This is a genomic window from Mesonia maritima (assembly GCF_042433895.1).
Lineage (GTDB): Bacteria > Bacteroidota > Bacteroidia > Flavobacteriales > Flavobacteriaceae > Mesonia > Mesonia maritima.
On sequence record NZ_JBHLUA010000008.1, the window covers coordinates 1 to 57671 of the forward strand.

The 57671-nt window shown below is 32.9% G+C and carries 49 protein-coding genes (1 of these 49 running past the window's edge); 26 read left to right on the forward strand and 23 right to left on the reverse strand.

The window, feature by feature from the left end; translation table 11 throughout:
- Positions 1-128: 128 nt before the first annotated feature.
- Positions 129-443 carry a YbaB/EbfC family nucleoid-associated protein gene (locus ACFFGL_RS06120; protein ID WP_309730548.1) on the reverse strand — a complete coding sequence of 105 codons (315 nt, stop codon included), beginning with the start codon at positions 441-443 and terminating at the stop codon, positions 129-131.
- 204 nt (positions 444-647) lie between these two features.
- Here ACFFGL_RS06120 and ACFFGL_RS06125 point away from each other — a divergent pair, with 204 nt between their 5' ends.
- The 3 genes from ACFFGL_RS06125 to ACFFGL_RS06135 all read left to right on the forward strand — a co-directional run bounded on the left by ACFFGL_RS06125 (position 648) and on the right by ACFFGL_RS06135 (position 5255).
- Positions 648-2717, forward strand: a complete 2070-nt coding sequence (locus ACFFGL_RS06125; RefSeq protein WP_309730544.1) for a S9 family peptidase — start codon at positions 648-650, stop codon at positions 2715-2717.
- A gap of 93 nt (positions 2718-2810) precedes the next feature.
- A complete protein-coding gene (locus ACFFGL_RS06130) occupies positions 2811-3851 on the forward strand; it encodes a PLP-dependent cysteine synthase family protein (RefSeq protein WP_309730542.1) in 1041 nt (346 codons plus the stop codon).
- Between the two features lie 144 nt (positions 3852-3995).
- The gene (locus ACFFGL_RS06135) at positions 3996-5255 is read left to right on the forward strand and encodes an aminotransferase class I/II-fold pyridoxal phosphate-dependent enzyme (RefSeq protein WP_309730539.1); all 1260 of its coding nucleotides are present in this window, start codon (positions 3996-3998) and stop codon (positions 5253-5255) included.
- A 113-nt stretch (positions 5256-5368) separates the two neighbouring features.
- On the opposite strand, the gene ACFFGL_RS06140 is transcribed toward ACFFGL_RS06135, so the two are convergent.
- Positions 5369-6331, reverse strand: coding sequence for a transporter (locus tag ACFFGL_RS06140; protein ID WP_309730536.1), 963 nt, complete (start codon positions 6329-6331; stop codon positions 5369-5371).
- A gap of 100 nt (positions 6332-6431) precedes the next feature.
- Between ACFFGL_RS06140 and ACFFGL_RS06145 the strand changes: the two genes are divergently transcribed.
- Genes ACFFGL_RS06145 through ACFFGL_RS06160 form a run of 4 tightly spaced genes read left to right on the forward strand, consistent with a single transcriptional unit; the run spans position 6432 to position 11926 of the window.
- Positions 6432-6713 carry a DUF4834 family protein gene (locus tag ACFFGL_RS06145; protein WP_309730533.1) on the forward strand — a complete coding sequence of 94 codons (282 nt, stop codon included), beginning with the start codon at positions 6432-6434 and terminating at the stop codon, positions 6711-6713.
- A 29-nt stretch (positions 6714-6742) separates the two neighbouring features.
- A complete protein-coding gene (locus ACFFGL_RS06150; protein WP_309730530.1) occupies positions 6743-9172 on the forward strand; it encodes a YfhO family protein in 2430 nt (809 codons plus the stop codon).
- A 1-nt stretch (position 9173) separates the two neighbouring features.
- Positions 9174-10463: a glycosyltransferase family protein gene (locus tag ACFFGL_RS06155; protein ID WP_309730527.1), complete on the forward strand. Its 1290-nt coding sequence runs from the start codon at positions 9174-9176 to the stop codon at positions 10461-10463.
- A 2-nt stretch (positions 10464-10465) separates the two neighbouring features.
- A complete protein-coding gene (locus ACFFGL_RS06160; RefSeq protein WP_309730524.1) occupies positions 10466-11926 on the forward strand; it encodes an oligosaccharide flippase family protein in 1461 nt (486 codons plus the stop codon).
- A 44-nt stretch (positions 11927-11970) separates the two neighbouring features.
- On the opposite strand, the gene ACFFGL_RS06165 is transcribed toward ACFFGL_RS06160, so the two are convergent.
- The gene (locus ACFFGL_RS06165; RefSeq protein WP_309730521.1) at positions 11971-12942 is read right to left on the reverse strand and encodes a hypothetical protein; all 972 of its coding nucleotides are present in this window, start codon (positions 12940-12942) and stop codon (positions 11971-11973) included.
- A gap of 321 nt (positions 12943-13263) precedes the next feature.
- Entirely contained in the window at positions 13264-16053 is a 2790-nt protein-coding gene (gene uvrA / locus ACFFGL_RS06170; protein ID WP_309730518.1) for an excinuclease ABC subunit UvrA, read from the reverse strand.
- A 249-nt stretch (positions 16054-16302) separates the two neighbouring features.
- On the opposite strand from uvrA, the gene ACFFGL_RS06175 reads away from it, so the two are divergent.
- Positions 16303-16890 carry an RNA polymerase sigma factor gene (locus ACFFGL_RS06175; RefSeq protein ID WP_309730515.1) on the forward strand — a complete coding sequence of 196 codons (588 nt, stop codon included), beginning with the start codon at positions 16303-16305 and terminating at the stop codon, positions 16888-16890.
- 307 nt (positions 16891-17197) lie between these two features.
- Here ACFFGL_RS06175 and ACFFGL_RS06180 read toward each other — a convergent pair whose 3' ends face one another.
- Positions 17198-17848 carry an endonuclease III domain-containing protein gene (locus tag ACFFGL_RS06180; protein WP_309730512.1) on the reverse strand — a complete coding sequence of 217 codons (651 nt, stop codon included), beginning with the start codon at positions 17846-17848 and terminating at the stop codon, positions 17198-17200.
- Between the two features lie 30 nt (positions 17849-17878).
- Between ACFFGL_RS06180 and bcp the strand changes: the two genes are divergently transcribed.
- A complete protein-coding gene (gene bcp / locus ACFFGL_RS06185) occupies positions 17879-18328 on the forward strand; it encodes a thioredoxin-dependent thiol peroxidase (RefSeq protein WP_309730509.1) in 450 nt (149 codons plus the stop codon).
- Here the strand turns inward: bcp and aroB are convergent, their stop codons facing one another.
- Positions 18329-19396: a 3-dehydroquinate synthase gene (gene aroB / locus ACFFGL_RS06190; RefSeq protein ID WP_309730506.1), complete on the reverse strand. Its 1068-nt coding sequence runs from the start codon at positions 19394-19396 to the stop codon at positions 18329-18331. It lies immediately after the preceding gene.
- 94 nt (positions 19397-19490) lie between these two features.
- Here aroB and ACFFGL_RS06195 point away from each other — a divergent pair, with 94 nt between their 5' ends.
- The 3 genes from ACFFGL_RS06195 (at position 19491) to ACFFGL_RS06205 (ending at position 22388) form a co-directional block, all read left to right on the forward strand.
- Entirely contained in the window at positions 19491-20681 is a 1191-nt protein-coding gene (locus ACFFGL_RS06195) for a proline dehydrogenase family protein (RefSeq protein WP_309730504.1), read from the forward strand.
- Positions 20682-20770: 89 nt separating this feature from the next.
- Positions 20771-21736 (forward strand): YihY/virulence factor BrkB family protein, encoded by a 966-nt coding sequence (locus ACFFGL_RS06200; protein ID WP_309730502.1) that lies wholly within the window; start codon positions 20771-20773, stop codon positions 21734-21736.
- 103 nt (positions 21737-21839) lie between these two features.
- A complete protein-coding gene (locus ACFFGL_RS06205; RefSeq protein WP_309730499.1) occupies positions 21840-22388 on the forward strand; it encodes a type 1 glutamine amidotransferase domain-containing protein in 549 nt (182 codons plus the stop codon).
- A gap of 55 nt (positions 22389-22443) precedes the next feature.
- Here ACFFGL_RS06205 and ACFFGL_RS06210 read toward each other — a convergent pair whose 3' ends face one another.
- From ACFFGL_RS06210 to ACFFGL_RS06235, 6 genes are read right to left on the reverse strand one after another with little or no spacing between them, the layout of a single operon-like run.
- Positions 22444-22767 (reverse strand): DUF6787 family protein, encoded by a 324-nt coding sequence (locus ACFFGL_RS06210; RefSeq protein WP_309730496.1) that lies wholly within the window; start codon positions 22765-22767, stop codon positions 22444-22446.
- The gene (locus tag ACFFGL_RS06215) at positions 22767-23177 is read right to left on the reverse strand and encodes a DUF6146 family protein (protein WP_309730494.1); all 411 of its coding nucleotides are present in this window, start codon (positions 23175-23177) and stop codon (positions 22767-22769) included. Before ACFFGL_RS06215 ends, ACFFGL_RS06210 begins: the two co-directional genes overlap by 1 nt.
- Before the next feature lie 10 nt (positions 23178-23187).
- Positions 23188-23937, reverse strand: a complete 750-nt coding sequence (locus ACFFGL_RS06220) for a septal ring lytic transglycosylase RlpA family protein (RefSeq protein WP_309730491.1) — start codon at positions 23935-23937, stop codon at positions 23188-23190.
- A 2-nt stretch (positions 23938-23939) separates the two neighbouring features.
- Positions 23940-24902, reverse strand: coding sequence for a D-2-hydroxyacid dehydrogenase (locus ACFFGL_RS06225; RefSeq protein ID WP_309730488.1), 963 nt, complete (start codon positions 24900-24902; stop codon positions 23940-23942).
- A 12-nt stretch (positions 24903-24914) separates the two neighbouring features.
- Positions 24915-25979 (reverse strand): 3-phosphoserine/phosphohydroxythreonine transaminase, encoded by a 1065-nt coding sequence (gene serC, locus ACFFGL_RS06230; RefSeq protein WP_309730484.1) that lies wholly within the window; start codon positions 25977-25979, stop codon positions 24915-24917.
- Positions 25980-26038: 59 nt separating this feature from the next.
- A complete protein-coding gene (locus ACFFGL_RS06235; RefSeq protein WP_309730481.1) occupies positions 26039-27094 on the reverse strand; it encodes an acyl-CoA reductase in 1056 nt (351 codons plus the stop codon).
- Positions 27095-27160: 66 nt separating this feature from the next.
- On the opposite strand from ACFFGL_RS06235, the gene ACFFGL_RS06240 reads away from it, so the two are divergent.
- Positions 27161-27514, forward strand: coding sequence for a 4Fe-4S dicluster domain-containing protein (locus ACFFGL_RS06240; RefSeq protein WP_309730478.1), 354 nt, complete (start codon positions 27161-27163; stop codon positions 27512-27514).
- A 70-nt stretch (positions 27515-27584) separates the two neighbouring features.
- Here ACFFGL_RS06240 and ACFFGL_RS06245 read toward each other — a convergent pair whose 3' ends face one another.
- Complete coding sequence (locus ACFFGL_RS06245) at positions 27585-28073, reverse strand: hypothetical protein (RefSeq protein ID WP_309730476.1); 489 nt, start codon at positions 28071-28073, stop codon at positions 27585-27587.
- A gap of 164 nt (positions 28074-28237) precedes the next feature.
- Between ACFFGL_RS06245 and ychF the strand changes: the two genes are divergently transcribed.
- The 5 genes from ychF (at position 28238) to mscL (ending at position 36745) form a co-directional block, all read left to right on the forward strand.
- Complete coding sequence (ychF, locus tag ACFFGL_RS06250) at positions 28238-29332, forward strand: redox-regulated ATPase YchF (RefSeq protein WP_309730473.1); 1095 nt, start codon at positions 28238-28240, stop codon at positions 29330-29332.
- Between the two features lie 164 nt (positions 29333-29496).
- Positions 29497-31680 carry a tetratricopeptide repeat-containing hybrid sensor histidine kinase/response regulator gene (locus tag ACFFGL_RS06255; RefSeq protein ID WP_309730471.1) on the forward strand — a complete coding sequence of 728 codons (2184 nt, stop codon included), beginning with the start codon at positions 29497-29499 and terminating at the stop codon, positions 31678-31680.
- A gap of 92 nt (positions 31681-31772) precedes the next feature.
- On the forward strand, positions 31773-33635 hold the full coding sequence (locus ACFFGL_RS06260; RefSeq protein ID WP_309730468.1) for a DNA topoisomerase IV subunit B: 1863 nt from the start codon (positions 31773-31775) through the stop codon (positions 33633-33635).
- A 38-nt stretch (positions 33636-33673) separates the two neighbouring features.
- Positions 33674-36292, forward strand: coding sequence for a DNA gyrase/topoisomerase IV subunit A (locus ACFFGL_RS06265; RefSeq protein WP_309730466.1), 2619 nt, complete (start codon positions 33674-33676; stop codon positions 36290-36292).
- A gap of 6 nt (positions 36293-36298) precedes the next feature.
- Complete coding sequence (gene mscL / locus ACFFGL_RS06270; protein ID WP_309730463.1) at positions 36299-36745, forward strand: large conductance mechanosensitive channel protein MscL; 447 nt, start codon at positions 36299-36301, stop codon at positions 36743-36745.
- Here the strand turns inward: mscL and ACFFGL_RS06275 are convergent.
- From ACFFGL_RS06275 to ACFFGL_RS06285, 3 genes are read right to left on the reverse strand one after another with little or no spacing between them, the layout of a single operon-like run.
- A complete protein-coding gene (locus ACFFGL_RS06275) occupies positions 36742-37575 on the reverse strand; it encodes a TerC family protein (protein ID WP_309730461.1) in 834 nt (277 codons plus the stop codon). The genes mscL and ACFFGL_RS06275 overlap by 4 nt on opposite strands.
- The gene (locus tag ACFFGL_RS06280; RefSeq protein ID WP_309730460.1) at positions 37575-37946 is read right to left on the reverse strand and encodes a DNA topoisomerase IV; all 372 of its coding nucleotides are present in this window, start codon (positions 37944-37946) and stop codon (positions 37575-37577) included. The genes ACFFGL_RS06275 and ACFFGL_RS06280 overlap by 1 nt, the downstream gene beginning before the upstream one ends.
- A gap of 21 nt (positions 37947-37967) precedes the next feature.
- Entirely contained in the window at positions 37968-38372 is a 405-nt protein-coding gene (locus tag ACFFGL_RS06285; RefSeq protein ID WP_309730458.1) for a helix-turn-helix domain-containing protein, read from the reverse strand.
- A gap of 278 nt (positions 38373-38650) precedes the next feature.
- On the opposite strand from ACFFGL_RS06285, the gene ACFFGL_RS06290 reads away from it, so the two are divergent.
- Both ACFFGL_RS06290 and ACFFGL_RS06295 read left to right on the forward strand, forming a co-directional pair.
- Entirely contained in the window at positions 38651-39814 is a 1164-nt protein-coding gene (locus ACFFGL_RS06290; protein ID WP_309730457.1) for a M14 family zinc carboxypeptidase, read from the forward strand.
- Between the two features lie 83 nt (positions 39815-39897).
- Positions 39898-40377, forward strand: a complete 480-nt coding sequence (locus ACFFGL_RS06295; protein WP_309730455.1) for an Lrp/AsnC family transcriptional regulator — start codon at positions 39898-39900, stop codon at positions 40375-40377.
- An 80-nt stretch (positions 40378-40457) separates the two neighbouring features.
- Here the strand turns inward: ACFFGL_RS06295 and ACFFGL_RS06300 are convergent, their stop codons facing one another.
- The 4 genes from ACFFGL_RS06300 to ACFFGL_RS06315 form a co-directional block, all read right to left on the reverse strand.
- Positions 40458-41168 (reverse strand): YebC/PmpR family DNA-binding transcriptional regulator, encoded by a 711-nt coding sequence (locus ACFFGL_RS06300; protein ID WP_309730453.1) that lies wholly within the window; start codon positions 41166-41168, stop codon positions 40458-40460.
- 43 nt (positions 41169-41211) lie between these two features.
- Complete coding sequence (locus ACFFGL_RS06305; protein ID WP_309730450.1) at positions 41212-42246, reverse strand: LIC11966 family surface protein; 1035 nt, start codon at positions 42244-42246, stop codon at positions 41212-41214.
- 2 nt (positions 42247-42248) lie between these two features.
- Complete coding sequence (locus tag ACFFGL_RS06310; protein WP_378928135.1) at positions 42249-44198, reverse strand: carboxy terminal-processing peptidase; 1950 nt, start codon at positions 44196-44198, stop codon at positions 42249-42251.
- Positions 44199-44446: 248 nt separating this feature from the next.
- Positions 44447-44734 carry a 4a-hydroxytetrahydrobiopterin dehydratase gene (locus tag ACFFGL_RS06315; RefSeq protein WP_309730445.1) on the reverse strand — a complete coding sequence of 96 codons (288 nt, stop codon included), beginning with the start codon at positions 44732-44734 and terminating at the stop codon, positions 44447-44449.
- Positions 44735-44843: 109 nt separating this feature from the next.
- Between ACFFGL_RS06315 and ACFFGL_RS06320 the strand changes: the two genes are divergently transcribed.
- Positions 44844-45719: an alpha/beta hydrolase gene (locus ACFFGL_RS06320; protein WP_309730444.1), complete on the forward strand. Its 876-nt coding sequence runs from the start codon at positions 44844-44846 to the stop codon at positions 45717-45719.
- A gap of 8 nt (positions 45720-45727) precedes the next feature.
- Here the strand turns inward: ACFFGL_RS06320 and ACFFGL_RS06325 are convergent, their stop codons facing one another.
- Together ACFFGL_RS06325 and gcvT are read right to left on the reverse strand one after the other, a co-directional pair.
- Positions 45728-46552: a sugar nucleotide-binding protein gene (locus tag ACFFGL_RS06325; RefSeq protein WP_378928152.1), complete on the reverse strand. Its 825-nt coding sequence runs from the start codon at positions 46550-46552 to the stop codon at positions 45728-45730.
- A 201-nt stretch (positions 46553-46753) separates the two neighbouring features.
- Complete coding sequence (gene gcvT / locus ACFFGL_RS06330) at positions 46754-47836, reverse strand: glycine cleavage system aminomethyltransferase GcvT (protein WP_309730441.1); 1083 nt, start codon at positions 47834-47836, stop codon at positions 46754-46756.
- A 135-nt stretch (positions 47837-47971) separates the two neighbouring features.
- Between gcvT and ACFFGL_RS06335 the strand changes: the two genes are divergently transcribed.
- The 3 genes from ACFFGL_RS06335 to ACFFGL_RS06345 all read left to right on the forward strand — a co-directional run bounded on the left by ACFFGL_RS06335 (position 47972) and on the right by ACFFGL_RS06345 (position 51592).
- Positions 47972-49489 (forward strand): NAD(P)H-hydrate dehydratase, encoded by a 1518-nt coding sequence (locus ACFFGL_RS06335; RefSeq protein ID WP_309730437.1) that lies wholly within the window; start codon positions 47972-47974, stop codon positions 49487-49489.
- 68 nt (positions 49490-49557) lie between these two features.
- Positions 49558-51072 (forward strand): histidine ammonia-lyase, encoded by a 1515-nt coding sequence (gene hutH, locus ACFFGL_RS06340; protein ID WP_309730434.1) that lies wholly within the window; start codon positions 49558-49560, stop codon positions 51070-51072.
- Positions 51073-51163: 91 nt separating this feature from the next.
- The gene (locus ACFFGL_RS06345) at positions 51164-51592 is read left to right on the forward strand and encodes a hypothetical protein (protein WP_309730431.1); all 429 of its coding nucleotides are present in this window, start codon (positions 51164-51166) and stop codon (positions 51590-51592) included.
- Positions 51593-51641: 49 nt separating this feature from the next.
- Here ACFFGL_RS06345 and ACFFGL_RS06350 read toward each other — a convergent pair whose 3' ends face one another.
- The gene (locus ACFFGL_RS06350) at positions 51642-54206 is read right to left on the reverse strand and encodes an ATP-dependent Clp protease ATP-binding subunit (RefSeq protein ID WP_309730428.1); all 2565 of its coding nucleotides are present in this window, start codon (positions 54204-54206) and stop codon (positions 51642-51644) included.
- 244 nt (positions 54207-54450) lie between these two features.
- On the opposite strand from ACFFGL_RS06350, the gene gyrA reads away from it, so the two are divergent.
- Positions 54451-56997 (forward strand): DNA gyrase subunit A, encoded by a 2547-nt coding sequence (gyrA, locus tag ACFFGL_RS06355; RefSeq protein ID WP_309730426.1) that lies wholly within the window; start codon positions 54451-54453, stop codon positions 56995-56997.
- Between the two features lie 19 nt (positions 56998-57016).
- On the forward strand, positions 57017-57671 hold the 5' portion of the coding sequence (locus ACFFGL_RS06360; RefSeq protein ID WP_309730423.1) for a tetratricopeptide repeat protein. It continues 593 nt past the right edge of the window; only the first 655 of its 1248 coding nucleotides appear in the window; it begins with the start codon at positions 57017-57019; the stop codon falls past the right edge of the window.

A 57671-nucleotide genomic window follows, 5' to 3' on the forward strand; every position in this document is an offset into this window, starting at 1 on the left:
GCAGCCGAGAGAGTTCAAAGCCAACTTTACCTTGAAAAGGTAACCGATAAATTAAATAGAAACTAAAAGAGAAAACCCCTTGCTAAAAAAAGCAAGGGGTTTTTAATGAATGATGATAAATAAAATAATTATTTAAACATATCCATTCCAGGGATATTTGGCATTCCTTTTTTTGCTGCTGCGCCAAGTTCAGCTTCATTCATATCAGAAGCTTTTTTAATTGCTTTATTTAATGTTAACACTAAATAATCTTCTAATTGTTCTTTATCTTCAAGCAATTCTTCAGCAACTTCAATATTTTTTATTTCACGATTTCCGGTAATGGTTACTTTTAGCAATCCGTCGTTAGATTGTTCTTGCATTGTAACGGTATCGAGGCGTTTTTTGGTTTCTTCAACTTTTTCTTGTGCCTCTTTTAATTTGTTCATCATATCTCCAAACATAGCTTTTTGATTTTAAGTTCGTCGCAAAGTTAATACTTAAAATTAAAAGGAAAGTTTACGCGATAATCCAGATTTAAAAACTTCACTTTGTCTTCAAATTTAATCTTTTACCTGTTCTAAAAATTAGTAAGTTTTTTTTGAAGATAGTTTACTTCTTCTTTCCTAATGAAACTTTACCTTTGCAGCGTTTCAAATAAATATAGTATGCAAGTTATCAAGCAAGAAATACTTCCGCCGAAGGCAGAAAAAATAGCAAAAGAATTAACGATTCACGGTGATACGAGAATTGATAATTATTTTTGGTTGAATGATCGTGAAAATCCTAAAGTAATTGAATATTTAAAGGAGGAAAACGATTATAATGAAAAAATGACCGCGCATACCAAGCAATTTCAGCATAAATTGTTTGAAGAAATGAAAGCGAGAATAAAAGAAGACGATACTTCGGTTCCTTATAAATTGAATGGTTACTGGTATTATGTACGTTTTGAAACCGGTAAAAATTATCCTATTTACGCTCGAAAAAAAGAAAGCCTTGAAGCGGAAGAGCAAATTTTATTTGACTGCAATAAAATGGCAGAAGGACATTCTTATTTTAAATTAACAGGAATAAGCATTAGTCCCAATAATAAATTAGCTTCCTTTGGAATTGACACTGTAAGTAGAAGAAAATATACTATTCAGGTAAAAAATTTAGAAACCGGTGAAATTCTTCCTACAAAAATTGAAACGACCACCGGAAGTTCTACCTGGGCAAACGATAATAAAACACTTTTCTACACCCGAAAAGACGAAAAAACGTTACGTTCAGATAAAATTTATCAGCATATTTTAGGTGAAGATCCCTCAAAAGATATGTTGGTTTATCACGAAAAAGATGAAACTTTTAATGCGTACGTTTATAAATCTAAATCTCGAAAATATATAATTATCGGCTCGAGCAGTACGATGAGCGATGAATATAGAATTTTAGACGCCGATCATCCTCGAGAAGAATTTAAACTTTTTCAAAAACGCGAACGGGGTGTGGAATATGGAATTGCACATTACAAACATCACTTTTACGTACTTACCAATAAAGATGGCGCGACGAATTTTAAATTGATGAAAACGCCGGTTGAAAATACTACATCTAATAATTGGGAAGAAGTTATTCCGCATCAAAAAGATGTACTCATTGAAGATGTCGATATTTTTGAACATTATTTAGTACTTACTGAACGTTTTCAAGGGTTAAACCGAATTAGAATTATGCGTTGGGATGAGCAAGAAGATTATTATTTGCCTTTCGATAATGAAACCTATACCGCTTATACCGGAAACAATCCTGATTTTGAGACTGATATTTTACGCTACGGCTACAATTCGTTAACTACGCCGGCTTCGGTTATCGATTTTAATATGAAAACCAAAGAGAGTGAGGTTAGAAAAGAACAAACCGTAGAAGATCCAACATTTCAAAAAGAAAATTACATATCAGAACGTATTTGGGCAACTGCCGAAGATGGTACAAAAATTCCAATATCGTTAGTTTATAAAAAAGGATTAGAAAAAAGTGGAAATAATCCAGTATTACAATACGCTTACGGAAGTTATGGTCATACAACAGATCCATCGTTTTCAACTTCTCGACTTAGTTTATTAAACCGCGGATTCATTTTTGCAATTTCTCATGTTCGTGGTGGAGAATATTTAGGAAGAAATTGGTATGAAGATGGAAAATTGCTTCAGAAAAAAAATACGTTTACCGATTTTATAGATTGCAGTAAATTTTTAATTCAAGAAAAATATACTTCTGCAAAACATTTATACGCTTTTGGTGGTTCTGCCGGTGGAATGCTTATGGGGGGAATTTTAAATATGGCGCCACAACTTTATAATGGGGTGATTGCCGCAGTCCCTTTTGTGGATGTGGTTACAACAATGTTAGACGATAGCATTCCCTTAACTACCGGAGAATATGATGAATGGGGAAATCCGAATAATAGAGAATATTATGAGTATATGAAGTCATATTCACCGTATGATAATGTAATTGCCCAAGATTACCCAAATATTTTGGTAACTACCGGTTTTCATGATTCTCAAGTGCAATATTGGGAACCGGCAAAATGGGTTGCAAAATTAAGAGAATTAAAAACCGATAAAAATATTTTACTTTTTCATACGAATATGGAAGCAGGGCACGGCGGCGCTTCAGGAAGATTTGAAGCTTTAAAAGAAGTAGCCGAAGATTATGCATTTTTCTTAGACTTAGAAGGAATAAGTGAATAATTAAAAAAAATAATGTAAATTTGCCTTGTTTGTACAAATGTTTAGTAGAAACTTTTTCGCCAAACATTTATAGGTTAACATGAACATCAATTTATGAGAGAAGACTTACAGGTTTACAACAATGTATTACAACTCATAGGGGATACGCCATTAATCAAGTTGAACCATATAACTGAGAACTTCAAAGGTGATTATTATGCGAAAGTAGAAGCATTTAATCCCGGACATTCAACTAAAGATCGAATCGCTTTATATATTATTGAAGAAGCTGAACGGAAAGGGATTTTAAAACCCGGCGATACTATTATTGAAACTACTTCTGGGAATACCGGTTTTAGTATAGCAATGGTAAGTGTAATTAAAGGTTACGATTGCATTTTAGCGGTAAGTTCTAAATCTTCCGGTGATAAAATCGATATGTTACGTACAATGGGCGCAAAAGTTTATGTTTGCCCTGCGCACGTTTCGGCAGACGATCCACGTTCGTATTATCAAGTTGCTAAACGTTTACATCAAGAAATTAAAGGCTCTGTATATATAAATCAGTATTTTAATGAATTAAATATTGATGCGCATTACAAAACTACAGGACCAGAAATTTGGAAACAAACCGAAGGAAAAATCACCCATTTAATTGCTTGTAGTGGTACCGGCGGAACAATTTCAGGAACAGCAAGATTTTTAAAAGAACAAAATCCTGATGTAAAAGTAATTGGAATTGATGCGTATGGTTCAGTTTTAAAAAAATACCACGAAACAAAAGAATTAGATCCTGATGAAATTTATCCTTATCGAATTGAAGGACTCGGGAAAAATTTAATTCCTACAGCCACAGATTTTGATATCATCGATAAATTTGTAAAAGTTTCAGATGAAGCTAGCGCGCATACAGCACGAAATATAGCTAGAACCGAAGGACTTTTTGTAGGTTATACCAGCGGAGCCGCTTTTCAAGGTGTAAAACAACTTGTAGAAGAAGGTGAGTTTGATGAAGATAGCAAAGTTGTAATCATATTTCCAGATCACGGGTCGCGTTATATGAGTAAAATTTACAGTGACGATTGGATGCACGAACAAGGTTTTTCAGACAGTGAAAATAATGTTGGTGCAGAAAAAATTGAATATATAAAATAGCTTTCGAGCTATTCGTTTTAAAAGCATCCTAAACTTAGGATGCTTTTTGCTGTTTTATAGCGAAAAAAAAGTTAATAAATAACCAATCACAGAGAGTTTGCAGAAATTTCATACTTTTGCCACTTGGTTATAAAACATAATCTTATGAGAGATCTATTTGAAAAAATATACAAAGACAAAGGACCATTAGGAAAGTGGGCAGCTCAAGCAGAAGGCTATTTTGTATTTCCTAAACTGGAAGGTGAAATTAGTAACCGAATGAAATTCCGTGGAAAAGAAGTAATTACTTGGAGTGTAAACGATTATTTAGGTTTAGCCAATCACCCGGAAGTAAGAAAAGTTGATGCAGAAGCAGGTGCAAAATACGGTTCGGCTTATCCGATGGGAGCTCGAATGATGAGTGGTCACACAGATTTACACGAAAAGCTTCAAGATGAATTAGCAGAATTTGTAAACAAAGACGCAGCTTATTTATTAAATTTCGGTTATCAAGGAATGGTTTCTACAATCGATGCCTTAGTTGGTAAAGATGATGTTATTGTATATGATGTAGATGCTCACGCGTGTATTATTGATGGAGTACGTTTACATTTAGGAAAACGTTTCACCTATAAACACAACGATGTAAAAAGTATTGAAAAAAATCTTGATCGCGCAACTAAAATTGCCGAACAAACCGGCGGCGGAATTCTTTTAATTTCTGAAGGAGTTTTCGGAATGCGCGGAGAACAAGGAAAACTTAAAGAAATCGTTGCATTAAAAGAAAAATATAATTTCCGTTTATTTGTAGATGATGCACACGGTTTTGGAACATTAGGAAAAACAGGAGCAGGAGCAGGAGAGGAGCAAGGCGTTCAAGATGATATCGATGTTTATTTTGCAACTTTTGCTAAATCTATGGCAAGTACCGGAGCTTTTATAGCGGGAGATCAAGAAGTCATTGATTATTTAAAATATAATTTGCGCTCACAAATGTTTGCAAAATCATTGCAAATGCAATTAGTAGAAGGCGCATTAAAACGTTTAGATATGTTGCGCACTATGCCAGAGTTAAAAGAAAAACTTTGGGAAAATGTAAACGCATTGCAAAACGGATTAAAAAGTCGTGGGTTCGATATTGGAACAACCCAAAGTTGTGTAACACCAGTTTATTTAAAAGGTAGTATTCCTGAAGCGATGGCACTGGTAAAAGATTTAAGAGAAAATCACGGGGTTTTCTGTTCTATTGTGGTTTATCCTGTAATTCCTAAAGGATTAATTTTACTAAGAATGATACCTACAGCTTCGCATACTTTAGAAGATGTTGAACAAACACTTGAAGCATTTTCGGCTATTAGAGAGCGTCTTGAAAGTGGTGTTTATAAAAGAATGTCCGCTGGAGTTTCAGCAGCAGTAAAAGAATAAACTAATTTTCAGATTAAAACAAGAAAATTTAAAATAATAAAAAACCGATAGAAAAATCTATCGGTTTTTTATTAAGCAAAGAATTATTTCCAATTAAGTAAACGAGAAAAATTTTAATCCTCATTCATTGTTCCATCTGGATTTACAAGTTCGCTATTTCGCTTTTCTTTCTTCTCTTTTTTATCCTTTTTATTATCTTCCATAATTATTTCATCTTCGGTATGCATATCTAAACGATATGAAATTCCGAGCGTAACTTCCCAACGTGAAGGCGTATCTTTAAAATTCATCATCGCGGAAGCATCTAACTGTAAATCTTTGGTAAATAAATAAGCACCACCAATTCTAGCAAAATCATCACTATAAATATCACTTTTTATTATTTGAACTTCCCCAAAAACAGAAACTTGGTTGTTAATTCCGTGAGTCATTGTAAAAATACCCATATAGGTAGGAAAATCTGAAGTGAATTTATCGCCTATAAAATTCATTACAAAAACCCATTTTCCCCAATTATTTTGCGTGTAAACGCCAAGTTGTGGACTAATACTTGATTCATTTGGAACCATATATGGATTGTCTCCAAATAGCAAATTCGCTCCTGCATAAACTGAAACTGCCGGGATTAAATCTCCCCAATTAAAACTATTGTTGGCTTTCCAACTATATAAATTTGGCTTTTCTAAATAATCTTTTTTATACGGATCGTACACTAAGTATTTTACGCCTAAAGTGTTGCTTTCGAAATTACTGAATTTGTATTCTCTTTCGGCTCCGCCAATAATTTGCTTTTCAGTTGAACTTAAATAGGTTCCTTTTAAACTTACTTCTAACTGTTCCATAAAAATACCATAACGTACTTCATAATCAATCCCGAATCGGTTAGTGTCAGTTTCAAGTAAAGAATGATCGTCGTTTCCAAGTTTTGCGCCGGTTTCAAATTGTAATACTTGATTTCCTACCGCGAATGCTCCAGTAGAATTTCCAGGTCGGTTAGAATTAATCGTTTCTGTGTATTGTGCTGAAGCTAGAAAGCTTGAAAGAAATAGAATAACAGGTAAGATTTGTTTTCGCATAGAAAGATTTTTACTCAAATATAGCTGAATTTTTATATTTTTTGAACTTAACTATCTTTTAAAGCGTAGTATTTAATAATTTTGCACAAAAAGAAGAATCATGCAAGAGGCATCTTTTATTGGTTTTGTGAAAACCATTTTAATAATATTACTAATTTATTTTGCTGTAAAAATTATTTTTAAATGGTTTGGGCCACAGATTATGCGATATATTTTTAAAAAAGTGGGTCAACGTGTTTCTAGAAATTTTCAGCAACAACAGCAAGATTTTAGAAAGCAACATCAGCAAAAAGAAGAGTTTACCATAGATCGCGATCCTAAAAAAAATAAGAAATCAAATAAAAATGTAGGTGAGTATATCGATTACGAAGAAATTGATTAATTTTCATCACTATTCAAACGTTAGGCTGCATGACTTATAATTTTAAAAGGTTAATTCCTCATTTTTTAGTTCTTCTTGGTTTTATCATAATTGCGTTATTTTATTTTCATCCGGTGCTTCAGGGAAAAGTAATTTATCAAAGCGATATTGTGCAATATACCGGAATGGCGAAACAGCAAAATGATTTTAGAGCTGAAAATGATGCAGAACCTTATTGGACAGATGCTGCGTTTGGCGGAATGCCAACCTATCAATTAGGAGCAAATTATCCACATAATTACATAAAACAATTAGATAGAACGCTACGTTTTTTACCTCGTCCGGCAGATTATTTATTTCTCTATTTCATTGGACTTTATATTTTACTGTTGTGTCTAAAAGTAGATTATAAACTCGCTTTTTTAGGAGCCTTAGCTTTCGGTTTTTCAACTTATTTAATAATTTTATTAGGAGTTGGGCATAATTCAAAAGCACATGCCATTGCCTATATGCCGGTAGTTTTAGCCGGAATAATTTTATGCTTCCGTAAAAAATATATTGGCGGCGGTTTATTGTTAGCGTTAGGAATGGCTTTAGAAATTAGCGCAAATCACTTCCAGATGACGTATTATCTTTTATTATTAGTAATCGTTTTAGGATTTGTTTATTTCATCGATTTTTTCAAGAAAAAGAAACTTCCACAGTTTTTTTCAGCCTTAGGAGTTATGGCAGTTGCTGTAATTTTGGCAATTGGCGCAAACGCCACAAATTTACTAGCTACACAAGAATACACGCAATTTAGTACCCGCGGGAAAAGCGAAATTAGCATAAATCCGGATGGAACACCGGATGCATCTCAAAAAGCTGGTTTAGATTACGATTATATAACCGAATACAGTTATGGCGGCTGGGAAACATTTAATCTTTTTATCCCACGTTTTATGGGTGGTTCAAGTTCAGAAGAACTCTCAACAGAATCAGCATCCTATAATTATTTACTTAATTTAGGCGCCACACCGCAACAAGCAAAAAGTTTTACTGAAGGAGCGCCAACCTATTGGGGAGAGCAAACCTATATTGGTGCACCGGCTTATATTGGTGCGAGTGTAATTTTCCTTTTTGTATTCGCTTTATTTCTTGTTCGCGGAAAATTAAAATGGTGGGTTGTCGGCGGTTCAATTTTAGCATTATTCCTTTCGTTGGGTGATAACTTCTCAGGACTAACCAAATTTTTTATTGAAAATGTTCCTCTTTATAACAAATTTAGAGCAGTTTCTTCTATTCAGGTAATTATAGAATTATGTGTTCCTATATTAGCGGTTGTTGGTTTAGCAAAATTATTTCAATCCAGGATTGAAAATGATGCGAAAAAAAATGCGTTAAAATGGGCGACAATAATTGCCGGCGGTTTAAGCGTATTTTTCCTTTTAATGAAATCTGTACTGTTCGACTTTTCTACCGATAGCGATCGGATGTTTATCGAGCAACTTGGTCCGGATTTTATTAACGCGCTTATTGAAGATCGTAAAGCCATGTTTACCACAGATGCTATTAGAAGTTTAGTATTTGTTTTACTTATTGCAAGCTTAATTTGGTTTTATCTGAAAAATAAATTATCCCATAATCTAGTAATTGCCGGTGTCGCTCTTTTAATTTTAGTTGATTTAATTGCGGTTGATAAGCGTTATGTAAATGAAGAAGATTTTGTGAGTAAACGTCAAATGGAAGAACCATTCCAAATGACAGCTACAGATCAAGAAATTTTACAAGACGAGGGTCATTATCGTGTGTTAGATCTTTCGGGAAGTCCGTTAAATTCGGCGAGAGCATCTTATTTTCATAATTCTTTGGGCGGTTATCACGCGGCAAAACCTAAGCGAATTCAGCAGTTATTCGATTTTCATATTTATAAAGGAAATAAAGAAGTGCTGAATATGCTGAATACAAAATATTCCATTCATTCCAACCAAGGAAAAGTGATGATGCAAGAAAATTTTGAAGCGAATGGAAATGCGTGGTTTGTAGAAAATATTAAAATTGTAGAAAATGCAAATGATGAAATTCTAGCGCTCGATAGTTTAAATACCAAGAAAACTGCAATTGTTCAGCAAGAATTTGAAGAATTTATTGTGAAGAAAAAATTTGCAGCAGATTCTTCAGCAACTATTCAATTAGAATCTTATCAACCTAATAAACTTACTTATTCTTACAAAACTGAAAATGATCGGGTAGCGGTATTTTCTGAAATTTATTATCCTGGAGGTTGGGTAGCGCGTGTAGACGGAAAAGAAATTCCGCATTTTAGAGCCGATTTTGTTTTACGCGCAGCACTTTTACCGGCAGGAAATCATGAGTTAACATTCTCTTTTGAACCTGCGGTAATCCAAACCGGAAGTATGCTAAGTTTAATTAGCTGTATAATTTTGCTAATTTTATTAATCTTAGGAATTTTATACAAGCTAAAGCAGCGAAAAGCTTAATATGCAAAAGGTTCTTATTATAACATATTATTGGCCTCCTGCTGGAGGACCGGGCGTTCAGCGTTGGTTGAAATTTGCGACGCATTTAAAGAATTTCAATATTGAACCTATTTTATATGTTCCCGAAAATCCGCATTATCCTATTCAAGATAAATCGTTGCTCGATGAAATTCCGAAGGATATAAAAATTTTAAAAAAGCCGATTGCCGAACCTTATCGATTTGCGAAAATTTTTTCAAAGAAAAAAACCGAACGTATCAGCAGCGGAATTATCGATAAGAAAAAATCGAATAGTTTACTGCAAAACGCGTTGTTATTTGTTAGAGGAAATTTTTTTATTCCCGATGCCAGAAAATATTGGGTAAAACCTTCGGTAGAATTTTTGAAAAATTATCTTGAAGAAAATAATGTTTCTACAGTAATTACTACCGGTCCACCACATAGTTTACATTTAATCGGTTTAAAATTAAAAGAAAATTCATCTTTAAAATGGATTGCAGATTTTCGCGATCCGTGGACGAGTATTGGTTATCATAAAGAATTAAAACTGACAAAATTTGCTGAAAAAAAACACGTGCAATTAGAAAAAGAAGTACTCACAAAAGCGTCGCATATTCTTACCACGAGTTTTAAAACAAAGCAAGAATTTGCTACAATAACGCAAAAACCAATTACGGTTATTACAAACGGATTTGAGCAAAAAAAGCATGAAAAAATTCCCTTAGATGAAAAATTTACGGTTTCCCATATCGGTTCGCTTTTAGCGGAAAGAAATCCTATAAATTTATGGAAAGCTTTAGCAGAATTGGTTCAGGAAAATAGAGATTTTAAGGAACATTTTCAATTACAACTTATCGGAAAGGTGAGTGGAGAAGTAGTGCAAAGCATTAAAAATGAAGGTTTACAAGATTTTTTATTGAATAGAGGTTATGTTTCGCATAGAAAAGCAATTGAATACCAACGAAAATCACAAGTACTTTTATTAATTGAAATCGATAAAAAAGAAACCGAAGCGATTATTCCTGGAAAATTATTTGAATATTTAGCGACAAATCGACCAATAATCGCAATTGGTCCAAAAAATTGGGATGTCAAAAAAATTCTTGCAGATGTTCGTGTTTCCATACCATTTTTATATCTAGAAAAAGAGAAAATAAAATCACAAATTCTCAAATATTTTAAAGCTTTTCAAGAAAATTCATTAAAAGAAAATCCTGTGGGACTTGAAAAATATACCCGAAAAGCCTTAACCGAAAAACTTTCAGAAGTTATTAAAAAAACAGCAAAATAATTATGGGCGTTGTTTTAAACCAATCGTTTAAAAATATGATGACAACCTATTTTGGGTTTGTGATTGGTGCTATAAATGTTTTGTTTCTTTATCCACATTTCTTATCGCCAGAATATTACGGTTTGGTCACATTTTTACTTTCTGCCAGCACATTAATTTGGCCAATAATGGGTTTAGGCGTTCACAATACGATTGTGAAATTTTACAGTTCATATAAAACGGAATCAGATCAGCATAAATTATTGACTTTCGCTTTAATTTTTCCTTTATTTATAGGAATTGTTTTAGGGATTTTTGGCTTCGTTTTTTATGAAGCAATTTTGGCTTATTTCAATAAAAATGAATTGGTTCAACCGTATGTTTGGTTAATTTTTGTAGTCGCTATTACCATTGCTTATTTTGAAGTATTTTTCGCTTGGGGAAAATTAAAATTTAAAAGTGTGTTCGGTAATTTTATGCGAGAAGTTTTTCATCGCGTTTGCATTACTATTTTATTAGCGCTAGTATATTTTGATTATTTAAGTGTTGAAGAATTTATTTATTCTTTAGTATTTGTCTATTTAGCTCGAACGCTTGTAATTATGGTTTACGCGTTTAAATTGCTTCCGCCAACGTTGGATTTTCGACTTCCGCATAATAAAAGTTCAATTTTTAAATATTCCTTTTTAATCTTTATAGCTGGAACGGTTGCTACAGCCTTGCTGGATTTAGATAAAGTAATGATTGAACATTATTTGCCGATTGAAAATGTTTCGGTTTACGGAATCGCGGTTTATGTAGCTTCTGTTATTGCGGTGCCTTCTCGAGCGATGCAACAAATTTTACATCCGATTACAGCTTCTTTATTGAATAATAAACAACGCGTTGAACTGGATAAAATGTATAAAAAAAGTTCTGTTACGTTGTTGGTTGTAAGTGGATTAATTTTTACTTTAATTATTACCAACATTAATAGTTTATATTATTTAATGCCCGATGAATATGAGATTGAAGTCAGTATTTTATTATTACTCTGCGGAATTAAATTGTTCGATAACCTATTGGGAAACAGCAATAGCATTTTATTAAATTCAGATTACTATCGCTTAATTTTAGTACTGGGAATAGCGGTATTATTGGTCGCTTTTATCTTGAATTTATGGTTAATTCCGGTTCTTGGTTTGTTAGGAGCCGCGATTGCGAGTTTTACAGCGTTTTTTCTTTACGATAGTTTTAAATTGGTGATTGTCTATCAAAAATTAAATTTGCATCCTTTTACGCTGAAAACATTTCAAGTAATGATTTTAATCACCTTGCTTAGTTTTATCTTTTATTACCTAGAGTTTAATCTTCCACCTTTGGTCAGCATTATTTTAAAATCAAGCCTTATTTCAATTATATATTTAGCGGTGACGTATTTTCTTAATTTTTCTAATGACATTACCGAAACCATCAATAAATATCTAAAAAAACAAACTCCTTGACACTAAAACCAAGGAGTTTGAAAAAACTAACCAAAACTATTGCTTTACCTTCTGGTTGAAGTCGCACTACTTCGTCCGGAAGATCTACTAGATGTACGAGAATTGTAACTAGTTGGTTTTCTATTTCTTGTATTATTTTCTGAAGTCGTTTCAGAAGTTCTATTTCTCGTTGAAGAATTATTTTCAGAAGCTGAAGAATTTCTAGTCGCACGAGGTAGCGTTCTAGTGGTACTTAACGGTCTTTCATTATTTCTGGAAAGCTCTCTCGTATTAGTAGTAGATCGCGTAGTTGAAACTCTTTGAGAACGCGAGTTTGAACTTACATTAGAGTTTATTGCACGTTTGCTACTTGTTCGCGTACCACGAGTATAAGAAGTAACTCGAGCTGAAGGTCTTAAAAAATCATCGTAATTCGATCTGTTCCGATAAGAACTGCTACGGTAATTATTATACGAAATTCTTCTCGGTTCATAATAACTTCTATAAGGTCTTGTATAAACTACACAACGCGTTGGGACTGGTTTTACATAAAATTGATGCCAAGGTCGCGCTACGTAATATCTGTTATAAGGATTTATATAACCTCTAAAGTGAACAAAACTTCCGTAAGAATTATATTGAATAAAAAGTCCGCCAACGCGTGCAAGTCTTCCAAATCGATTATAGAATAAATGTGTATTTCCGATCTGAATTACACGCCCGTAATAATCATAAAAAACAGGTGTATTTTCAATTTGTACTACCGCGCCAAAATCGTCATATTGTATAAATGGATTATAATTATAACCCGCATTATAACTAATATTTACTGAAGGAGTTTGCACATCAACTCGTAAAGGTTGCGCAGGTAAATAATAAAAATCGAATTGACCGTCTGGATAAACAGCAAATTCAATATTACTTTCCGTAAAAATTATAGCGTTAGAATAATTATAGACTGCATTTTCATCTTCAGCTGCTTTTGTTGCAGAAGAAGCAAAAACAAAAATGCTCAGGAAAACAATTAGCTTTTTCATAATTATAGGTTTTTTCATAATTACTTAAAATGTTTTCAAAACATGTGCCAAAAAAATATTTTTTGTATATTTGAAAATAAGCTCTAATCAAAAAAATAAAATATTCAGAGGAAATAATTTGTAAATTAGACAAAAATTGAAGCTTTTACATCTCGATCGATTATCGAGTAAAACAGAAAACCCCTAGAAATTAATCTAAGGGCTTTCCAACTAACCAACCAAAAAATTAATTATCACTCATCGCAAAAGCAATTTTTGATAATCAATTTATAAGTTACAACTACTGTGCCAATTACATTAGATAATTGGTGATTGTTGGTATTATGAGAGTTTTTCTTTTAAATACTTGGCAGTATACGATTTTTTGTTTTTTGCTACTTCTTCCGGTGTTCCAGTAGCGATTAAATTTCCACCTTTATTTCCGCCTTCTAAACCGAGATCAATTACATAATCGGCGCATTTTACCAACTCCATATTATGTTCAATCACAATTACAGAATGGCCTTTTTCTAACAACGCATTAAAAGAAGCTAATAATTTCTGAATATCGTGAAAATGTAATCCGGTAGTTGGTTCATCAAAAATAAATAGCGCTTTGTCTTTTGTTGTTCCTTTTCCTAAGAAAGAAGCTAACTTAATACGTTGCGCTTCACCGCCAGAAAGAGTAGAGGAGCTTTGCCCTAAAGTTACATAACCCAAACCCACATCTAATAAGGGTTGTAATTTCCGTTTTATCTTGGTTTCAGAATGTTGTTTAAAAAAGTCAATAGCATCGGCAATTGTCAGGCTTAACACATCAAAAATTGATTTACCTTCAAATTTAATTTCTAAAACTTCATCTTTAAAACGTCGCCCTTTACAAACATCGCATTCTAAATGTACATCTGCCATAAATTGCATTTCAATGGTTACTTCACCTTCACCTTTACAATTTTCACATCTTCCGCCATCTACATTAAAACTGAAATGTTTCGCTTTATAGCCGCGTACTTTTGCCAATTTTTGACTAGCGAATAAGTTTCTAATTTCATCGTAAGCTTTAATATATGTTACGGGATTTGAACGAGAAGATCTTCCAATTGGGTTTTGATCTACAAATTCTATATTTTTTGTGTTGCTGAATTTCCCTTCAATTTTACTTACTTGTCCTAGTTTTTCACCGTAACCGCCGGTTTCTTTTAAAATAGCCGGATAGAGAATTCGTTTAACCAAAGTACTTTTACCGCTACCGGAAACACCGGTAACCGCCGTGAAAACGCCTAATGGAAAACGAACATCAATATTTTTTAAATTGTGTTCTCGAGCGCCAATAATATCGATATAATATTTATGTTCTCTTCTTTTTTTAGGAACTTCAATTTTTAATTCTTCATTTAAATATTTAGCCGTTAGCGAAGAAGATTTTAGAATTTGTTTGTAGGTTCCAGTAGCCACAACTTTACCGCCGTTGGTTCCGGCTTCAGGACCAATATCGATAATTTCATCGGCGGCTTTCATAATATCTTCATCGTGTTCTACTACAATTACTGTATTTCCTAAATCTCGTAAATTTTTTAAAACTTCAATTAAACGTTCGGTATCACGCGGATGCAAACCAATACTGGGTTCATCTAAAATATACATAGAACCGACTAAACTACTTCCTAATGAAGTTGCGAGATTTATCCGTTGCGATTCTCCCCCCGAAAGTGTATTCGATTTTCGGTTAAGCGTTAAATAATTTAAACCGACATTCATTAAAAAATGTAGCCGACTATTAATTTCTTTTAAAATTCTTTTGGCAATTTTTTGGTCGTGTTCAGATAAGGTGATGTTTTTAAAAATTTCTACAACTTCATCGAGTGGTTTTTCTACCAAATCGGTAATTGAAAAATTATCTACTTTTACGTAATCGGCTTCCGCTCTTAGGCGTTTTCCGTTGCAAACCCTACATTTTGTTTTTCCGCGATAGCGCGAAAGCATTACACGATTCTGAATTTTATAGGCTTTTGCTTCTAAATGATCAAAAAAACTGGTTAAACCTTCAAAATATTTATTTCCGGTCCACAGTAATTTTTTATGTTCTGCGCTTAATTCAAAATAAGGTTTGTGAACAGGAAAATCGAATTTATGCGAATTATTCACTAATTGATCGCGATACCAACTCATACTTTCGCCACGCCAAGGGAAAATAGCGTTTTCGTAAATCGAAAGCCCGGTATTTGGGATTATGAGATCTTCATCTAAACCAATTACATCACCGTAACCTTCACATTTTGGACAAGCGCCGTAAGGATTATTAAAGCTGAATAAATGAATGTTTGGCTCGTTAAACGTGATTCCGTCTAACTCAAATTTATTACTGAATTGTCTCGTAGAATTTGAAGAAAGCGATTGAATAAAAAGTTCTCCTTTACCTTCGTAAAACGCAGATTGAATGGCATCTGCTAATCGATTATAAAAATCTTCATCGTCTTTTTTAATAACACGATCTACCACCAACATCACTTCTTTTGGCTTCAATTCCGATAAATCGGTTTCATCGATTCGTAAAACCTCATCTTTTACCAAAATTCTACTAAACCCTTGTTGCTGTAAAATTTTTATTTTCTCTTCAATACTTCTTCCGTTTTCAGTAAAAATAGGAGCGAGGAGAAGCAGTTTTTCACGTTCTTCAAAGGTTTTAATGTAATTAATAACATCGGTAACCGTGTCTTTTTTTACTTCATTTCCCGAAATGGGTGAATAGGTTTTCCCAATTCTGGCAAATAATAATTTTAGGTAATCATAAATTTCAGTTGAAGTTCCTACCGTAGAACGCGGGTTAGTAGAATTTACTTTTTGTTCGATTGCTATTGCGGGTGCAATTCCTTTAATATAATCTACTTTCGGTTTATCTAATCGTCCTAAAAATTGGCGCGCGTAAGAAGATAAACTTTCTACGTAACGGCGTTGACCTTCCGCATAAAGGGTATCAAAAGCTAAGCTGGATTTACCCGAACCCGACAAACCGGTTATTACCACCAATTTATTTCGAGGAATTACAACATTTATATCTTTTAAATTGTGGAGTTTGGCTCCTTTAATTATAATATTTTTTCTAGGATCTACCGTTGAAATATCTACTGCCATTTTTCTTGAATCTAAGCGGCAAAGATAACTATTCTAAACCGGTGAGAAAAGCAAAGAATTGACAGCTTAAATGTTAAATTATTTAACTTATTTGTTAATTTGAGTTCTATTTTGTTATATTTACCCAAATAAATACTAAAAAATCTAAATAGCCTATACCGAACAATTACTTTATTATTGATTAAATTTTATTGTTAACCCCTTCTGAACCAATTTTTTGGTAAAGGATTATTAATTAAAGTAATTGTTATGGAAAAAAGTAAGACGACGACAGACGCGGCTTTAGTGAGAAGCTATATAGATGGTAATGAAGATGCACTTTCCAAATTAATAAATCGTCACCAGCAACGCATTTATAATTTTATATTTTCTAAAGTCTTTGATCGAGACATTACAGAAGATATTTTTCAAGATACATTTATAAAAGTTATTCGAACCTTAAAAAAGGGAAAGTATAACGAAGAAGGAAAATTTTTACCGTGGGTTATGCGAATTGCCCATAATTTGGTGATCGATCATTTTAGAAAAAATAACCGAATGCCAAAATTTGAAGGTAAAGGCGATTTTAATATTTTTTCGGTATTACAAGATGATAAATTAAATGCTGAAAAAATAATGGTGAAAGATCAAATAGAAAACGATGTTAGAAATTTGATTAAAGAATTACCAGAAGATCAAAAAGAAGTATTAATGATGCGCATTTATAAAGAAATGAGTTTTAAAGAAATCTCTGAACGTACCGGCGTGAGTATTAATACCGCTTTGGGAAGAATGCGTTACGCGTTAATTAATCTACGTAAAGTAATTGAAAAACATAATATAGTTTTGACCAACTAATACAATACAATGAGTTTTTTGTCGTTATTAAAATAATACAAACAGAAAACTCAGTTATGGCAAAACTTTACTTAAACCAATCACCCAAAAAAAAGGTGGAAAATTTAGGACCTCGAAAAGAAACAGTTTCGTTTCTTCTCAATTATTCAAAAGCTTTAAACGTAGTCGAATCGAAGAGTAAACACATATTTGAAACAATCCTTAACTAAACTTTGAAGAAACCTGGGCAAAATTTTTAGCTCGGGTTTCTTTTTTTAAATTAGTTATTTCTATTAAATTCTTCAATTTTAAAGTGTTTTTATCTGAATTATTTCTTTTTATAAGCATTTAATACGCTTTTTCTACCAATTGTCTTGGTAATGATATCATTCTCTAATTTCCAGCCTCTTGCAGGAGAATATTCTCTTCCGTACCAAATAATTTGCAAGTGCAATTTGTTCCATAATTCTTTCGGGAATAATCGTTTCGCATCTTTTTCAGTTTGTGATACACTTTTTCCATTCGATAAATTCCATCGATACATTAAACGGTGAATATGCGTGTCTACCGGAAAAGCGGGAACATTAAATGCTTGCGACATTACCACGCTAGCCGTTTTATGACCAACCGCCGGGAACGATTCTAAAGCTTCAAAACTCGCGGGAACTTCACCCTTATATTTTTCAAGAATAATTTTTGATAAACCGTGAATCCCTTTCGATTTCATAGGCGATAAGCCAACAGGTTTAATAATTTCCCGAATTTCTTCCACCGAAAGTTTTACCATTTCTTGTGGTGTACTTGCTTTTTCAAAAAGTAAAGGCGTGATTTGATTCACTTTAACATCGGTACTTTGTGCAGAAAGTAAAACAGCGATAAGTAATGTATACGGATCTTTATGATCTAACGGAATAGGAATTTCCGGATAAATTTCATTTAACGTATTTATAACAAATTCTACTTTTTCCTGTTTGGTCATTTTACTTATTTTTAAACAAAAATAACATTTATGACGACATTAAAAGAAGGCGATAAAGCTCCAAATTTTTCAGCGAAAGATCAAGATGGAAATGTACACGAATTAAAAGATTATAAAGGAAAAAAATTAGTTGTCTTTTTCTATCCAAAAGCCAGTACGCCGGGTTGTACGGCAGAAGCTTGTAATTTGCGCGATAATTGGGAAACTTTTCAAGAAAAAGGATATGCCATTTTGGGAGTTAGTGCAGATTCGCCAAAACGCCAACAGAATTTTAAAAATAAATATGAATTACCATTTCCTTTATTGGCAGATGAGGACAAAGAAGTAATTAATGCTTTTGGCGTTTGGGGACCAAAAAAGTTTATGGGAAAAGAATACGATGGAATTCACCGTACAACTTTTATTATTGATGAAGATGGTAAAATTGAAGAAGTAATTTCAAAAGTAAAAACCAAAGCCCACGCAGAACAAATTCTGTAATTAATTTTTATAGAATTCAAAAGCTTCATAAATAAGTTTTTCAGAAACTTTGCAGTCTATTTGTGGTGTTCCTATTTGATGAAGAAGTACAAAATTCACATTTCCGTGACTATTTTTTTTATCAAAAACAAGAAGCTCGCAAATAGACTGTATTTCTTTTGACGTAAAATCTACTTTCTTAAAAGTTTGTAGAATAACCGATTTTATTTCTTCCGCTTTATCTTCGGGTAGATTTAAAATTTTTGAGGAAAGATAACTTTCTAAAATCAGCCCGATAGCAATCGCTTCGCCGTGTAAAAGTGTTTCTCTTTCTTCAGAATTTAAAGAATACGATTCTATTGCGTGACCTAACGTATGACCGAAATTTAAAATTTTTCTATTTCCGTTTTCGTGTTGATCTTCTTCAACTACCGAAGTTTTTATTTCTACGGAATGATAAATTAATTTTTCTAAATCGGTTAAATTTAGCTGAGAAAGATCTGATAATTTTTCCCAATAATTCTCATCGCAAATCAAGCCGTGTTTAAGCATTTCAGCTAAGCCACTTTTTAAATGATTTTGTGGTAAAGTTGCTAAATATGAAACATCAATGAGCGTTACCACAGGATCTTGAAAAACGCCAATTTGGTTTTTTAGATTTCCTAAATCTACACCGGTTTTTCCGCCAACAGAAGCATCTACCATAGCGAGTAGGGAAGTGGGAATATTTATAAATTTAATTCCGCGTTTAAAAGTAGAAGCCACAAATCCGCCTAAATCGGTTACAACGCCGCCTCCAAGATTTATAAAAAGCGCTTTTCTATCGGCATTAAATTCGGTTAAAGTTTTCCAAACCCCTTGACAAGTTTCTATATTTTTATGTTCTTCGCCTGGTTCAATTTCAATAACTTCAATTGCTATTGAAGTAGAAATAAACTGTAAGAAAAAAGCTAAGCAATGTTCTTGCGTATTACTATCTGTTAAGATGAAAATTTTTGAAGGATTTATTTCTTCAATTACAACATTTAAGGTTACATAATTTTCTTGACCAAAATGTATAAAATTATTAACAGAAGTAAGTGATTTCATTAAAAGTTACGTTAAATCTTAATCGAAATTACGCAGAATAAATAAAATAATAGTAATTCAAAACTTATATTTACGCAAATTTTCAAAAACGAATATGGTAAGAAAAATTTTCAACAACACTAAACGTGCTTTTGCACTTAAAGACGATAAAGAATTAAAGCGCTCTCTTTTTATATTTAGTATGATGAACAGGCCTTCTTTAGTTGCCGTAGGAACACGAATGACTAATTTGGCTTTAAAAATGCACCTTCCGGTAGAAGGAATTATAAAAAAGACAATTTTTAAAATGTTTTGCGGTGGCGTTAGCCAGAAAGATTGTTTGCCAACGATTAAAAAAATGTACGATATGCATGTGCATAGTGTGCTCGATTTTTCTTCGGAAGGAAAAGAAGACGAATCTCAATTTGATTCAGCTTTAGAAACAAAACTAGATATTATTCGATTTGCAAAAGAGCGAAAAGAAATCCCATTTACGGTTTTTAAACCAACCGGTTTAGGAAGATTCGCCATTTGGGAAAAAGTTTCTAGCAATGAAGAATTATCTGAAAAAGAACAGCAAGAATGGGAACGTGTAAAAAAGCGTGTAGATACGGTTTGCTCGTTAGCTTCAGAATTAGGAACTAAACTTCTAGCAGATGCTGAAGAATCTTGGATGCAAGATGCGGCAGATAATCTTTTGGAAGAAATGATGGCAAAATATAATCAAGAGAAAGTTACAGTTTTTAATACTTTACAATGTTACCGTTGGGATAGACTTCAGTATATAAAAGATCTTCATAAACGAGCAAAAAATAAAGGCTTTAAAATTGGGGCCAAAATTGTTCGCGGAGCCTATATGGAAAAGGAAAATGCCAGAGCTGAAAAAATGGGTTATCCAACCCCAATTTGTGAAGATAAAGAAGCAACCGATGTAAACTTTAACGCGGTTCTTTATTATTCTATGCAACATTTAGATGATATTAATCTTTACATCGGGACGCATAATGAGGTAAGTACGTATTTAACGATGCAATTGATGGACGAGAAAGAAATTGATAAGCGCGATGATAGAATTTGGTTTAGTCAATTATTCGGAATGAGTGATCACATTACCTTCAATTTAGCGTTGAATAGTTATAACGCTGCAAAACTGGTTCCTTTTGGAGCAATTAGAGATGTAATTCCGTATTTAATTCGTAGAGCTCAAGAAAATTCTTCTGTAAAAGGACAAACCGGTCGTGAATTGGCTTTATTACGAGAAGAAAAACAACGTAGAGATGGACAGTTCACGAAGCGTATTTCGTAGAACTTCTTCTTCTTTTTTTGAAAATATTTAACTAATTAATCCCATTATAGCCTAATGGGATTAATTATTTTTAGCTGAAATAATTAATGATGAAAAAATACATTTCCTTATTTAAAAAAACCTACGAACAATGGATGCTGAACAATCCTTTTGAGCAAAGCGCGGTTATTGCTTATTATACATTTTTTTCGCTTCCTTCTTTGTTGGTTATTGTGGTTGCGATTGCAGGTTATTTTTTCGGTCAAGAAGATGTTCGGTATAAAATCACGAATGAAATAAATAGTTTAATAGGAAATGACACCGCAAAAGCAATTGAAGGAATGATAACCAACGCAATGGTAGAACAAGAATCTACTTTTGCAATTATTATGGGAATTGCCGTATTGTTATTTGGTGCAACGGGAGCTTTTTTTCAGTTAAAGAAAGCGATGAATAGAATTTGGAGTGTTCGCGTTAAAAAAGAATCGATAAAACGAATTTTACTGGATCGTGTAATTTCTTTCGGAATGATTTTAGTAATTGGGTTAATGTTACTTATTTCGCTGGTGCTTTCAGCATTAATAACTTATCTAAGTGAATATTTAGAACAATACGCGCCAGGCTTAACTTCAATAACTATTGAAATTTTAAATTTCCTTTTATCGTATGTTTTTATAGGCGCTTTATTCGCATCGGTTTTTAAACTTCTGCCAGATATTAATGTCCGTTGGAAAGTCACGTTGGTTGGTGCTTCTTTAACCACTTTATTATTTTTAATAGGAAAATATGCGCTGAGTTTTTATTTTGGGCAAAGCGAACCGACTTCGGTTTATGGCGGAGCTTCTTCCGTAGTTTTAATTTTATTGTGGGTTTTCTATACGTGTTTAATCATGTTTTTTGGCGCAGAATTTACCGTTCAATACGCGTTAATGAAAAATGAAGATATTTCTCCTAACCGATTTAGTGAACCTGCGATTTACCAAGAATTACAAGAAATTGAAGAGCGAAAAATTCATCTTCGAAAAAAGAAAAAAGACCTCGACAAATTAGCTAATAAAGCTGAAAAAGACTCTTAGTAAATGTTTAACGCTTTGTTACTAAGGTTTATAAATTCTTTAATACCATAAGAGCTGCTTCCATTGTATCTTCGAAAAAAAGAAAAAACTAAAAAAAATTGTTATGGAAAAGAAAATTGCTATTCTCGCAACAGATGGATTTGAAGAGAGCGAATTAAAATCGCCAAAAGAAGCGATGGAAAAAGAAGGATTTAAAGTTGAAATCGTCAGCTTAAAATCAGGAAAAATTAAAAGTTGGTCGGGCGGAAATTGGTCTGCTGAATATAATGTAGATAAAACTGTAGATCAAGTTAGCGCAAAACAATACAATGCGTTGGTTTTACCAGGCGGAGTTATTAATCCAGATAAATTACGAATTAACGAAGATGCTTTAGTATTTATTCGTGATTTCTTTAAACAAAGTAAACCGGTAGCTGCAATTTGCCACGGACCTTGGTCTTTAATTAATGCAGATGTAGTTAAAGGAAGAACAATGACTTCGTTTAAATCTATTAGAAAAGATCTGGAAAATGCCGGAGCACTTTGGGTAGATAAAGAAGTAGTGGTAGATGAAGCTTTTGTTACTAGCAGAAATCCTGATGATTTACCTGCTTTTAACGCTAAATTAATTGAAGAAATTAAAGAAGGCAAGCACGATTTACAACACGCCTAAAAATTAATTTTGATTTGTTGAAAAACCGATTAGTTTTATTAACTAATCGGTTTTTTTAATCTTTAAAGAAACGCTTAAAGCCTAAACGTTTCAGCATTTTTTTTTCGAAACTCCAGAAAAATTTAAATTGCCCAAAAAGAAATCCAAATAAAATTAGAAGAACTTGATAAAAAGGAAATATTAAAATTATTCTTATTAAATAATAGAGTAAACCTCCAAACCAAAAATCTTCTCCAAAATTTTCTCGGTTTAGATGAATTAATTCTAAAAATGGTTTTGCGACATATACTGAAGATGAACCGGTAATGGCAAACACAATAAAAATTATTACCAGTTGAAAATTAGAGGTAATTCCCCAGCGTTCTTTTAATTTTTTCATTAAAGCTTCTGATTGTATTTTTTCTGAAAAAAGAGAAAGTAATTGTAAAGCAAATAATTTACTTCATATCCATAATCAATATTTCTATCGTAATCGATTACTAACGGATACAAGTCACGATTATAAGCTGAACTTCTAGCTCGAACATTATATTCTGTAACGTATTGAATATTTTTTAATTCTAAATAAGTTTGCGAATAATGACCGCGTGGCGGCTGTGTAGCTAACCAACCCGTAAATCCGGTTTCAAAAATAATTACTTCATATTCTAAGCTATCGTTTGTAATTCTAATAGTATCGCTTTCAGTTTCTGAAATATTTTCAGCAGAAGAATTGTTTTTTCCTTTTTTTGAAGTAGCGCAATTGCATAGCAAAAAGCAACCGATAATAATGCTTATTAAATATCTCATAATTATTTTGTTAGGAAGAAGTTATGCGTTCAAAATCAATAATAAAACTATCAGGATATTTTGTGCTTACTTCTTCTTTCTTAAAATCTTCAGCAGCATTTCTGGTTTCAAACTTTCCGATAATTAACGTATAGACTTTCACGCCTTGCACATCTTTAACCTGAACGGTAATATCTTGTTGATAGCTGATTTTTAAATTATCGGCCAGGCGAATTAAATTAGCGACTTCTTGAAAACTTCCTATTTGAATTCCAAACCAATCGGGTTGAACCCTATTCACCGACATTTCATAAAACTCGTGCATTTTTTTTACTGATTTTTCACCTTCAGTATTTATAGTACTTTCTTCAGTTTTTTCATTTTCGGCTAAAGCTTCAGTTGAATTAAAAGTAGTTAAATCATCTTCTGGAGAACCAACAACTTCTAAAACTACATCGGTTACGCCATCTGCCATAAAATCAAGTTTTTTAGCGGCACTTTGCGATAAGTCTATAATTCGATTACTCACAAACGGACCTCTATCGTTTATTTCAACAACAATAGAGGTATCGTTTGCTAAATTGGTAACACGTATTTTTGTGCCAAATGGAAGATGCCTATGCGCGGCGGTTAATTCTTCATGGGAATATTTTTCACCACTTGCAGTTAATCTTCCTTCAAATTTATTAGAATAATAAGATGCTTTTCCTGTTTGTACTTGTGCTAAAGCAAAATGGCAACAAATTAGAAATATTAGTAAACTACTAAAAAGCTGTTTCATGCTTAATATTTTATAGGAGCGAATTCAGCAATAATTTGGTCTGCCAATTCTACACCAATTCTATCTTGTGCTTCGTTTGTGGCTCCGCCAATATGTGGAGAAAGCGATAATTTAGGATTCATTAAAATTTTAATTTCCGGCGAAGGTTCATTTTCAAAAACATCTAAACCGGCAAAAGCTAATTTTTTATTTTCAAGCGCTTCAATTAAAGCTTGTTCATCTACAACACCACCGCGAGCAGTATTTATAATTCCCGCGCCGTCTTTCATGATTTCAATTTCCTTTTTTCCGATAATGTAATCTTTTTGAGCAGGAACATGTAAGGTAACAAAATCAGCTTCTTTTAAAACTTCATTTACGGGTTGCGTTTTTACAGAAAGTGTAACTTCTTGTCCGTCAAAAAAGTTAAGGGTTACTTTCTTTTCTCCCATATTTTTATCGCTCGCAATTACTTTCATTCCTAAACCTAAAGCCATTTTAGCGACCTCGTTACCAATTCTTCCAAAACCGATAATTCCTAAGGTTTTTCCGCGAAGCTCGGTTCCTTTAGCATAACTTTTTTTAAGCTCTTTAAATTTAGAATCACCTTCTAATGGCATATCTCTGTTGGCGTTTTTTAGAAAACGAATGCTACTTAATAAATGCGCAAATACCAATTCTGCAACACTAGCTGAAGAAGCCGCTGGCGTATTGATAACTTTTACGCCTTTTTCTTTTGCATAATCTACATCGATATTATCTAAACCAACACCGCCTCTCCCGATCATTTTTAAATTAGGGCAAGCATCTATAATATTTTTTCTAATTTTTGTAGCGCTTCGAACCAGAATTACTTCAATATTTTTTTCATTTATATAATCTGCCAATTGATCTTGAGCAACTTTTGTTGTAATTACTTCAAAACCTTCTTTTTCGAGTTGTTGAATTCCTTTAGCTGAAATTCCGTCGTTTGCTAATATTTTCATTGGATAATTTTCTTAAGCTTGTGTTTCTAATTCTTTCATTACGGTAACCAAAATTTCTACACTTTCTAGCGGAAGTGCATTATACATAGAAGCTCTGTAACCGCCCACGCTTCGGTGACCATTAAGTCCGTTAATCCCTGCAGCTTTCCATAAATCGTTAAAAAGATCTTCTAATTTTGGTTCAGTTAACGTAAAAGTCGCATTCATAATAGAACGATCTTCCTTTTCTGCATAACCTTTAAAAAGTGGATTTCGGTCTATTTCATTATAAATTGTTTCCGCTTTTTTATTGTTTATTTTTTCAATTGCTTCAATTCCGCCAAGTTTTTTAAGCCAGCGCAAGGTTAACATAGAAACGTAAACCGCGTAAACCGATGGCGTGTTAAACATGCTATCTTTTTTAATATGAACTTGATAATCTAACATACTCGGAATTTGACGCTGAACTTTTCCTAAAATAGATTCTTTTACAATCACTAAAGTTGTTCCTGCAGGACCCATATTTTTTTGAGCTCCCGCATAAATTAAATCGAATTTTGAAAAGTCTAATTTTCTAGAAAAAATATCGCTACTCATATCGCAAACTAATGGAATAGGGGAGTTTGGAAATTCTTTCATTTGCGTACCAAAAATTGTATTGTTACTTGTGCAGTGAAAATAATCGGCATCACTTGGGATTGAATATCCTTTCGGGATGTAATTAAAATTCTTATCTGCCGAAGAAGCTACTTCATCAATTTCACCAAATAATTTAGCTTCTTTTATGGCTTTTGTAGACCACGTTCCCGTATTTAAATAGGCTGCTTTATTTTGTAATAAATTGTAAGCCGTCATTATAAATTGTGTACTTGCACCGCCTTGTAAAAAAAGTGCTTTGTAGCCTTTTCCTTCAAGCCCAAGTAATTCTAGAGAAAGTTTTTGCGCTTCGTCCATAACCGAAACAAAATCTTTACTTCGGTGCGAAATTTCTAAAATTGAAAGTCCAGAGTTATTAAAATTTAAAATTGCTTCGGAAGCTTCTTTAAATACAGTTTGCGGTAAAATACAAGGTCCGGCACTAAAATTATGTTTTTTCATAGCTTATTGTTTAGTCTTCTTGCTAAAATTACAAAGTCTCGCTAGAGATAAAAAGTTTATTAAGATAAATTTGTAAGGAATGCCATCGTGTCAACATTATCTGCATAATCTGTTAATTTTGGCATTTGTGTTTTCCCGAAGGAAATATGATTTTCTTTTGAAGAAACTACACATTGTAGATCCTCAGTATGTTCAGTTAAATAATTTTTAAGCTGTTCTTCATTTTTATAATATTCATAAAATAAACAACCGATAGGAGAAGCAAAATTTTGATCTTCTTTTAAAATCAAAAAATTGTTATCGAATAATTTTTGATTGCTCATTAAATAAACCGCTTTATTATAATCGTAATTATTTACGTATTTATGCTGATTTATGATCGGGTTCCAATCATAAATTGCTTCAAAAAAAGTTTTAAAGTCATAATTTTCAGGAACCAATAATTTGGAAACATTTCGGCATCCTAAACCGTAATATCTAAAAATATCTTCTCCTAATTTATGTAATTCTTCAGAAGTTTCTTTTCCGGTTAATATAGCTACAGAATTTCTATTTTTTCTGATAATATGTGGTTTTTTACTGAAATAATATTCAAAGTAACGCGCAGTATTATTGCTTCCTGTAGCAATTACGGCATCAAAATCTTTAAGTTGTTCTTTAGCTATTTCAACAGAATCGTTAAAATCTTCAGCATAAAACTTTAGCAATTCTAGTAAAGCCGGTAAAAGTAATTTATCATTAGAAGATTGCTTAATTAAGGTTTTATTTCCCGAAAGTTGAACGCATAAAAAATCGTGAAAACCAACCAGCGGAATATTTCCCGCCATAATTATAGCTACTGTTTTCGGGTCTTTATCTGAAAACGAATAGCTTTTTAACCAATTTTCCAGCTTTTCTTTTTTGAGCGCGTTAGCCCACTGTTCTAACGAGAAATAAATATTTTCTTTGGTGAACCAGCCATTATAATGAATAGAATCTTCCACCGCTTTTTGAAGCTGAACGGCGTAAGGTTTCAATTTTTCTTCAACTTCTAATTCGGTGTCTTTTTGCTGAATAAATTTATTTAAAAAATCGCCCAATTTCACAAAGGCTTCTTTACGTGTTTCTATACTCATATTATTTGGTTATGAACCCGAATGGCTTTATTTTTGTGCAAAGTTACACAATCTAAAACGAAAAAAATGGCTATTATAATAACTGATGAATGCATTAATTGTGGCGCTTGCGAACCAGAATGCCCAAATACGGCAATCTATGAAGGCGCAGACGATTGGCGTTATGCAGATGGAACTGATTTAGAAGGAGATGTAGTTTTACCGAGTGGGAAAGAAGCGAATGCTGAAGAAGCTCAAGAACCAATAAGTGACGAGTTCTACTATATTGTACCCGATAAATGTACTGAATGTAAAGGTTTTCATGACGAACCACAATGTGCGGCAGTTTGCCCGGTAGATTGTTGCGTTCCCGATGATGACCACGTAGAAAGTGAAGAAAAATTATTAGCGAAACAATCGTTTATGCATCACGATGAATAATTAGATTTAATTCTATAAAAAAAGCTTCCGAATTTTGGAAGCTTTTTTGTTTTTAAAGTTATGTTGAATTTTATTTCTCTACTTTATATTTTTTTAGAACAACAGCATCGGTTTTGGAGTCGTAGGTTTCTACAATAAAATTTCCGTCTTCATCAAAATATCCAAAAGAATCTCCATTTTGCTTAGAGGTTAAAATGTAAAAATCACGATCGGGCATTTTTCTTATTTTACCGTGAAGTTGTTTTTTTCCATTCACCATTTTAGACATTACATAACCGTTTTTATCAGGCTGTATTGCATATTCATTTTCATCTACCATAAAAGTAGTAGACTCAGAAATTTGTGCTTTTCTAGTTACATTCTGGTTCGTTTTGTTGTTATTTTCAACATTTAATTCCTCTTTTCTAACCCGTGTTTTTTGTTCTACAGAAACATCTTCTCCTTTAGAACTTTTTACCGTGGTTTTTTTGGTGACTGTTTCTTTTACAGTGTCTTCATTTTGGGCCATCCCGTAGCTAAAAATAAAGAATGAAAAAAGTAAAATGCTAATACGTTTCATAAGTTGATTAATTTTAAAGTTCAACTCTAAATTTACAATTTAAAGCTGTTAAGAAATAGTAACACAATCCTAATATTTCTATAATTCTTTTAAAAATCTGTAAAGTTGAATAGTTGATAGAATTAAATCATTCTGTATCTTTGCAGCTTCAAAAAATTATCAGAATGAAAGCAGGTATTGTAGGGTTACCAAATGTTGGAAAATCAACTTTATTCAATTGTTTGTCAAACGCAAAAGCACAAAGTGCAAATTTTCCTTTTTGTACTATCGAGCCGAATGTTGGAGTGGTAAATGTACCCGATGAGCGATTGAAAAAATTAGAAGAATTGGTAAATCCTGAACGTGTTCTACCAGCAACAGTAGAAATTGTAGATATTGCAGGTTTGGTAAAAGGAGCGAGTAAAGGCGAAGGTTTAGGAAATCAGTTTCTCGGAAACATTCGTGAAACCGATGCAATTTTGCATGTATTGCGCTGTTTTGATAATGATAATGTTGTTCACGTCGATGGATGTGTAGATCCTATTCGCGATAAAGACACGATCGATATGGAATTACAGTTGAAGGATTTAGAAACGGTCGAAAAAAAATTAGACAAAGTAAAACGTGCAGCTAAAACTGGAAATAAAGAAGCTCAAAAAGAACAGGAAGTTTTAACCAAATTAAAAGAAGGTTTAGAACAAGGAAAATCGATAAGAGCGATTGAAATTTCTTCAGAAGACCGCCAAGAATTTGTAAAACCTTTACAATTTATTACTGATAAACCTGTAATGTATGTTTGTAATGTAGATGAAGGTTCTGCAACAAGTGGAAATAAATATGTTGAAAAAGTTCGCGAAGCGGTAAAAGATGAAAATGCTGAAGTTTTAGTACTTGCCGTAGGAATTGAAGCCGACATTGCAGAATTAGAAGATTACGATGAGCGTCAAGTTTTCTTAGAAGATATAGGTTTAACTGAACCAGGTTCTGCAAAACTTATTCGATCGGCCTATAAATTATTAAATCAGCAAACTTATTTTACCGCTGGAGAAAAGGAAGTACGGGCTTGGACAATTCCGGTTGGCGCTACTGCTCCGCAAGCTGCAGGCGTTATTCATACCGATTTTGAAAAAGGATTTATTCGTGCAGAAGTAATTAAATATGATGACTACGTTTCTTACGGAAGTGAATCAAAAGTAAGAGATGCAGGAAAATTAGGCGTAGAAGGAAAAGAATATATTGTAAAGGATGGCGATGTAATGCATTTTAGATTTAATGTTTAACTTTTTGTTAACATTTAAAATCCATTTATCTTTAAATTTTATTATTTCATCTAACATATTGAATTTCCTAGGCTTATAACGAATTTAATTTAAATTTTTTCAATCTTTCTGATTGCTTTTAACATGGAATTAAGTATTTTTCATCGTTGAAAATGATTATCACTTTGAAGGGGCTAACACATTTTATTTTAATATTACTACTTACCAATTCTTTGTTTGCTCAGCAAGAAGTATCCCGCGACACGCTACACAAATATTTAGATGAGGCGTACACGTATTTCGATGAAACTAATATTAAAGAGTCGGTTAAAATTGGAAGAAAATTATTAAAATTAGCACATCAAGCTAATGATGATTTATTTATTGCAGAGGCTTACTATTTATTAGCTTTAAACGATGAAACTGCCCGAAATTATACGCAAGCTGAAGAAAAATACATTAAAGCGCTCGAAAAAGTCAAAAAAGTTAAAGATTCTTCTTTTCTAGTTCTCCTGTATAATGGTTTAGGAAATGTTGCTGCTATAAATAAACATAAATATAAAGAGTCTGAAATTTACTACCAAAAGGGTCTCCGAATCAGCAAAAAAATTAATGACCCTTACCGAATAGCAATCATCGCAAATCTTTGTTGGAATTATTTAGACAACGATAAACCTAAAAAAGTAACACCTTATATCGAGGAGCTAAAAGATTATCTTGCTCATCCAAAAGATGATTTTAATAGAAATCATTTTATAGCAAATATTAATCAAGTTTTAGGTAGATATTATAGTCAATTAAAACAATATGATTTATCTAAAGTTTACTTCGATAATTCTATCAAAGTGAGTGAAGAGCACAAAATGTGGACCGAATTAAAAAATGTCTACGAATATAGAAGCGTTTCAAACGAGCAGCAAGGGAGGTATAAAGAAGCTATTAATGATTTACGAAAGTACATTGAATATAAAGATGTCTATTTAAATGAGCACAATCTCGAACAACTTAAAAAAGAAGAAGCTCGTTTAGATTTACAAGAATATCAACGAGAATTAAAAACCGTTGAAAGAGAGCGGAAGCTCTTAACCTCAGTAGCAGAAACAAAAAACAAATTACTTTGGGTATATGGAATTATTTTCTTAATTCTTTTAACATTTTTCGTGCTTTTTTTCAGACAATATCAGGCGAAAAAGCGTTTTATAAATAAACTTAATATTAAAAACGAAGAACTTCAAGAGGCTAAAAAAGAAGCAGAAATAGCGGCCGAAATTAAGAAACAATTTATTTCTAATATTAGTCATGAAATAAGAACACCACTTCATGGCGTCGTAGGAATCACCTCATTATTGTTAGCGCAACCCGAAATTTCAGAAGACAATAAGCAACTTTTAACTTCCTTAAAATTTTCTGGAGATTACTTATTAAGCTTAATAAATAATGTGTTGTTGATGAGTAAAATAGATAACGATAAGATTAAAGTTCAACCTAAACTCATCAACATTGAAACGCTCACAACCAATATTTTATATTCTGTTCAATTCCAAGCAGAAAAAAATCATTCGAACGTAATTATTGATGTTGCTGAAGATGTACCGCCGCAAATTATTGCTGACGATAGTATTCTTTTTGAAATCCTTATTAATTTAATTGAAAACGGAATAAAATTCTGTAAAAATGGAAAAGTAACGTTAAAGATCGAAAAACTTCAGCAAGAAAGCGAAGCCATTTCCTTACGTTTTTCCGTGATCGATAACGGAATGGGAATTCCAGAAGATAAAAAAGAAATGGTTTTCGAGAAATTTTCGCAAGTTTCACTCGATAAAAGCATTATGGAGGGAACAGGAATCGGTCTTTCCATTGTAAGAAGTCTATTATTGCTGCTCGATTCAGATATTCATTTAGAAAGTGAAGAAGGAATAGGATCTACTTTCTATTTCGATTTAAAATGTAAACTAGCTGAAGATTCTACTCATGTACTTAACGGTAGTGAATTAGCGCAAGATGTTTACAAAGACAAAAAAATACTTTTAGTTGAGGATAACGAAATTAATAAAATGGTTATCAGAAAGTATTTAGGATCTTATGAATTTGATTTAGAGATAGTTTCCGATGGAGTAGAAGGTTTTTCAGCAATCGAAAAAAATAATTATGATTTAATTCTTCTCGATATTAATATTCCTTCGATGAACGGTTTCGATATTGCTAAAAAAACAAGAGAACGCGGAATTAAAACACCAATCATTGCGGTAACTGCTTCAGAACTAACAGAAGTAGAAAATAATGTAAAGAAAAACGGAATGAACGATGTTTTAATAAAACCGTTTAGCAAAGAAAAACTCCTACAAATCATTCAAACTTACCTTTCTTAAATCTATTGAAAACCTTGTTAATTACTTTCCTTCAGAGAGGTTTCATTTTTTCTTAAATCGTGCTATATTAGCCGTAGATCATCTATAGAATTATGGCAGAAGAAACCAAGTACACAGAAGAAAATATACGCTCGCTCGACTGGAAAGAACACATTAGAATGCGTCCCGGAATGTACATCGGTAAATTGGGAGATGGTTCTAGTGCAGACGATGGTATTTATATCCTCCTGAAAGAAGTACTCGATAATTCCATCGATGAATTCGTAATGGGTTCCGGGAAAACTATTGAAGTATCCATTCAAGGACAACGCGTTATTGTACGTGATTACGGGCGTGGTATTCCCTTAGGAAAAGTAGTAGATGTGGTTTCAAAAATGAATACCGGTGGAAAATATGATACCCAAGCTTTTAAAAAATCTGTTGGTCTTAACGGAGTTGGTACAAAAGCCGTAAATGCGCTTTCTACTTATTTTAGAGTTGAATCGACCCGAGATGGAAAATCTGCCTCTGCTGAATTTGAACAAGGAAATTTAACTGAAGAAGAATTTTTAGAAGAAACCTCCAGAAGAAGAGGAACAAAAGTCACTTTTATTCCTGATGATACCATTTTTAAAAAATATAAATTCAGAAATGAATATATCGAGCGGATGCTCAAAAATTATGTTTACCTAAATCCAGGATTAACTATAGTTTTTAATGGCGAAAAATTTTATTCTGAAGATGGTTTAAAAGATTTATTGGCAGATAACATTCATAAAGATGATATGATGTTTCCCATAATTCACTTACGTGGTGATGATATTGAAGTCGCCATAACCTATAATAAAACTCAATATAGCGAAGAATATCATTCGTTTGTAAACGGGCAACATACCACGCAAGGCGGAACGCATCAATCTGCTTTTCGCGAAGCAATTGTAAAAACAGTTCGTGAATTTTTTGGGAAGAATTACGAATCTAGCGATATCAGAAAATCAATCGTTTCCGCAGTAAGTATAAAAGTAATGGAGCCGGTTTTTGAAAGCCAGACCAAAACAAAATTAGGTTCAACCGATATGGGAGGCGATTATCCAACGGTTCGAACATATATTTTAGATTTCGTAAAACGTCAACTCGATAATTATTTACACCGAAATACCGAAACTGCTGAAAAATTACACCGAAAAATTTTACAAGCAGAACGCGAACGAAAAGATCTTTCCGGAATTCGAAAATTAGCGAAAGAGCGTGCCAAAAAAGCCAGTTTACACAATAAAAAATTACGCGATTGTCGTATTCATTTAGGTGACGTAAAGAAGGAAAGAAACTTAGAAACAACCTTATTCATAACAGAGGGAGATTCTGCCAGCGGAAGTATTACAAAATCTAGAGATGTAAATACACAAGCGGTTTTCAGTTTAAAAGGAAAACCCCTAAATAGTTTCGGTTTAAGTAAAAAAATCGTTTACGAAAATGAAGAATTCAATTTATTGCAAGCTGCTTTAAATATTGAAGATTCTATGGAAGATCTTCGGTACAATAATATTGTAATCGCAACCGATGCCGATGTAGATGGAATGCATATTCGCTTATTGCTCATTACTTTTTTTCTTCAATTTTTTCCTGAATTAATTAAAGAAAATCATTTATATATTTTGCAAACGCCTCTTTTTAGAGTTCGTAATAAAAAGGAAACTATTTACTGTTATTCTGAAGAAGAAAAACGAAACGCAATTCAGAAATTAAAAGGAAAACCAGAAATTACACGCTTTAAAGGTTTAGGTGAAATTTCTCCAGATGAATTTAAGCATTTTATAGGGGAAGATATTCGGTTAGATCCCGTAATGTTAGATAAAAGTACCGGAATAGAGGAGCTGCTAACGTTTTATATGGGAAAAAACACCAGCGATAGACAAGAGTTTATCATCGAAAACCTTCGCGTAGAATTAGACGAAATTGAAACCGCCGAAGCATAATTCAAAAAAAATCAATAAAAACAACGTGGTCATAATTCATGGAGCATAACGATTTAAACCCCGAAGAAGAAAATCAATTTAATCAAGAAGAAAGCCAAGAAGTACTTACCAAAGTTACTGGTATGTATAAAGACTGGTTTCTAGATTATGCCTCTTATGTAATTTTAGAGCGCGCCGTTCCAGCAATTGAAGACGGCTTTAAACCTGTTCATAGAAGAATTATGCATTCTATGAAAGATTTAGATGATGGGCGCTATAATAAAGTAGCCAATATTGTAGGGCACACCATGCAGTATCATCCGCACGGAGACGCTAGTATTGCTGATGCAATGGTGCAAATCGGTCAAAAAGATTTACTGATTGATACGCAGGGAAACTGGGGAAATATTCTTACCGGAGATCGATCTGCAGCACCGCGTTATATTGAAGCTCGACTTTCTAAATTCGCTCTAGACGTGGTTTATAATCCAAAAATCACCGAATGGCAAGCTTCTTACGACGGTCGTAGAAAAGAACCGATAAATTTACCGGTTATGTTTCCGCTGCTGTTGGCGCAAGGAGCCGAAGGAATCGCGGTAGGTTTAAGTACACGGATTTTACCTCATAATTTTATTGAATTAATAGACGCTTCCATAAAACAATTAAAAGGAAAGCGTTTTAAATTATATCCAGATTTTCCTACTGCGGGAATTATGGATATTAGTAATTATAACGATGGTTTACGCGGTGGAAAAGTAAGAATTCGTTCAAAAATAAGTCAGCGTGATAAAAATACCCTGGTAATTACTGAAATTCCTTACGGAACTACAACTTCAACCTTAATCGATTCGGTTATAAAAGCCAACGAAAAAGGCAAAATTAAGATTAAACATATTGAAGATAATACGGCAGAACATGTAGAAATCTTAATTCATTTACCGCCTAGTATTTCGCCAGATAAAACCATCGATGCTCTGTTTGCATTTACCAATTGCGAGGTTTCTATTTCACCGTTAAGTTGCGTAATTATTGATCATAAACCGCATTTTATAAGTGTAACCGAAATTTTAAAACGAAGTACCGACCATACGGTAGAACTTTTAAAAAGCGAACTTGAAATTAAATTAGATGAATTTCAAGAACAGTGGCATTTTGCGTCGTTAGAACGAATTTTTATCGAAAATAGAATTTACCGAGACATTGAAGAAGAGGAAACTTGGGAAGGTGTAATTAAAGCGATAGATGAAGGTTTAAAACCGCATATTACGCATTTAAAACGCGCTGTTACCGAAGAAGATATTACCCGTTTAACTGAAATAAGAATAAAACGAATTTCAAAATTCGATTTAGATAAAGCACAACAAAAAATTGAAGCTTTAGAAGGTGAAATTACACAAGTAAAGCATCATCTCGATAATTTAATTGAATATGCGATCGATTATTTTAAACGTCTAAAGAAAGATTACGGCGAAGGTCGCGAGCGAAAAACAGAATTGCGCTTATTTGAAGATATTGAAGCTACAAAAGTAGTAATTCGAAACACGAAACTTTACGTGAATCGAAAAGAAGGTTTCATTGGTACCGCGCTTAAAAAAGATGAATATGTAACCGATTGTAGCGATATTGATGATGTAATCTGTTTTATGGCAGATGGAACTATGAAGGTCACTAAAGTCGATACCAAAACATTTGTCGGCAAAAATATTATTCACGTTGCTATTTTCAAGAAAAAAGATAAACGCACTATTTATAATTTAATTTACCGCGACGGAAAAGGCGGAAATACGTATATAAAACGTTTTGCGGTAACTTCCATTACGCGCGATCGAGAATATAGCGTCGGGAAAGGCAAACCGGGAACGCAAGTTTTATATTTTTCAGCAAACCCTAACGGAGAAGCAGAAGTGGTAACCGTTTATTTACGACAAGTCGGAAGCATTAAAAAACTAAAATTCGAAGTCAATTTTGCCGATATGAAAATTAAAGGGCGCGGCGTTAAAGGAAATTTAGTGACCAAACATTCCGTGAAACGAATCGATTTAAAAGAAGAAGGGGTTTCTACCCTAAAACCTCGTAAAATTTGGTTCGATGAAGTGGTAAAACGCTTAAATACAGAAGAACGCGGCGAATTATTAGGTGAATTTAAAGGTGAAGATCGTTTGTTACTCATCACGCAAGACGGAATTGCAAAAACTATTATTCCGGAACTTACTACGCGTTTCGATGAAAATTATGTAATCCTTGAAAAGTGGAATCCTAAAAAACCGATTTCTGCCGTTTATTGGGAAGGCGAAAAAGAACGTTATTACGTAAAACGTTTTTTAATTGAAAATGAAGAGAAGGAAGAAAAAATAATTACCGATCATCCAAAGTCGCAATTAGAATTGGTTTCAACCGATTTAATGCCGGTTTTAGAAATTATTTATAAAAAAGCGCGCGGAAAAGATCAGAAACCGAATGAAGAATTAAACCTTGAAGAGTTTATTTCAGTAAAAGGTATTAAAGCGCAAGGAAATCAGTTAACTACAGAAAAAGTAAAACAACTTAATTTACTTGATCCTATTGTGCCTGAAGAGGAAGAAGAAGCAAATGAAACTCCAGAAATAAACGAATTGAATATTGAGGAAAAGAAAGATAATGACGACCAATCACAAACTTCGCTTTTCTTCCAAGAATAAAAATTAATGGCTGGTATTTTTAAAGAATTTAAAGAATTTGCCATCAAAGGCAATATGATGGATATTGCTGTTGGTGTAATTATTGGCGCGGCATTTAACAACGTAATCGATGTGTTGGTAAAAAAAGTAATGCTTCCGCCTTTATCGCTACTTACCAACGGAATTAATTTTCAGAATAAAAAAATAATTTTACGAAAAGCTGTTCTGGAAGGTGAAAAAATAATTACGCCCCAAGTCGCTATAGAATATGGCGAATTAATTACTGTTTTAATTAATTTTCTTATTATGGCTTGGGTGGTTTTTTTAGTAGTAAAAATTGCCAATAAATTACGCAGTAGCGCTCAAGATCCTAAAAACAAAAAGGTTAGTACTCCAAAAGATATTGAATTACTCAGCGAATTGAAAGAAATTATGCGCGAGCAAAATGAACTTATTCGGAATAAGAAAGATTAAAGCTCGGTTTTAGTTTTGGGTTCTATATTTTTATCAGTTTCTTTTGAAGTCTTTTTCTTCAATTTCATATTTAAAAATTCCACTAAGAGCGAAAAAGCGATCGCGAAATAAAGATATCCTTTAGGAATTGCCCCAATTTCTTTATCGAATACCACCGCATCAGCTAAATGGGCGGCTTCGGTTACCAGCATAAAGCCAATTAAAATTAGAAATGATAAAGCTAAAAGTTGCATTGAAGGATTTTCCTGAATAAACTCCCGAATTTTATTGGCAAATGCCATCATAATTAAAATTGAAATAACTACCGCAATAATCATTAATAATAAAGCGTGATCTGGATTTTCGCTAATTCCGTTTGTCATCCCGATTGCGGTTAAAATTGAATCTATCGAGAAAATAAAATCAATTAACATAATTTGGAGCAGCGCATTAGAAAGCGATTTTATCGTTTTATTTTTTAATTCTTTTTCTTCCTCATTCGGCATATCGATTTTCTGGTGAATTTCTGTCGTACTTTTATAAAGTAAAAATAGGCCGCCGGCAAATAGAATAATGGATTGTCCGCTAATTCCAAAGCTTATCCAACTTGTTTCAATATGATAAAACGCCTCTTTTAAGCCTACCAAAAATGAAACTAAAAAAAGCAAAATAATTCGTTGAACCATCGCTAAAATCAATCCCCAATTAGTCGCTTTTTTTCGTTGGACTTCGGGTAATTTATTCGCGGTAATTGAAATGAATACAATATTATCGATCCCGAGAATAATTTCAAGAAAAGTTAAGGTTAACAGCGCAACCCAAGCGTCGGGAGAGGTGAAAATTTCCAGCATTACTTAATTTTTTTAGCGGTGCCTTGTTGTTTTTTTTCTTCTCCAACTACAGAATATTCAAACGTATAGGTGTCACCATCGGTGGTGAGAATTTTCATATGTAGCGGTTTTTCTTCCGCCATATTTTTTGGGTGTAAATTGGTAAGAATATATTCACAATCATTAATCCATCGAATGGCAGAAGTATCTGCTTCATTTTTAAAATAATCAATTTCTATGGAATCATTTCTTACAAAAGTGGTTTTTACCAATTCACCATTTAAATACGATTCGAATTCAAAAGTTCCTGTTTTAAACTTTTCGCAATTGCGTTCTGGAGAATAACAAGAGGCAATTATTAAAAAGCAAAAAAAATAAATTATTTTATTCATACCCGATTAAGAAATCTGTGTTTAATTTTCAAAAGCTTCAAAACTTCCATCGGTATAAAAAATAATTACTTTTTTTATTTCTTTCTTCTCAGAAGTTTGATGAACCAAATTTACGGATTCCTCATCTTCCTTTTTATTTTTTTCTGAAAAATCTAAGGTATTTTCAGTAGAAGTTTTTTCGGGTGGAGAAGGGACTGCATTTTTCGGGAAAGAACCTTTTCCGTTTAATAACCAATACAATTCAACTTCTGGAAAAGCAGAAACTATTTTTAACACAAAATCTAAACTCGGTTTATTTCTTCCCGATAAAATATGTGAAATTGAAGAACGACCCACTTGAATTTTATCGGCAAAAGAAGCCGCGGAAAACTCATAATAATCGATAATTTTTTCAAGCCGTTTTGCAAACGCTTCACTATTCACCATTGTAAACAAATTAAATCTACTGTTCTATTTACAAATGTAAAACATCGCTTTGTAACTACAAAACAAAGTATAGAACTCTTTTTATTATATTAAATTTTAACTTTAGATGTTATAATTTAAATACCTAAAAATAAAATAATTAATTCACAAATAATTTGAAATAGGAAATTATCCAGTTTGATAAGTTTCAACATTAAATAAGTGTTTACAAAAGTAACAAATCTGAAAATTCAAACTGTTTACATTTGTGAAATTAAGATTGTTTACTTTTGTAAACTATGAAAGCAACTGAAATTTTACAATCGTATACTGATATAAAAAACTCGAAATTTAGCAATCGGTATTTATCATATCCTGAAATTGAAGACTACTGTTTAAGCCTTCAAAATGATTCAATTTTTAAGATTCAAGAAATCGGGAAATCGGTTCAGGGAAAAAATATTTATTCAATTACTGTTGGTAACGGACCTACAAAAATTTTGCTTTGGTCGCAAATGCATGGGAACGAATCGACCACTACAAAATCTGTTTTAGACTTATTACAATTCATTTCTAATAAAAAAACTCAAAGTTCACTAACTGATGTTTTGCAAGATTGTACGCTAACTATTATTCCGGTACTTAATCCTGATGGACTCAAAAATTATACGCGCGTAAATGCGAATGAAGTAGATTTAAATCGTGATGCGCTAGATTTATCGCAACCGGAAAGCAGAATTTTACGAAAGGTTTTTACAGAAATTGAACCCGATTTTTGTCTTAATCTTCATGACCAAAGAACGATTTTTAGCGCGGGAAATCGTCAAACTCCTGCTACAGTTTCCTTTTTAGCTCCGGCTTTTAATGAAAGACGCTCGATAAACGAAAATCGTTTAAATGCGATGCGATTAATTGCTGAAATGAATACGCATTTGCAAGAAATAATTCCGCAGCAAGTTGGCCGTTATGACGATGCTTTTAATTTAAACTGCGTTGGCGATTATTTTCAGTATAAAAATGCGACAACTATTTTATTTGAAGCGGGACATTTTAAAGAAGATTACCAGCGAGAGGAAACCCGAAAATTTATTTTTACAGCCCTTTACAAAGCTTTAAAAAGCATCGTGAATAAAACGTACAACAATTATTCTGAAAAGGATTACGACCAGATTCCTGAAAATGAAAAATTATTTTTTGATATAATTATTAGAAATGTTGAAGTAAATAATATAGTAACCGATTTGGCAATTCAATACCAAGAACGATTGGTTAATAATGAACTGAAATTTATTCCGCAGGTAAAAAAAATAGGGGAGTTGCATAATTTTTTCGGACATCGAGAGTTTGAAGGTAAAGGAAAAATAGTAAGAGTAAATTCTTCGGAAGAAATTCAGCTAGGAATTGATATTCAGCAAATCAGTTTAAATAATGAAGATTTTTTTATGAATTTAACAATTTCTTAGTTTCGATTAATCATTATTGAACAAAATTGTATTATTTTTGCTTTTTTCTTAATTAAATAGAACAAATTAGAATTTTTATCAAAATGGCAAAATTTAGATTAGACGAAACAGATCATCAAATTTTAGATATTTTAATCGATAATACGCGAACTCCTTTTACAGATATTGCTAAAAAGTTAAATATTTCAGCCGGAACGGTTCACGTTCGTGTAAAAAAAATGGAAGAAGCCGGAATTATAATCGGTTCTTCGTTAACCTTAGACTATAAAAAATTAGGGTATGCGTTTATCGCTTATGTCGGCGTTTTTTTACAGAAAACTTCGCAAACAAAATTTGTATTAGAACGTATAAATCAAATTCCTTTTGTAACGGTAGCACACGTTACGACAGGGAAATTTAATATTTTCTGTAAAGTTCGAGCAAAAAATACCGAACATGCCAAACAAATTATTTTCTTATTAGATGATATTGAAGGTGTTTACAGAACGGAAACTATGATTTCGTTAGAAGAAAGCTTAAACGATAAAAAACGTTTAATGCATTCAATTTTTAAGGAATTGTAGAAATTTGTTATAAATTCATAAAAAAGGGAGCTAAATTAATTAGCTCCCTTTTTTTATATCTACGGAAAATTATTTTTGAATTAATCTTCCATGGTATGATAAACGTTTTGAACATCATCGTCATCTTCAATTTTTTCGAGAAGTTTTTCAACGTCTTCTTTTTCTTCTTCACTTAATTTTTTAGTAACGGTTGGAATTCTATCGAAACCGGAAGAAAGAATTTCAATTTCACGATCTTCTAATTCTTTTTGAATCGCCCCAAAACTCTCGAAAGGTGCGTAGAGTAAAATTCCGTCTTCATCTTCAAAAACTTCTTCCACACCAAAATCTATAAATTCCAGTTCGAGTTCTTCTACATCTAAACCTTCCGCTTTTATTCTGAAATTACAAGTATGATCGAACATAAATTCTACCGAACCTGAAGTTCCTAAACTTCCGTTACATTTATTAAAATACGAACGAACGTTCGCAACAGTTCTGGTGTTATTATCTGTAGCGGTTTCAATTAAAACGGCAATTCCGTGTGGTGCGTAACCTTCAAACAGCACTACTTTATAATCGCCTAAACTTTTATCTGAAGCGCGTTTTATTGCACGTTCAATATTATCTTTAGGCATATTTACGCTCTTGGCGTTTTGTATTACCGCGCGTAATTTTGAATTGGCCTCAGGATCTGGACCTCCTTCTTTAACAGCCATTACAATATCTTTACCAATTCTGGTAAATGCTTTAGACATTGCAGACCAACGTTTCATTTTTCGTGCTTTACGAAATTCAAAAGCTCTTCCCATGTGTTGTTTCTAAGAAAATCTGATTGCAAAAATAAGAAAACTGTTAATCGTTTGGTATATGACGCGCTAAAAATTCTTCATTAGTTTTATTTAGCTGATTGATTACGACTTGGCGGTTTTCATATAAATCGTTATTAATTTTATTATAGTTTTCTCCGGCTTTATTTACTTCATTTACTTTTTTATTATACGCATCGATTTGCTCTTTGGTGCGTTTTCTTTGCGGTGTATCATCGATCGCTTTTTTAATTTTTTCGAAATCTTCAGATAAAACTAAAAAGCTAGTAATTTCCGGAATCGTGTTGTTCACTTGATCAATATAAAATTTGAAAGCTTTCTCGGTGCTTTTTATGAGTGAATTATCGTTTTTATATTTTTCGGTTTCTTCAATTGCACGTAAACCCTCTTCGGCGCTTTGTTTTAGCGCATTTGCGTTTTGCTGAATTGCGGCAACATCGCCTTTTTCTAAGGCTTCCATTAAATACATTTCATTAAAATTCACTTTAAAAAACATTAAATAAAGTTTATTGTAATAATCGAAAACCTCTCCCGAAATTTTCATTTTTTTACCTAGATCGGTTTCATCTTCAATAACATTAATGTTGTGCGCTTCAGCATATTTTCTAAAATTTTCTTCGTAAAGTTGTTGTGCTTCCGTCATTTTTTCATTAGTCATTTCTTGCGCATTCATATAGGCTTCCATACTGTCGTAAGATTGCTCGGCGACAGCTTTCATATCGATTATTTTTTCATAATCTTGCCGAAGTAAATTTTTGTATAGCGTTAAATTGTTGAGTACTTGTTTTTTATATTCTTCGCCTTCGTAGGTATCGGCTTTTTCAATTTTATCGATCGATTTTTCTACACTTTTAATTAATTGTTGGCGCTTTCGTTCTACATTTCTATCGCTTTTATCGTGCGCCATTGCTTTGGTATAGCGCCACATGTTTTTTGTGATTTCTTGTTGTTCTGCACTTACAAAATCTAAATATGCCGATGCCGAATCGAAACTTTGTGCTTGTAATAAAAAGCCGGAAAGGCTCAAAAAAAGTAAAAGAGAAAGAGTAATTTTTTTCATAGTTAATGGTTTTGTAAATTAATATAATCGGTTAAAATGTTGTAGGCTTCTTCAATATAAATTTCACTTGAAATTTCTTCTATAACTTGTTCATTCATCGTTTTATAATCGGGTGAATAACTAAGAACTTCGGTTGTAGAATTCGTGTTTTTAGTTGTAAAATTCGTTTTAAATTCATTTTTAAAATTGGTATAAGGTTTCCATAAATCTTTATATTCTTGTGTTCGATTATAGTTTTCAATAGGGGTTAAAATTTCTTCTGAAGTATCAAAATAAGCTTTTACTAAATTTTTATTGGTTTGTTTTAGCAGGTGAAAACCTTTGTTATTTGCTACTCTTTCTTCACTTAATCTTTTTAAATGCTGAATAGGAATTGTTGGCAAAGGTCTTGGTTTTAAAGTTATTTTAGCAGAATCTGCTTTAAGCGCAAAATCTTGAAATTTTTCCGAAGTTTTTAATCCATCGTATAATGAGGGTAGTAAAATATCGGGTTGAACGCCAATACCTTGATGACTTCTTCCGGTAGAGCGATAAAATTTTTCTACCGTAAGTTTTACAAATCCTAAATCTTGATCGGTTTCATCTAAGGGTAAAATTACTTGCGCGCTGGCTTTTCCGTGCGTTGGCGTACCTACAATTAGCGCGCGATTGTAATCTTGCATCGCTGCAGAAAAAAATTCTGAAGCAGAAGCAGAAAAATGATTCACTAAAACCACCATAGGTTTGGTAAATAAACTACCGCGATTGGCATCTTTTATGGTAAATGTTTCGCCGTTATTGTATTTTAAAATAGAAAGCGGACCTTTATTAATGAACATTCCCGATAAATCTGTCGCTTCTTTCATCGCGCCGCCTCCATTAAAACGAAGATCTAAAATTAAACCTTCAATATTTTCTTGCTGAAGTTTATAAAGTTGTTTTGCCACATCGTTTGCAACTCCTAAACCGTTTGGCGATTCTAAATCGGTATAAAAACTTGGCAATTTTATGTAACCGAATTTTTTATCTTTTTCTACTATAAAACCGGTAATTGAATTTTCTTCAACTTTTTGTAGGGTTCGCGTAAGTTTTACCTGTTGAATTCTTCCATTTTTTTTCTTTAGCGTAAAGAGAATTGTTTTATGATCTTCAGCTCGGGTAAAATCTTGAATATCTTCATCAGAAACGCAATAGGTTTTTAAAACATCGCCATTCGATTCTAGCGATTTAATAATATCGTTCACTTCGAAATCTGCGTGTTTAAAAGCAGGACTTCCAGGCGAGATGTAACGAACTACAATTTCTCCTGAATCATTTTTTTCCGTAGAAAATCCAAATGATTCTTGATTACTCGAAATAGAACGCTCGAAACCAACTTTTTCTGAATTGCTGAAAAAAGAAGAATGCGGGTCTTGGTATTTTAAAAGGGCATTTAAAAAACTATTTTTCGCAAATTCTTTTACGTTACCATCTTTTAGGCTTATTTCGTTTAAGAGGCAAAGATTTTTGGCAATAATTTTTGGTTTTATTTCTTTCTCTAACCGATTAAAGTTTTTTTGAATGGAACTTAAAATCGTGTCTTGCTCTACAATTTCATCAAGAATTTCTTTCTTTATTTTTTTTCGCCAATACTCTTTTAAAGCTATATTATTTTCAATTGAAAACGGCACAGCTTCAGGGTTTAGCGTAATTTTTTCAGCATTGTTATACTGAAATTTTTCTGTATTGAAATCATTCAAAAAATTTTTTACAAAAAATATCTGTTTTAATAATTCAACATTATATTTTTCAATAAAATCGCAATCATGGTTTTTAATATTATCATCTAATTGAAAACGGTCTTCTTTAAAAATTGAATAATTTTCTTGGGTAAAAAACTCAGCGTCAGGATCTAAGTTTTTAATGAAAAGTTTAAATACCGAACTTGAAAGACTATCGGTTAACGGTTTGGGTTGATAGTGCGATCTTTCCACAATATTTTGAACCGCCGCAACTCTTTTACAAAAGCGCGTTTGTGCTTGTATAGTAAAGGAAAAACTTAAGAGAAAAATATTGAGAAATAAAAAGAAGTGTAATTTTTTTACCATTCACCGAGAATTTATAAGTTGTCTGTAATTTTCTTAAATCGTTGTTAAATATAAAAAAAGCGTTCTGTTTTTCTAAATTACAGAACGCTTTTTTAAAGATTGCTTAAAAATTTAGATTTTACAGTTTCCTAAATTTATTCGGTGTCAATAATTTTCTCAATCGTGGTTGCCATTTTAAAATCTTTTTCGGTAACTCCGCCAGCATCGTGCGTGGATAACGAAATACTTAGCGTGTTGTAAACATTTGTCCATTCAGGATGGTGTTGTTGTGCTTCCGCTTCAAAAGCGATTCTAGTCATAATACTAAAAGTTTCTTTAAAATTTTCAAACTCAAATTTGGTTTGCAAAGCGTTTTCTTGAAATTGCCAACCTTCTAATTTTTCAAGTTTTTTAGAAATTTCTTTTTCAGATAAAGGATTCATATCGATTTTTTTTAAATTCAAACATTCAATTTAAATTTAAGCGAATTATTTTAATTTGGTCCGCTTTTCGCTTTAAGTTTATTAATAATGACCACTATTTTCTATGGAAATGAAGAAACAAATTCAAAAAATTATAGCAATAACTTTTTTTATCTCTATTCTTGCGAGTTGCAGTAGCGATGATGATGGTTCGTCTTCAACTAAATACGATGCTGAAACTGCTTACGAACTAAAAAATATTCCTTACGGAAAGCAAGAGCTTCAAGTTGCTGATATTTATTTACCCGCAAATAGAAATGCAAATGACACAAAAGTTATGCTATTAATTCACGGTGGCGCTTGGGTTTCGGGCGATAAAAAAGATGTAGATTATATTGTGGACATTGCGCGAGATAATTTTCCTGAATACGCGGTGGTAAATATGAATTACAGATTTCCTGATGATGAAAACACAGCATTTCCGATGCAAATTAATGATGTGGAAATGTTAGTTGAACACTTACAAGATAATCGAGAAGAGTACACAATTTCAGAAGAAATGGGAATTATAGGAGTGAGTGCTGGAGCACATTTAGCGTTATTATATTCGTATGCTTATGATGATGAAAATAAAGCAAACGCAGTTTGTAGTATTGTTGGACGGACAGATTTTACCGACGAAAATTATTTAAATAGCTCATATTACGATGTGTTTAGACAAATATTAATTGGTGATGTTGAATATGAAGAACATCCAGAAGAGTTTGAAAAAGTAAGTCCGGTTTATCAAGTTACCGCTTCTGCGCCGCCAACAATTATGTTTTATGGAGATCAAGATCCGTTAGTTCCAGTAACGCAAGGTCCATTATTAGAAAATAAATTAAATGCTGAAGGAATTTACAATGAATTCTATTTATATGAAGGTGTTGGTCACGGCGATTGGGATGCTGAAGGGTTTCTGGATGTAGAAAATAAATTAGTGAATTTTTTAGAGGAATATTTGTAAATTTTCAACTATTGCGCTGTTGTACTTTTTACTACATCTTGAATGGAAAGTTGAAGGTTTTTAGGTAATCGATTATCCCTAGGAAGTACCGCTAAAAAACGATCGTTATTAGAATCGAATACATTTTTAAAAAGCGGATCGTCAATTTCGAGCATTTCGCAAATTTCAAAAATTAAGTCGCTATGGTGAATTAAATCATTACTTCCTAAATGAAAAACACCATTTAAATTTCGATTAATTATATAATGAATTTGCTGGGTGAAATGGCTCACGCTCGTAGCATTTATTACCACATTCGGAAAAACTTCAATCGGTTCGTTTACTTGATGAAGTTTTTTTATTTCTTCAACTCGAGGAGAATTCGCGCCAAAAATCATGGGTAATCTCGCGATTACATAATTATGATTTGGTAATCGTAAAAGCGCGTTTTCAATTTTTATTTTAAATCTTCCATAAACGCTAATCGACAAAGTTTTGTCGTATTCATAAGAAGGGAAATTTGTAAATGCATCAAAAACATTAGTAGAAGAAAGAAAAATAATTTTTTTATTCTCTTTCATTACATAATGAATACATTCAAAATGGGCTATTAATTGCGCTTCAAAATTTCCGCGTATACAAGAAATTACAATATCGGGTTTAAAATTTTCAAGTAGAATTTCAATATTTTCAGTTTCAAAATCCCAACAATGAAAATGGTGATTTTTTTCAAATAAAGAATCTTGCGAAAAATAAGTTCCGTGGACGTTAAAATAGGGTAGAAGCTCTTTGTAAAGTGCGTTTCCTAGAAAACCACTTCCGCCTAAAATTAATATTTTTTTTGTCTTTTGAATAAGTCTTTCCCTTTTTAAATATAAACGACGAAAAAGTAAACTACCTCGGGACTAGCAGAGGCATTCGTTGGAAATAAATTTTTAAATTCGAGGCAAGCCTTGGAGTATTAAACCCTTTGGCGGGGCCAATAAAAACTAGTGCCTACGAATTGCTGAAAAATTTCTGTAAACACTAGTTTTATAAAAAAGTTTGTCCCTTAATTAAGCCTTGTAAAATGGTAGTTTTACAATAGTTGCAGGAATAGTTTTCTTTCTTATTTGAATATAAATTGTATTTCCTCTTTTATTAAATTCAGATTTCACATAACCTAAACCAATCGCTTTTCCTGTAGAAGGCGACATTGTTCCAGAAGTTACGTAACCAATTTCGTTTTGGTTTTCATCTACAATTTTATAGTCTTTTCTCGGGATTCCTTTTTCGGTTAATTCAAAAGCGACCAATTTACGTTTCGGACCTTCTTCTTTTTCTTTCTTTAAGTTTTCTGAATTCACAAAATCTTTAGTGAATTTTGTGATCCAGCCTAAACCAGCTTCAATTGGTGAAGTGGTTTCATCAATATCGTTTCCGTAAAGACAAAATCCCATTTCTAAACGTAAAGTATCTCTCGCTGCCAAACCGATAGGTTTTATTCCGAAATCTTTACCGGCTTCCATTACATTGTTCCAAACTTTTTCGGCATCTTCGGTTTTGCAATAAATTTCGAAACCGCCGCTTCCGGTATAACCTGTTGCTGAGATAATTACTTTTTCAGCATCGGCAAATTTTCCGATTTCGAAGTTGTAGAATTTTATAGCTGAAAGATCTACTTCAGTAAGGCTTTGCATTGCTTCAACCGCTTTTGGACCCTGAATAGCTAATAACGCATAATTTTCTGAAAGGTCTTTAATATCGGCGCCCATTGTGTTTTGTTCAGAAATCCAATTCCAATCTTTATCGATGTTAGAAGCATTTACCACTAATAAATATTTTTCTTCATTTAATCGGTAAATAATTAAATCGTCTACAATTCCACCTTTATCATTAGGCATGCACGTATATTGCGCTTTTCCATCGACTAATTTAGAAGCATCGTTTGTTGTGATTTTTTGAATAAGTTCTAGCGAATTTGGACCGGAAATTAAAAATTCACCCATATGCGAAACATCAAAAACACCTAGGTTTTTTCTAACGTTTTCGTGTTCTACATTTACTCCATCGTAAGAAACAGGCATGTTGTAACCGGCAAACGGAACCATTTTAGCTCCTAATTCTTCATGAATATGTGTAAGCGCTGTATTTTTCATAGTTTGATTTTTAAAGTCGTGCAAAATTATTCAAAATTTAAAGAGTAATAAAGGAATATTGCTAAATAAGCAGTTTTGATTTTTTTATAACATTTGCTTTTAGAATTCTTCTGTATCTTTAATCTTAAAAAAAGGATGAAGATTTTCGATAAAGATCATATTTATAAAGCAGATGAAACCACTATAAAAAATCAAGAAATAACTAGCGACCAATTAATGGAACGTGCCGCAGAACAGCTCTTTAATTGGTTAAATAGAAATTTGAAAAATAAAAAAGCTAAACTTCATATTTTCTGCGGAATTGGAAATAATGGTGGCGATGGACTTGCATTAGCACGAAAGCTTCATGAAACTGATTATAATGTTGCTGCTTATATAGTAGATTTTAGCAAAAACAGATCGAAAGATTTTTTAACCAATCTCGACCGGCTTAAGCAACAGAAACTTTGGCCAAATGTTATTGATGAAGATGATTCATTTCCAGAAATAAGTCCAGACGATGTAATTATAGATGCTATTTTTGGTATTGGTTTAAATCGTCCTGCAGAAGGCTGGTTACGCGATTTAATTATTCATTTAAATAAATCGAATGCTTTTATTTTATCGGTAGATGTACCTTCTGGATTGTATTTAGATGATATTCCTGAAGATAAGGAAGCTATTATAAAAGCCAATTATACCTTAACTTTTCAAGTTCATAAACTCGTATTTTTCTTACCTGAAACCGCAGAATTTGTAGGCAAATTTGAGGTGCTCGATATTGGTTTAGATAAAGATTTTATCGCGAAAGCAAAAACCAATATGTTTTTAATAAGTAGGGAAGAAGCCAAAACACTTTATAAAACAAGATCAAAATTTTCGCATAAAGGAACTTACGGTCATTCGTTAGTAATTGGTGGTAGTTACGGAAAAATGGGAAGTATCGTTTTAGCCGGAAAAGCCGCTTTAAAAATCGGTGCAGGAAAAGTTACCGGAATTATCCCAAAATGTGGGTATTCTATTTTTCAAACTGCAATTCCCGAAGCGATGGCAATTACCGATGAAAATGAAAAACACTTGGAAAATGCCGAACTTTTAATTCCTGCGGAAACAATTTGTATTGGTCCAGGTTTAGGAACCGAAGAAAAAACGGTCAACTTTTTAAAAGAAGTTTTAAGTTCTCAGAAAAAACCACTTTTAATCGATGCCGACGGGCTAAATATTCTTTCAGAAAATAAAGAATTACTGAAAAATATTCCGCAGAAAAGTGTGTTAACTCCACATCCTAAAGAATTAGAACGCTTAATTGGCAAATGGAAAAACGATTTCGATAAATTAAAGAAAGCGAAAGAATTTTCAAAAAAGCGCAAAATAGTTTTAGTAATAAAAGGCGCTTACACGATAACAATTGCTGAAGAAACCTTATATGTAAATACTACCGGAAATGCAGGAATGGCAACCGCGGGAAGCGGCGATGTTTTATCGGGAATTATTAGCGGTTTGCTCGCGCAAAATTACGATTCTGCGATTGCAGCTGTTTTAGGAGTTTATCTTCACGGTAAAGCCGGAGATTTAGCATTAACAGATGAAAGTGAAGAATCGTTAATAGCCGGAGAAATAATAACGCACCTAGGGAAAGCATTTAAACACTTGTTAAAATTAAAACGAAACTAACGCACAATTCATTTGGAAAATAGGTAGGTAATTTCCACTTTTGAAGCCGCAAAAAACAACCCAAAATTATGCAAGAATTCCATTATATAAGTCGTGAAATTTTAGACATAGCAAGCATTCAAGAAATTTTAGAAACCAATAAAAAATTAGCCTTAAGCGATGAAGCAAAGGTAAATATCGAAAAAGCCAGGAATTATCTCGACAAAAAAATGGAATCTTCAGAAGAACCTTTTTACGGAATTAACACCGGATTTGGTTCATTATGTAATGTGAAAATTTCAAAAGAAAATTTAGTTCAGCTTCAAGAAAACCTAGTGATTTCTCACGCTTGTGGAACTGGAGATAAAGTAGATAAAACCATTATTCGCTTAATGTTATTGTTGAAAATACAGTCGTTAAGTTACGGACATTCAGGTATTACGCAAGAAGTGGTTTTGCGATTAATCGATTTTTATAATGAAGGAATTTTACCAGTAATTTACGAACAAGGTTCCTTGGGCGCATCGGGCGATTTAGCTCCGTTGGCACATCTTTCATTGCCGCTTTTAGGTAGAGGAGAAGTTTATTATAAAGATGAAATTGTTAGCGGAAAAGAAATTCTTGAAAAGTTTAATTGGAAACCGTTAAAATTACATTCAAAAGAAGGATTAGCTTTATTAAACGGAACGCAATTTATGAGCGCTCACGCGGTTTATTCATTAATTGAAGCTTATAAATTATCATACCTCGCTGATGCCATTAGTTGTGTTTCTATTGAAGGATTCGATTGCAATCTTTCTCCATTTGATCCGTTAATTCATGAAATTAGACCACATCGCGGACAAATTAAAACCGCACAACGAATTTTAGATTTATTAGACGGAAGCGAAATTGCTTCGAAAGAAAAAGAAAGTGTTCAAGATCCTTACTCATTCAGATGTATTCCGCAGGTTCACGGCGCGAGCAAAGACACCTTGCGTTTTGTGCATCAAACGGTAAAAACTGAAATTAATAGTGTAACCGATAACCCAAATATTTTTGCTGAAGAAGATAAAATAATTTCCGGTGGAAACTTTCATGGTCAACCTTTAGCTTTAGCGATGGATTATTTGGCGATGGCGCTAGCGGAATTAGCCAACATTTCTGAACGTCGCGTTTATCAATTGGTTTCTGGATTACGCGATTTACCAATGTTTTTAGTAGACGATCCGGGATTAAATAACGGATTTATGATTCCGCAATATACCGCGGCGAGTATTGTAAGTCAGAATAAGCAATTATGTACTCCAGCGAGTATCGATTCTATTGTTTCTTCAAACGGGCAAGAAGATCACGTAAGTATGGGCGCAAATTCAGCTACAAAATTGGTTAAAGTGGTAAAAAATTTAAAAACTGTTTTAGCAATTGAATTATTTAACGCTTCACAAGCCTTATATTATCGTGAACCTTTACAGTCTTCTCCATTTATAATGCAATTAGTTTCTAGTTTTAGAACGGAAGTTCCGTTGGTAAAACAAGATAAAGTTATGGCTGAAGAAATGGAAAAAGCGGTTTTATTTTTAGATCAATTTTCTGTAGATAAAGAGTTGGTTTTTTGTTCTTAAGAATTCAGCTTCTCTAAAATATTTTTTTCATTAAAAAGATTTGTGATAACTTGGGCGTGTAATAACAACTAACTTTTAAAGCAAATCTTTTATGAAGAAAATTACGTTGAAAATGATTTTCACGCTCATTGTATTGTTCAGTCTTACAGATGTAAACGCTCAACTTAGCGCTTCTTTTTATGGAAATGATGCAGACTCTAAAATTGGAATTGGGTATGATTTCAATGAAAAATTATGGGGTGAAATTCGTGTCTATTCCGGGCCCTCTATCACCAATACCACTGCTGAAGCGGTTTTAAATTATAATTTTATTAGAAAAGAGAAATACCAAACTTATGTTGGAATTGGTGCAATTGCCAATAATTTAAATGGAATAATAGCGCCAATCGGTTTACGATTTTCTCCCATTGAAAGTTTAAGCAATTTTTTAATTCATATTGAATTACAACCTGCTTATATTTTTGACTACGATGATGCTTTTTTAACTGGTTTTTTTGGAATTCGGTATAAGTTCGACTAAAAAAAAGCCGCTAAATTTTAGCGGCTTTTTATTTTTTAAACTTTTGAAATTATTCAGATTCGGTTTCTTTGGGTTCTTGTTTTTGAATTTCAATTTTTAATTCATTCTTATCTTTATCAAGATCCATCAAAACTTTATCACCTTCATTTAATTTTGCCGTGATGATTTTTTCAGCAAGCATATCTTCAATATATTTTTGAATGGCTCTTTTTAAAGGCCGCGCACCATATTGTTGATCGAATCCTTTATCTGAAATAAAATCTTTAGCTTCATCGGTTAATTCTAATTTATATCCTAAATCTTCAATACGAACGAATAGTTTTGCTAATTCAATATCAATAATTTTGTGGATATCTTTTCTTTCTAATTTATTGAAAATTACAACATCATCGATTCTATTTAAAAATTCAGGCGCAAAAGTTTTCTTTAAAGCATTTTCAATTACGCCTTTGTTGTGCGCATCGAGTTGTTCTTCTCGCGCTTTGGTACCAAAACCAACTCCTTGACCAAAATCTTTTAATTTACGAGCTCCAATATTAGAAGTCATAATAATTATGGTGTTTCTAAAATCGATCTTTCTACCTAAACTATCGGTTAAATAACCGTCATCTAATACTTGAAGTAACATATTAAAAACGTCTGGATGCGCTTTTTCAACTTCATCAAGTAAAATTACCGCGTAAGGTTTGCGTCTCACTTTTTCGGTTAATTGTCCGCCTTCTTCATAACCAACATAACCCGGAGGCGCTCCAATTAACCGAGAAACCGCAAATTTCTCCATATACTCACTCATATCGATTCTTATGAGTGTATCTTCATTATCAAACATTTCTTTCGCTAAAATTTTAGCAAGTTGTGTTTTTCCAACACCAGTTTGACCTAAAAATATAAATGAGCCGATTGGTTTATCGGGATCTTTTAATCCTGCACGGTTACGCTGAATAGCTTTTACAACTTTATTTACCGCATCATCTTGCCCAATGACTTTACCTTTAATTTTCTGCGGTAATTCTGAGAGTTTATTGCTTTCAGTTTGCGCAATTCTATTTACAGGAATTCCCGTCATCATTGAAACAACATCGGCAACGCTGTCTTCATCTACAGTTTCTTTATGTTGTTTTGAATCTTCTTCCCATTTTTCCTGAGCAATTTCTAATTCTTTTTCAAGATTTTTTTCATCATCACGAAGTTTCGCCGCTTCCTCGTATTTCTGCTTTTTAACTACAGAATTTTTGGTTTCACGAACTTCTTCCAACTTTCGTTCTAAATCAATTATTTTCTTTGGAACTTCAATATTCGTAATATGAACTCGAGAACCCGCTTCATCTAAAGCATCAATCGCTTTATCGGGTAAAAAACGCTCGGTCATATAACGGTTGGTCAATTTTACACAAGCTTTAATCGCTTCAGGCGTGTAAATTACGTTATGATGATTTTCATATTTACCCTTAATATTATTTAAAATTTCAATAGTTTCATCTACCGAAGTCGGTTCAATGATAACTTTTTGAAATCTTCTTTCTAACGCACCGTCTTTTTCGATATGTTGTCTGTATTCATCTAAGGTTGTGGCTCCAATACATTGCAGTTCACCTCTTGCTAAAGCAGGTTTAAACATATTACTGGCATCTAAACTTCCTGTTGCACCGCCAGCGCCAACAATAGTGTGAATTTCGTCTATAAAGAGGATAATGTTGTCATTCTTTTCTAATTCATTCATCACCGCTTTCATACGCTCTTCAAACTGCCCGCGGTATTTTGTTCCGGCAACTAGACTTGCAAGATCTAAAGTTACCACGCGTTTATCAAAAAGAATCCGAGAGACTTTACGTTGTACAATTCTTAAGGCTAAACCTTCAGCAATAGCACTTTTACCTACACCAGGTTCTCCAATTAAAAGTGGATTATTTTTCTTTCTTCTACTTAAAATTTGTGAAACACGTTCAATTTCTTTTTCTCGGCCTACAACAGGATCTAATTTCCCTTCATCTGCTAGCGCGGTTAAATCTCTACCGAAATTATCTAAAACCGGAGTTTTAGATTTTTTGCTGCTTTTTCCAGCGCTACTTCCGCTTCCACCAAATGGATTATTTTTAGTAGCATCACCAGAAGTTGTATCGTCATCAGAAAAAGATTCTGACGTTGGAGTATTTAAGTAATCGTTATCTTGGGTTATCATCGATTTAAATTCATCTTTTACGTTATCGTAATCTACCTTTAATTTGTTTAATAATTTTGTAGTAGGATCATTTTCATTTCGGAGGATACATAACAACAAATGCGCTGTATTAATATGCGAACTCTGAAATAATTTAGCTTCTAAAAAGGTAGTTTTTAGAGCTCTTTCTGCTTGGCGGGTTAAGTGTAAATTTTTCTTTTCGTTTGAAAGAGAACTCGGATTAGGATTCGCCGGACTCAATATTTCAACCTTTCTTCTTAAATGATCAAGGTCTATATTTAATGTATCTAAAATATCGATTGCTTTTCCGTTTCCATCACGAATAAGTCCTAAAATTAAATGTTCAGTCCCAATAAAATCGTGACCTAAACGTAATGCTTCTTCTTTACTATATGTAATTACATCTTTAACTCTTGGTGAAAAATTATCGTCCATCTTTATCTCCTCAATTTATTAAATTCATAAAGATAAGTTTCAAAAACTGTACCTTTAATACTATACCTAGCTAATTGACAAAAATATTAGCGAAATTCAAAATAGAAAGCTACGAACTTATCAACGAATCAATAATAAAAATTTGTTAATAAAATATAAGCAAATCTCTATTAACGGCTTATGAATAAAGAAGAAAATCCGTAAATTGCCACGTTAGAAAATTAAATTAACTAAATCAAGTTTTATGTCGGAAGGAGAAAAGTTAATTCCCATAAATATAGAAGACGAAATGAAATCGGCTTACATCGATTATTCGATGTCAGTCATTGTGTCACGTGCTCTGCCAGATGTGCGTGATGGTTTAAAACCTGTTCACCGTAGAGTATTATTCGGAATGTACGAATTAGGCGTACTTTCTAATCGTGCTTATAAAAAATCCGCCAGAATTGTAGGGGAAGTTTTAGGTAAATATCACCCTCACGGAGATACTTCTGTTTATGATACTATGGTACGAATGGCTCAAGAATGGAGTTTACGCTATATGTTGGTAGATGGGCAAGGAAACTTTGGTTCTGTAGATGGTGATAGTCCTGCTGCGATGCGTTATACCGAAGCAAGAATGCGGAAGATTAGTGAAGATATGCTTGCTGATATCGATAAAGACACCGTAGATCATTCCTTAAATTTTGACGATACTTTAAAAGAGCCTACCGTTTTACCAACCCGAGTTCCAAATTTATTGGTAAATGGCGCAAGTGGAATTGCGGTAGGAATGGCAACCAATATGCCTCCACACAATTTATCTGAAGTGGTTGATGGTACGGTAGCTTATATTGATAATCATGATATAGAAATTGATGAATTAATTGAGCACGTAAAAGCTCCCGATTTCCCTACTGGAGGAATTATTTATGGTTACGATGGCGTACGTGAAGCTTTTAAAACTGGTCGAGGTCGAGTAGTAATGCGAGCTAAAGCTTCAGTTGAAGAAGTAAAAGGAAAAGAATGTATTGTAGTTACTGAAATTCCTTATCAAGTGAATAAGGCAGATATGATTAAAAAAACTGCCGATTTAATAAATGATAAGAAAATTGAAGGAATTTCTAACATTCGTGATGAATCCGACAGAAACGGAATGCGAATCGTTTATATTTTAAAAAGAGACGCAATACCAAATATTGTTCTTAATACACTTTATAAACATACCGCACTTCAATCTTCTTTCAGCGTAAATAATATTGCTTTAGTAAAAGGACGACCAGAAATGTTGAATCTGAAAGATATGATTCAATATTTTGTAGAACACCGTCACGAAGTTGTTGTTCGTAGAACAGAATTCGAATTAAAAAAGGCGCAAGATCGCGCTCATATTTTAGAAGGTTTAATTATTGCTTCAGACAATATAGATGAAGTTATTGCTTTAATTAGAGCATCTAGTAATGCAGATGAAGCACGCCAAAAATTAATTGATAGGTTTGAATTAACCGAAATTCAAGCAAAAGCCATTGTTGAAATGCGCTTACGTCAATTAACCGGTTTAGAGCAAGATAAGTTACGAGCAGAATATGAAGATTTAATGAAAACCATTGAAGATTTAAAAGATATTCTTGCCAGTAAAGAAAGAAGAATGCAAATCATTAAAGATGAATTGCTCGAAATTAAAGAAAAGTATGGAGATGAACGAAGATCGACCATTAATTTTGCAGGTGGCGATTTAAGTATCGAAGATATGATTCCAGATGAGCAAGTAGTTATTTCTATTTCTCACGCAGGTTATATTAAACGTACACCGCTTACTGAATATAAAAAGCAAAATAGAGGAGGCGTTGGTTCTAAAGCTTCAACTACAAGAAATGAAGACTTCTTAGAATATTTATTCGTAGGTACAAATCACCAATATATGATTTTCTTCACACAAGACGGAAAATGTTTCTGGATGCGTGTTTATGAAATTCCAGAAGGAAGTAAATCGTCGAAAGGTCGAGCTATTCAAAACCTTATAAATATCGACCCGAACGATAAAGTAAAAGCCTTTATTTGTACCGAAGATCTTAAAGATGAAGAATACATTAATAGCCATTATGTAATTATGGCTACTAAAAAAGGGCAAGTAAAGAAAACTTCCCTTGAACAATATTCTCGTCCACGTACAAATGGAATTAACGCGATAACCATTAAAGAAGGAGACGAATTACTTTCGGCTAAATTAACTACGGGTGAAAGTCAAGTTATGTTAGCCTTAAAATCAGGTAAAGCTATTCGTTTTGAAGAAGCGAAAACTCGACCGATGGGAAGAAATGCTTCCGGTGTTAGAGGAATTAGACTTGCCCACGATAATGATGAAGTGGTTGGTATGATTGCTGTAGAAAATCCTGAAGAAGAAACCGTTTTAGTAGTTTCAGAAAATGGTTACGGTAAGCGAACCTTTATTAATGATCCTGAAAATGGAGAAGAAATTTACCGAATCACGAACCGAGGCGGAAAAGGAGTAAAAACCATTTCTATTACTGAAAAAACAGGAGAATTAGTTACCATAAAAAGTGTAACCGATTCAGATGATTTAATGATTATCAATAAATCGGGAATTGCGATTAGAATTGCTGTAGAAGATTTACGGGTTATGGGTCGAGCTACACAAGGAGTTCGTCTTATTAACTTAAAAGGAAACGATTCTATTGCTGCGGTAGCTAAAATTGCCAATGAAGGCGATGAAGATGAAACTTTGCTTGATGAAGAAACAACTGAAAATGGCACAACTATTGAACCAGAATCTACCAACGAAGAAGAATAGACCTCAAAAACCAAACAAAATGAAAAAGACAATTTTAGCCATTTCTTTATCTCTTGTAGGAGTGGTGGCTTTTGCACAAAAACGTGAAATTAGAGACGCAGAAGATGCGATGGAAGATGGAAACTATCAAGAAGCGAAAAAAATATTATCTTCAGTAGAAGGACAAGTAGCTTCAGAAAAAGATAGAATTAAAGCAGATTATTATTTAGCTAAAGGGAAAGCTTATTTCGGACCTTTAAACGCTATTCCTACTGTCGAAAATTTAGAGCAAGCCGGAGAAGCTTATCGAAAAGCTATTGAATTTGGTGAAGAAGATGAAGGTAAAAAAGGATTAACAGAAGTTCGTAATAAACTTATCAATACAGCTATAAACGATCAAAAACAGTCTAAATTTGATGTAGCAGCAGATAAGTTGTATGCAGCCTATCAAATAAATACTCAAGATACGCTGTACCTTTTTTATGCAGCTTCAAGTGCGGTTAACGGTAAAAATTATCCAAAAGCTTTAAAACTTTATACTCAACTTGATGATTTAGGATACACCGGGCAAGGGTATAAATATACAGCTGTAAATAAAAGTACAGGTGAAGTAGAGAGATTTGATAGCGAAAGTGAACGTGATTTATTCATTAAATCTGGAGATTACATAAAGCCTGATAAAGTAAAAACGGATT

Excerpts from the sequence above, each read along its gene's own strand:
- ACFFGL_RS06220 (WP_309730491.1), bottom strand. The coding sequence starts at position 23,937 with ATGAAACAGCTTTTTAGTAGTTTACTAATATTTCTAATTTGTTGCCAT.
- ychF (WP_309730473.1), top strand. The coding sequence starts at position 28,238 with ATGAAAGCAGGTATTGTAGGGTTACCAAATGTTGGAAAATCAACTTTA.
- ACFFGL_RS06245 (WP_309730476.1), bottom strand. The coding sequence starts at position 28,073 with ATGAAACGTATTAGCATTTTACTTTTTTCATTCTTTATTTTTAGCTAC.
- ACFFGL_RS06150 (WP_309730530.1), top strand. The coding sequence starts at position 6,743 with ATGACTTATAATTTTAAAAGGTTAATTCCTCATTTTTTAGTTCTTCTT.
- ACFFGL_RS06235 (WP_309730481.1), bottom strand. The coding sequence starts at position 27,094 with ATGAGTATAGAAACACGTAAAGAAGCCTTTGTGAAATTGGGCGATTTT.
- ACFFGL_RS06240 (WP_309730478.1), top strand. The coding sequence starts at position 27,161 with ATGGCTATTATAATAACTGATGAATGCATTAATTGTGGCGCTTGCGAA.
- gyrA (WP_309730426.1), top strand. The coding sequence starts at position 54,451 with ATGTCGGAAGGAGAAAAGTTAATTCCCATAAATATAGAAGACGAAATG.
- ACFFGL_RS06155 (WP_309730527.1), top strand. The coding sequence starts at position 9,174 with ATGCAAAAGGTTCTTATTATAACATATTATTGGCCTCCTGCTGGAGGA.
- ACFFGL_RS06125 (WP_309730544.1), top strand. The coding sequence starts at position 648 with ATGCAAGTTATCAAGCAAGAAATACTTCCGCCGAAGGCAGAAAAAATA.
- ACFFGL_RS06345 (WP_309730431.1), top strand. The coding sequence starts at position 51,164 with ATGAAGAAAATTACGTTGAAAATGATTTTCACGCTCATTGTATTGTTC.
- uvrA (WP_309730518.1), bottom strand. The coding sequence starts at position 16,053 with ATGGCAGTAGATATTTCAACGGTAGATCCTAGAAAAAATATTATAATT.
- aroB (WP_309730506.1), bottom strand. The coding sequence starts at position 19,396 with ATGAAATCACTTACTTCTGTTAATAATTTTATACATTTTGGTCAAGAA.
- ACFFGL_RS06130 (WP_309730542.1), top strand. The coding sequence starts at position 2,811 with ATGAGAGAAGACTTACAGGTTTACAACAATGTATTACAACTCATAGGG.
- ACFFGL_RS06350 (WP_309730428.1), bottom strand. The coding sequence starts at position 54,206 with ATGGACGATAATTTTTCACCAAGAGTTAAAGATGTAATTACATATAGT.
- ACFFGL_RS06260 (WP_309730468.1), top strand. The coding sequence starts at position 31,773 with ATGGCAGAAGAAACCAAGTACACAGAAGAAAATATACGCTCGCTCGAC.
- ACFFGL_RS06275 (WP_309730461.1), bottom strand. The coding sequence starts at position 37,575 with ATGCTGGAAATTTTCACCTCTCCCGACGCTTGGGTTGCGCTGTTAACC.
- ACFFGL_RS06120 (WP_309730548.1), bottom strand. The coding sequence starts at position 443 with ATGTTTGGAGATATGATGAACAAATTAAAAGAGGCACAAGAAAAAGTT.
- ACFFGL_RS06295 (WP_309730455.1), top strand. The coding sequence starts at position 39,898 with ATGGCAAAATTTAGATTAGACGAAACAGATCATCAAATTTTAGATATT.
- ACFFGL_RS06165 (WP_309730521.1), bottom strand. The coding sequence starts at position 12,942 with ATGAAAAAGCTAATTGTTTTCCTGAGCATTTTTGTTTTTGCTTCTTCT.
- ACFFGL_RS06205 (WP_309730499.1), top strand. The coding sequence starts at position 21,840 with ATGGAAAAGAAAATTGCTATTCTCGCAACAGATGGATTTGAAGAGAGC.
- ACFFGL_RS06300 (WP_309730453.1), bottom strand. The coding sequence starts at position 41,168 with ATGGGAAGAGCTTTTGAATTTCGTAAAGCACGAAAAATGAAACGTTGG.
- gcvT (WP_309730441.1), bottom strand. The coding sequence starts at position 47,836 with ATGAAAAATACAGCGCTTACACATATTCATGAAGAATTAGGAGCTAAA.
- ACFFGL_RS06160 (WP_309730524.1), top strand. The coding sequence starts at position 10,466 with ATGGGCGTTGTTTTAAACCAATCGTTTAAAAATATGATGACAACCTAT.
- ACFFGL_RS06210 (WP_309730496.1), bottom strand. The coding sequence starts at position 22,767 with ATGAAAAAATTAAAAGAACGCTGGGGAATTACCTCTAATTTTCAACTG.
- ACFFGL_RS06135 (WP_309730539.1), top strand. The coding sequence starts at position 3,996 with ATGAGAGATCTATTTGAAAAAATATACAAAGACAAAGGACCATTAGGA.
- ACFFGL_RS06290 (WP_309730457.1), top strand. The coding sequence starts at position 38,651 with ATGAAAGCAACTGAAATTTTACAATCGTATACTGATATAAAAAACTCG.
- serC (WP_309730484.1), bottom strand. The coding sequence starts at position 25,979 with ATGAAAAAACATAATTTTAGTGCCGGACCTTGTATTTTACCGCAAACT.
- ACFFGL_RS06285 (WP_309730458.1), bottom strand. The coding sequence starts at position 38,372 with ATGGTGAATAGTGAAGCGTTTGCAAAACGGCTTGAAAAAATTATCGAT.
- ACFFGL_RS06180 (WP_309730512.1), bottom strand. The coding sequence starts at position 17,848 with ATGACCAAACAGGAAAAAGTAGAATTTGTTATAAATACGTTAAATGAA.
- mscL (WP_309730463.1), top strand. The coding sequence starts at position 36,299 with ATGGCTGGTATTTTTAAAGAATTTAAAGAATTTGCCATCAAAGGCAAT.
- ACFFGL_RS06265 (WP_309730466.1), top strand. The coding sequence starts at position 33,674 with ATGGAGCATAACGATTTAAACCCCGAAGAAGAAAATCAATTTAATCAA.
- ACFFGL_RS06225 (WP_309730488.1), bottom strand. The coding sequence starts at position 24,902 with ATGAAAATATTAGCAAACGACGGAATTTCAGCTAAAGGAATTCAACAA.
- ACFFGL_RS06335 (WP_309730437.1), top strand. The coding sequence starts at position 47,972 with ATGAAGATTTTCGATAAAGATCATATTTATAAAGCAGATGAAACCACT.
- ACFFGL_RS06145 (WP_309730533.1), top strand. The coding sequence starts at position 6,432 with ATGCAAGAGGCATCTTTTATTGGTTTTGTGAAAACCATTTTAATAATA.
- ACFFGL_RS06305 (WP_309730450.1), bottom strand. The coding sequence starts at position 42,246 with ATGAAAAAAATTACTCTTTCTCTTTTACTTTTTTTGAGCCTTTCCGGC.
- ACFFGL_RS06315 (WP_309730445.1), bottom strand. The coding sequence starts at position 44,734 with ATGAATCCTTTATCTGAAAAAGAAATTTCTAAAAAACTTGAAAAATTA.
- bcp (WP_309730509.1), top strand. The coding sequence starts at position 17,879 with ATGACGACATTAAAAGAAGGCGATAAAGCTCCAAATTTTTCAGCGAAA.
- ACFFGL_RS06200 (WP_309730502.1), top strand. The coding sequence starts at position 20,771 with ATGAAAAAATACATTTCCTTATTTAAAAAAACCTACGAACAATGGATG.
- ACFFGL_RS06175 (WP_309730515.1), top strand. The coding sequence starts at position 16,303 with ATGGAAAAAAGTAAGACGACGACAGACGCGGCTTTAGTGAGAAGCTAT.
- ACFFGL_RS06215 (WP_309730494.1), bottom strand. The coding sequence starts at position 23,177 with ATGAGATATTTAATAAGCATTATTATCGGTTGCTTTTTGCTATGCAAT.
- ACFFGL_RS06140 (WP_309730536.1), bottom strand. The coding sequence starts at position 6,331 with ATGCGAAAACAAATCTTACCTGTTATTCTATTTCTTTCAAGCTTTCTA.
- ACFFGL_RS06195 (WP_309730504.1), top strand. The coding sequence starts at position 19,491 with ATGGTAAGAAAAATTTTCAACAACACTAAACGTGCTTTTGCACTTAAA.
- hutH (WP_309730434.1), top strand. The coding sequence starts at position 49,558 with ATGCAAGAATTCCATTATATAAGTCGTGAAATTTTAGACATAGCAAGC.
- ACFFGL_RS06320 (WP_309730444.1), top strand. The coding sequence starts at position 44,844 with ATGAAGAAACAAATTCAAAAAATTATAGCAATAACTTTTTTTATCTCT.
- ACFFGL_RS06280 (WP_309730460.1), bottom strand. The coding sequence starts at position 37,946 with ATGAATAAAATAATTTATTTTTTTTGCTTTTTAATAATTGCCTCTTGT.